Consider the following 41,224-nt stretch of genomic DNA (forward strand, 5'->3'; position numbering starts at 1 on the left):
CATGGAAGAAATCCGCAATCGCCGCGAGATTATTCTCTTCATTGATGAGATCCATGAAATTGTCGGTGCTGGATCTGCTGGTGACGGCAACATGGATGCTGGCAATATCCTCAAACCAGCACTTGCTCGTGGGGAAATGCAACTGGTCGGTGCAACAACGCTCAATGAATACCGGATTATTGAAAAGGATGCTGCCTTAGAACGACGTATGCAGCCAGTAAAGGTTGATGAGCCGAGTGTGGAGGAAACTATTACCATTCTCAAGGGTATTCAGAGCAAGTACCAAGACTACCATCATGTCAAATACACGGATGCTGCAATCGAGGCGGCTGCAGTTCTCTCGAACCGTTACATTCAGGACCGCTTCTTACCAGATAAGGCTATTGACCTCTTGGATGAGGCGGGCTCTAAGATGAACTTGACCCTCAACTTTGTAGATCCCAAAGAAATTGATCAACGCTTGATCGATGCTGAAAATCGTAAGGCACAAGCTACCCGCGATGAAGACTATGAAAAGGCAGCCTACTTCCGTGATCAAATTGCCAAATACAAGGAAATGCAAAAGGCAACCTTGAGCGAAGAAGACACACCACTCATTACTGAAAAAGAAATCGAAGCCATTGTCGAGCAGAAAACCAACATCCCAGTTGGTGACCTCAAGGAAAAAGAACAATCCCAACTCATTAACCTAGCTAGTGACCTTAAAGCTCATGTCATCGGACAGGATGACGCAGTGGATAAGATTGCCAAGGCCATTCGCCGCAACCGTGTCGGGCTAGGGGCACCAAATCGTCCAATCGGCTCCTTCCTCTTTGTCGGACCAACAGGTGTCGGAAAAACCGAACTCTCCAAGCAGTTGGCCATTGAACTCTTTGGATCAGCTGATAGCATGATCCGTTTCGATATGTCGGAGTACATGGAGAAACATGCTGTAGCCAAGCTAGTCGGTGCTCCTCCAGGATATGTGGGCTATGAAGAAGCCGGTCAACTCACTGAAAAAGTCCGCCGCAATCCTTATTCTCTCATCTTGCTCGATGAGGTTGAAAAAGCCCATCCTGATGTTATGCATATGTTTCTTCAGGTTCTAGACGATGGTCGCTTGACAGATGGACAAGGTCGAACTGTCAGCTTTAAGGACACCATCATCATCATGACGTCAAATGCTGGTACTGGAAAAGTGGAAGCCAGCGTCGGATTTGGTGCAGCCATGGAAGGCCGAACCCAATCTGTCCTTGACCAACTCGGCAATTTCTTTAGTCCCGAATTTATGAACCGCTTTGACGGTATCATTGAATTCCAGCCACTCAGCAAGGAAAACTTACTCGAAATCGTCAGCCTCATGCTAGATGACGTTAACAAACGCTTGTCTAACAACTGCATTAGTCTGCATGTAACAGACAAGGTCAAAGAAAAGCTGGTTGATTTGGGTTATGATCCAAAAATGGGAGCTCGTCCACTCCGCAGAACCATTCAAGATCAGATTGAGGATGCCATTACGGATTTCTATCTGGAGTATCCGCAAGAAAAAGAATTACGTGCTATCATGAATCCTAAAGGAGACATCATCATCAAAGCCAATCAGAAAAAAGCAGATCAGCCTACTTAATAACTCCCCACTAAAAACAACACTCCCTTAACATCCTGTTGGGAGTTGTTCTTGTAAAAGGAAATCCTCTCGAGAAGTGAGTTTGAAAAAATAGATTATTCCCATGTCCAAGTTCATTGATAGACGACCTGACTTTGCCAAATCGTCTAAAATTTCCATGACTATCCCATACACGAATAATTTCTGTCTTTTTGGGAATTTTTAGCAATCCGTCAATATGTCATTTTCAAAGTTTCCTCAAACTAATGATTGTATATTTTGAAACTGATTTAATCATCAATGACTTTTCAAAGATTGAAAAATATTCACTACTCAACCTGATAATATAACCTTTTGTACTCAGATAGAATGATGAAAAATTTTCTCTCAAACAATCATTCACTTGCTCATATTTTTAAGCTAAAATATGACAATCCTTAATGCTTTTCGGAAGGAAAAATCATAAAAACATGGTATAATGACAGAAAAAAGTAGGAAAAATTTAGAAAATTGTGACAGATGGAGGCAACAAACATGGACCAGGCAACATTCGGAGTCAAAGAAGAAAATGTAACCTATACCAACCGATATGGAGTGTACGCTGTGATTTCTAATCCTGAAAAGACGCATATTATCCTGGTCCAAGCCCCAAATGGCGCCTGGTTTTTGCCTGGCGGAGAGATTGAAGAAGGGGAAAATCACCTGACCGCATTGGAAAGAGAACTGATAGAAGAGCTTGGCTTCACCGCAACAATCGGCCAGTATTACGGCCAAGCTGACGAATATTTTTACTCTAGTCACCGCGATACTTACTACTACAATCCAGCCTATATCTACCAAGTCTTGGATTACCAAGAAGTCGGCAAGCCCTTAGAAGATTTTAATCATCTTGCCTGGTTCCCAGTGGAAGAAGCCATCCAACTGCTCAAACGTGGCAGTCATAAGTGGGGAATCGAGCAATGGAAAATCGGTCAAGCCGCAAAGAAAGACTAGAAAATTCACATCAAGAATGCTATAATAAAGCAAAAGGATAGGAGGTCATGCATGAAAATTATCAATACGACCAATAGTCACGCCCAACTGGTACAAAGTCAACTCGCCAATACCGATGCCTTCCTAGTTGAAACCTATTCAGCTGGAAATACGGATGTGATTTTTACACAGGCACCCCGCCACTATGAATTGCTGATTAGCAACAAATACCGTGCTGTCCAACAATCTGAGATTGAGAAGATTCGTGATTTCTTCCTCCATCGCAAAATTGACGAACGGACCATCAACAAGGCGGCTATTCGTACGATTCACACCGATAGACTAATTGAAATGTCTATCCCTATTGTCACTGAATAAACAACTAAAAAGGAAGCTAGGCTTCCTTTTTTCATACAGAAAAATCCTAACCTCATCAAGAAGTTAGGATATTTTTTACATATCATAGATCGGAGATTCTACACTTTTACTTGGCTTCAAAACCTTGAGCTACTGCTTCAGCAAAGTTTTCTTCCACTATGCTTGCACAGTGGTCACAGATTGTCGCTCCATAATTGCGTTCTGCAACACTAGTATCAATACGGCGGCAACGGTCACATACTTCACCGCTTGCACGCTCTACAGTAAAGGCAACTTCTTCTACCAGAACAGCAGTCTCAGGAGCTACTTCCGTGGTTACTGTAAGGTTAGAAACAATAAGCAACTGAGCAAGGTCTGCATTCAAGCTCTCCAAGAAGGACTTGGTTTCAACTGACACATAGGCAGTCAGATGTGCTTCTAGCGATTTACCAATCACTTTAGCATTACGTGCTTCTTCCAAGGCTTTTTGAGCTTTTGTACGGAAGACCATAAAGCTTTCCCAATCAGCTAAAAGCTGCGCTTCATTGCCAAATGTTTCCACCTCTGGCATTTCCGCCAATTGAACAAACTCCTCTGCTTCATGCTCTAAGTAGGACCAGATTTCTTCTGCCGTGTGTGGCAAAATCGGAGTCAGGAGCTTGGTAATTTTCACCAAGATGTCATAGAAGACTGTCTGCATCTGGCGACGAGAAAGTGATTTAGCACCATCAATGTAGACGACATCTTTGGCAAAATCGAGGTAAAAGGCTGACAGATCAAGAGTCACAAAGTTTACTACAGATTTGTAAATTGCCATGAAATCATAATTGTCGTAGGCTTCACGAATTTGGGCTACCAATTGGTTGAATTTCACCAAGAGATACTGGTCAACAGAACGAAGTTCTTCGTAGGCTACCGCATCACTTGCAGGATTGAAGTCAGAAGTGTTGGCAATCAAGAAGCGAAGGGTATTACGGATTTTACGGTAGGTTTCAGAAACCTGTCCAAGGATGTCCATAGATACGCGGACATCGTTTGAAGTATCAACGGATGTCACCCACAGACGCAAGATTTCTGCACCAAACTGTTTCTCAACATCACTTGGAAGAATGGTATTCCCCAACGATTTAGACATCTTCATCCCCTTACCATCAAGGACAAAACCTTGTGACAAGATAGCTTTATATGGCGCATGACCATTTACAGCAACAGAGGTAATCAAAGACGAGTTAAACCAACCACGGTATTGGTCTGAACCTTCTAGGTAGAGATCTGCTGGGTAGGCAAGATTTTCACGGGCATTCATAACGCCATTCCAAGACGAACCTGAGTCAAACCAAACGTCCATGATGTCAGTTTCTTTGGTAAATTCGCCATTTGGTGAACCTGGATGGGTGAAACCAGCAGGCAAGAGGTCTTTTGCTTCAGATTTCCACCAGATGATAGACCCATGCTCTTCAAAAAGGGCAGCAACGTGGTCTGTCACTTCCTTGGTCATAATGGCTGTACCATCTTCTGCATAGAAGATTGGAAGCGGCACACCCCAAGCACGCTGACGAGAGATGACCCAGTCACCACGGTCACGGATCATGTTGTAAAGACGCGTTTTACCCCAAGATGGATTGAAAGTTGTTGCTTCGATTTGGTCCAAGATTTCCTGACGGAATTTGGAAACAGAGGCAAACCATTGCGGTACTGCACGCCAGATGATTGGTTTCTTGGTTCTCCAGTCGAATGGGTAGGAGTGATTGATGACTTCGCTAGCAAGGAGCAAGTCACCCAATTTTTCCTTAACAGTTGGCACAACCTTATCATAGAATTGACCTTCAAAATCAGGACCCGCAGCTTCATTCATCAAGCCACGTTCGTTGACCGTTACGGCAACTTCCAAGTTATATTTGACACCAACATTGTAGTCATCCTCACCAAAACCTGGAGCCGTATGGACGATACCAGTACCCGAGTCCGTTGTGACATGGTCACCCAAGATGACCAATTCATCCACTTCTCTATCCCATGGGTGTTCGGTCACAATATATTCAAATTCAGCACCCTTGTGTTTTGAAATCACTTCAAAGGTTTCCCAACCGAATTTGGCTGCCAGGCTGTCAACCAAGGCTTCTGCCAAGACATACTTTCGGTCAGAGCCAGCAGGTTGAACCAAGACATAGTCAATGTCTGCTCCCATGGTCAAACCGCGAGAAGCCGTTACTGTAAATGGAGTCGTTGTCCAGACAACGATGTAGCTATCTGTATCCAAGAGTCCCTTGCCATCTTTAACCTTGTTGGCATAGTAAAGAGATGTTGAGTCAATGTCATGGTATTCGATTTCAGCTTCTGCAAGGGCAGACTCAGATGACCATGACCAGTAAACAGGCTTGGCACCACGGTAGATATAGCCCTTGTCTGCCATAGCTCCAAAGACACGGATCTGAGCAGCTTCATAATCCTTCGTGAGGGTAATATATGGATTTTCCCAGTCTGCAGAAACTCCCAAGCGTTTGAAATCATCGCGTTGCTTGTCAACTTGGCTAAGAGCGTAATCACGACACATTTCAAGGTATTCTACCAAGTCCATTTCCTTGCGCTTAACACCTTGTTTCGCCAAGACTTGCTCAATCGGAAGACCATGTGTATCCCAACCTGGTACATAAGGTGCTCGGAAGCCTGACATTGACTTAGAGCGAACAATAATGTCTTTTGAAATCTTGTTCAAAGCATGTCCAACGTGGATATTTCCGTTAGCGTATGGAGGTCCATCATGAAGATGAAAGGCTGGTTTGCCTGCGTTGAGTTCTTGACGACGGGCATACAAGTTTGCCTCGTCCCAAGCTTTTTGCCATTCAGGTTCACGTGTTGGTAAGCCTGCACGCATTGGAAAGGCTGTTTGACCTAGATTAAGTGTTTCTTTTAATTTCATTTTATCTCCTTATTTAGTTGATATTCCATTTTTATTTCATTTCCATCCAAGCCAAGTGAAACAAAGCCTAGACTGGACATGATGGACCTCATTTTATGATTGCCAACAACGTAGCTCGCCTGAATCGATTTACAATCAGCATCTGCTTTTGCCCGTCTCATAATCTGGCGCAGAGCTTCCTTACCATAGCCTTTTCCTTGCTGATGGTGATCAATCATCAGGCGCCAGATTAACCAATTCTCTCCCTCTTTTGACAAAAGGAGAAAGCCTACAACCTTATCTGCTGCCCAGATGGCGAGCGCTTCGAGTTGATTATACTCCCTGTAGAGCCAGGTTTGCGCCAATGAATAGAGATTCGGAGCAACCTTGCGTTGATCCTTCTCGTCAAGCGAAAGAGCAATCACCGCTTCAAAACTTTCATAATCTACTAGTTGTAATTTTATCATATGCAAATAAAAAACTTCCGTCAAAAAGGACGAAAGTTCGTGGTACCACCTTTGTTCAGACAGAGTTTCCCCTGTCCCTCAATGCCCGTAACGTGAGCCCACGTTGGCTCTTACTGGATTCAGAACCAATTCTCTCAAGATGATACACTGATTGAAAGGGAATACAGGGCTTCCACCATCTCCTGCTCGCTTAACTTATTTCTATCAGGCTTGTTCTTGAACTATTTTAGTTATACTCAATATCAATTTTGTCTGCCGCAGCAGCTTCGTCAGCTTCTAAAGCAGCTGCTTGACGTTTCAACTCAGCTACTTCTTCAGGAGACAATTGACGGGTTACATCCAAACCATCTTCTTCTTGGATTTCAGTTTTCTCTTGTAAAGCTTTCTCTAACACTTCGCGGAAAGCTTCATCACTTGTTTGCAAGTAAGTCGCAGTTGGACGCAAGATTTCTTCCCAATCAGATGAGTTGATGATGGACAATTGACTCTCAACTGTTGATTTCAGACGTTGGTGGAAGATCCTTGTTTTATTTTTTAACTCTTCAGTTTCCACCGCTACTTTTTTAGCATTATCAGTTGCATTACGAAGAATTTCGTTAGCCTTGTCTTTTGCTTCATTGAGCAAGTTTTGAGCATCATAGTCTGCTTGTTTGATAATATTTGAGGCACGGTCTTCAGCTGCAACCTTTACTTTTTCAGCAGTATCTTGGGCTAAGAGAACTGATTGACTCAACGATTCTTTCATTTCGTCAAAGTAAGCCAAACGCTCCTTCAAAGACTTGATTTCAGACTCTTGTTCATGTTTAGTACGAACCAAGTCTTCGTAGTCAACAGTAACCATATCCAAAAATTCATCAACTTCTTCTTGGTTGTAGCCACGGAACTTAGTTCCAAAGGTTCTATCTTTTATTTCTAATGATGTTAATGCCATAACTTCCCCTATTTCTTGAAAAATTCAATTTCTAATTTTATTTTACCTTGTTTTGAATATCCTAAAAAATTTCGAACTTCCACTCTCCCAAATGACCGAACGCTTATTAACTGACCCTCTTGTACAGTTCGCGAAGCTTGTCCGACTGAAACATAATCCACTTTTACCTTCCCGGAATCAATCAGACTAGTAGCGAGCTGGCGAGACAGGTTAAAACTCGCTGCAACTATCTTATCCAGCCGCATACTGCTCACCAAGATTGTCTTGGTTTGGCCCTTTGGTTTCTCAACTCGATCTAAATCTGTCCAGGTTAGTTCTTTCCAATGTACCTTGGCCTTTGCAATTTTCTGCACTTCTGCCTCAATGGTGGAAACGAAACGTTTATCCACTAGAATAACCGCTCTGCCTTCTTCTACAAAAATGTCACCAAGTAACTCCCGCTTGATTCCTAAGCGATTCAAGAGTGTCCCTAGAATCTGCGCATGTGTCAATTGATGAAATTTTTCAGCGTAAGTCAACTCCAAGATGCTTATTTCAAAATCTGTTGTCTCCAACTGATAATATTCTGGAGCAACAATGCAACGACCATACTCTGTTCCTAGCATTTCTCTAGAAGAATAGACCGCCAATCCATGATAATTGGCTACATCACGTATTATTTTTTCTTGTCGTGAATGAACAAATTCCGTCAATCGAAATTGATAAGAATCCACCACCCATTGTGCCAGGCTGGCTATCTTATCCAAATAGGCCCATTCATCTTTATTATAATGTTGGTAGACTTGGTGACGAGCTGAGGTCATAGAACAACCAACCAATAATATAGAAAACGATAGGCCAGATTTAACACAACCATCACAATGAATATAGTCCAATCCAGGCCCATAAACTGCAGTCGTAAGTTTCGAAATGGAAGAAGAATTGGTCGAACCATCCAAATCACCAGTCGGCCAATAAAGGTATCATACAAACCAGGGATCCATGACATAAAGGCATAGGCCAATAAAATATAGGAATAAATTTCCAAAGCCTTTAAGAGGATGATAATGATTAAATCCATGATTTACCTTTTCATATCGAAATCATATTCCAGATCTGACTGACCTGACTGATGGTTCGCATTTCGAATCTCTTCTATATTGACGGTCACATTTACTGGAGTCAATAACCACATAGAATTTGAAACTTTTTTGAGGTTTCCAGCCAAGACAGAACGAGCACCGTCTAAGTAATCCAAACAACGACGAGCCTGTGGATCAGACATGTATTGGAAATCAATCAATATACTAGCATTTTCCAACAACAAGTTAACAATTTCAGGTGCATCCTCATAACGTTTTGGATACTTGATGTCAATGGTTGTCTTCACCTCTACTGAATGACTATTGGATTTTAACTCCATTTGTCGATCGTTCAATCGTTGAATACTATTTTCCACTTTACGGGAAACTGGTTGTTCATCCGTACGCTGCTGCCCATTTTTTTCAGTCATGGTCGTTCGAGCTGATTGACTCGACGGAGCAAGACGCAGAGTAGGGGACTGCTTCACTTCTGATTGACGGACTTCTTCCCGATATAGATCGCTATCATCCATTTCAAAATAATTAAAAAAGTTTTTGAAGGTATCTTTTAATGCCACTTTTATCTTCTCCTATCTAAAAAATGCTGAACCGATCCGAACAAAAGTAGCTCCATTTTGAATGGCTTGTTCAAAATCACCGCTCATTCCCATGCTTAATTCTGTAAATGGCATATTGGGGATGTGCTTAGCAGCTAATGTCTGACAGATTTCAGAAGTCTTTGCAAATATTTTATCCAATTCTTCTGAACTCGCATCAATCGGAGCCATTGTCATGAGACCAACTAAGCGAATGTTTTTTAATGTCTGTAGTTGGGAAATCACTTCATCCAATTCTTCAGGAGCAAAACCGTGCTTGCTTTCTTCTCCTGAGATATTCACTTGCAAAAAACAATTGATTGTTTTTGTCGCACGCTTTTCAATCTCAGCAGCCAAAGAAAGGGAATCCAAGGCATGGAAGTAATCAACATAATTGATAACATCCTTTACCTTCCGACGCTGTAAACTGCCAATCAAATGCCAAACTAATCCATTCTCATGTAAAGTCTTATATTTCTCTAGGAATTTATCCACTCGATTCTCGCCGATATGGCAAATTCCTGCATCAATCAGTTCTTTAGCAATAGAGCTGTCCACATATTTTGTGACAGCTATTACATTTACAGAATCTTTTGTACGATGGGCATGATGGCAAGCCCCTTCAATGCTTGCCATCACTTCATCATAATTACGTTTAATCGACATCTTAACGGTTACGGAAGAATGGTGGAGTATCCAATTCATCTTCAATATCATCTGCTTTGAATTTTTCAACAGATAGTTTAGATGATTCTACTTCCGTAGGGCGAAGAAGATTATCTCTTCTCAAATCCCATTCTCCAAAAGCTGAACTTGCCGCAGTTTCTACTCGCTGAGGAGCTGCTTGAGGAGTTGGAGCCTGGGGTGTTGCATAGTCAAAACGTTGAGCAGGTCGGCTAACTGTGACTACTTCTGGACGACTTGGACGAGTTACACGCTCAACCGCTTCTTGACGAACACCAGTTGCAACAACCGTCACACGGATCTCGTCTTTCATTGTATCGTCAATCGAAGTACCCAACCAGATATTCACACCTTGGCCAGCTGCTTGATGAACGATTTCCGAAGCCTCTTCTGCTTCTGTCAGGGTCATGTCGTAGCCACCTGTTACGTTAACAATTACATCGTTGGCGCCATCGATTGTTGTTTCCAACAAAGGTGAGTAGATGGCCTTACGTGCTGCTTCGATAACACGATCTTCACCTGTACCGATACCGATACCCATTAGAGCATTGCCCTTGTTTTCCATGACAGTCTTAACGTCTGCAAAGTCCAAGTTAATGAGTCCTGGGTTGGTAATCAAATCAGTGATACCTTGTACACCTTGACGAAGTACGTTGTCAGCCTCGCTCAAAGCTTCCAAGAGTGGCGTTTTCTTGTCAACAATTTCCAATAAGTTATTGTTGGAAATGATTAACAATGTGTCAACGTACTCACGAAGTGATTCAATCCCTTCAACCGCAAAAGCACCACGTTTGTTTCCTTCGAAACCAAATGGACGAGTAACAACTGCTACTGTCAAAGCGCCTAAGTTTTTCGCAATGCGTGCAATCACTGGTGCAGCACCTGTACCTGAGCCACCGCCCATACCAGCAGTGATGAAGACCATATCCGCACCTGTCAAGACGCTAGTCAATGCCTCTTCACTTTCTTCGGCTGCCTTACGACCAACTTCAGGTTGACCTCCAGCACCCAAACCACGCGTCAATTTTGGACCCAACTGGATTACAGTTTCTGCTTTTGAGCTACTCAAGGCTTGAACATCTGTGTTTGCTGCGATAAATTCAACACCAGCAAGACCTTCTTCAATCATGCGGTTGATGGCGTTCCCGCCACCACCACCAACACCGATTACTTTAATGACAGCTCCGTGACGGGCAGCTGCTTCAAATGATAATGTCATAGTTTTTTCACCTTTTCTTTTATTCAAACATGCTTCCAAACAAGCCACGGACCCGATCAGAGAATTTCGCTTTTGTACCTTCTTCTAATTGTTCTTCTACATATACAGAAGTGGTGTCTTGATCTGCTGTGTCCGAATGCAATTCTGTAACTAAATCACTAGGCGCAACAACTGGAGTATTGCGTTGAGTTGGAATATCTACTGGAACATCGATTGGACGTTGACGAAGCGTTGCTTCTCCATTTACAGCACGCTGTGCAATCTTATCTACGTCACTAGAAGCACCTACATATTCAACAATGCTAATAACATGCGCAAAGGCAGGATTGCGAATCCCAATCTGGTTCGGAATAAACAACTTAGTATTGGCTCCAAGCACTTCTTGAGCCAACTCTGTAATTCCTGGAAGGATGGCTCCCCCCCCAACAAGAATTACCCCACCTGGGAGTTCCAAGGCACGTGTCCGCTCCAAATCTTGTTTCACTTTAGCGAAGATTTGACGAAGTCGAGCAGCAATCACCTCAGAAAGGTAACGTTCTGTCACTTCAACTGGTGTGCTCTCACCTATAACTTCAACTGAGAATTTCTCTTTTTCAGTTGCTTCCTGAGGATAAGCAATTCCATAGTTATATTTCAAGTTTTCTGCAATGCTTTGAGAAGTTGTCAAAACTTTTGAAATATCTTTAGTAATGTAGTCTCCACCTTCTTGGTAGATATTGGTGTATTGCAACTCTTGACCACGCATAACAGCCACGGTGGTTTGTCCACCACCCAAGTCAATAACCGTTGCACCAAACTCACGCTCACCTTCGTTCAAGACAGAGCGAGTCAAGGCCAATGGTGAAATAACAACATTATCAACCTGTACACCCGCACGTTCTACCGTCTTACGAAGGTTGTGTAAGATAGTACGTGGTCCTGTATAGAGCAAGCCACGCATTTCCATGCGAATCCCCATCATACCACGTGGGTCTTTAATACCAGTAAATCCATCAACGATAAACTCTTCTGGTACAAAAGAAATGACTTCTCGTTCTGGTGTCATACTCTTGGTCAAGGCAGATTTAACAACATTTTCAACATCTACATCTGTGATTTCTTGCGAATCTGTTGTTACTGGAATCATACCCTGAGTTGGTTCAATCTGCAAAAGGTTTGCTGGAAGACCTACATTGACACGGTCAATACGGATTCCTGCTTTTTCTTCAGCTTGAGCCAAGGCTTTCTTGATAGCACCTGCCGCCACCTCGATGTTAATAATTATCCCATCCTTTACGCCTGCACTTTTTACATTGCTGACGCCGATGACATTCATTTCATTATCAATATACTCTGCAACCAAGACTTTAACGGAGCTTGTACCGATATCTAATCCCGTAAAAAAGCCATTTCTAGCCATTCGATCAGTCCTCTCTTACTTTCAACTTTAACATTTTTAAATTCTATTTTTTTTGATAGAATTATTCATTTTTCATTATACCATATTATATCTGAAAAAGGGCATTTTATTAGCTTATTTCTTGATTTCTTTTGATTTTTTCTAACTCAAAGTGCATAGCTATAGACTCCCACTTCCATATCAATAACACTAGCTACTGTTAATTGAGGTGAAATAGTCAAATAATAGGGCAATTTGATGCTAATTTGTGATAGTGGTATGAGAACTTTGTTGCCATCGTACATGGTCAGTGTCAGCAAGTCCACTGTAGCTGTAGTTGGAGTCAAGTCAACCTGTTGGATATTGGTCAAGATTTTCTGGTCGATCTCATCCAATTGTATAGCAAGTTTCTTAATCATTTCTTTATCCGTCAAATTCATCAAGGTATAATCTGTCCCTAGGTTTTCTTCTGCAGTTTCAATTTCCGCAATTTTTCCACTTGAAAGAACCGAATAATAAGTGTTGTTTTGCTTGATATAGCCAACTTCCTTGTATTCTTCAATATCGATAGTAAACTGGTTGGGAAATTGATACGAAATGCTTGCAGTTTTTACTAGGTTACTAGATTTTTCTACATTGGCTGCATAAGCATCTTTATGCAAAAGTGTTGTCAGACTATAATCTTGATCTGAAATTAAACTATACTGCTTGACCATTTCTGCCGTCAGCAGGATTTGACCTGTCACTTTTAGCTGCTTTTGCTTACTCCAAGGACTGATAAAATAGGCTGCTAACAATACCACACTAACAGCTACCAAGTAGATCGGAACGGCTTTGGCCCACGCTTTTCTAGGAATACTTACTTGGTCTTCTTTAACCTTTTTTTCTTTCTTAAAAAAAGAAGGCCGTTTTTTTCTCTGACCTTGGTCAGAATCCTTTTCCACTTCTTCTCTAACTGCTTCCAAGGATTGAGCCTGGCTAGCCAAATAGGCTTCGTGCTTTTCCCGCCAGGACTTTAGAAATTGACTAGCTTCCTCTTGGTGTTCGTCTTCTTCCGCAGTCTTCTGATCAGCCTCCTCAAGAACAACATCTTCAGTACTTTCCGGCTTCCCAGCTTCTTCAGAACCTTGTTCAACAGACTCTGTTTGCACCTCTTCTTCAAAAAGTATGCTTTCTTGTTCTTCCATTACCTTCTGGTCTTCTCTATCCTTCATACCTAGACCTTCTTCCGATATCTGATTTCAAGCGCTCATAAAAGGCTTCCAAGGATTGAATGTCGGTTGACTCTTCCATATTTTTCAGGAATAGATCTTTTTGTTGGAAAATTTCCTCCACCAAGCCTGGAAAACGTTCCATGGTCAAGTCTTCTTCTGACCATTGTTTGGCATAACCTTTTTCTTCAAAATAGGCCGCATTTTCCAACTGATCACCTCGACTAGCTTGTTTTCCTAGTGGAACAATGGCATGCAGTTTTTGCCCTGCAACCAATTCAAAGAGGGTATTGGAACCACCTCTTGTCACCACCAAATCAGCTTGAGCCAACAAGGGAAAATAGAGGTCTGTCACATAGTCAACCCTGTATAGATTATCGGACAATTCATTCAAATCCGAATGACCGGTTATGTTGATAATGTTATAGAGTTGTGTCAAGGCATTTTTTTCTGAACTGATAAAGTCATTAAAGACCTTGGCACCACCCGACCCACCGATGAATAGTAGAACAGGTTTTTCTTCATCAAAATGACGCAAAATATCCGGCAACTGAATCGGTGTCACCTTGTTTGACTGAGCAACCTTTGTAACAGCCCCAACATGGACAACCTTTTCAAGACCAGCAGTTTGCTCAAAAGTAGAATACATGGTCGTTGCAAATTTATAGGCGATCTTATTGGCCAAGCCCATGCTCAAATCTGATTCGTGAATAAAGACAGGAATCCCCAAGGAACGCGCTGCAATGACAGGCGGAACTGAGACAAAGCCACCTTTAGAGAAAAGTGCTTGCGGACGAACTTTTGCCATCACAAAGAGAGATTGGAGAATACCCCAACCAACCTTAAAAACATCCAAGGCATTTTGCCATGAAAAATACCGACGGAGCTTCCCAGTTGCAATCGGATGGAACTGGATATCCAAACCCGATTTAATAATTTGCTGGTATTCGATCCCAGCCGCATCACCAATATAATGCACCTGCCAGCCATCTTCAATAAATTTTGGAATCAAGAGGAGATTAAGGGTCACATGGCCAACTGTTCCTCCTCCTGTAAAGATGATTTTCTTCATATTATCCCTTCAATTCTTCTACTGCCTTGAGGAAGACCTCCCCACGCACCTCAAAATTATCATACATATCCCAACTTGCATTGGCAGGGCTTAAAAGAACTGTGTCACCTTGACTCGCCAAGGCAAATGCCTTATGAGTTGCATCTGCAACATCTTTTGCATCTGTATAAGCTACACCTGCCTTATCCGCCGCCCGTTTCACCCGTTCAGCCGACTGTCCAAGCACTACCATGTGCTTCAAGCCACGAATATCTGGCACCAAATCATCAAATTCATTGCCACGGTCTAAACCACCAGCAATCAAGATAACCTGCGCATTATCAAAACCAGACAAGGCCATCTGAGTCGCCAAGATGTTGGTCGACTTACTATCATTATAGAAAGAGACGCCAGCGATTTCATCAACAAACTGCAGGCGGTGTTTGACACCACCAAAAGCAGCCAGACTATCACGAATGGCTTGATTATCAACACCAAGAGACTTGGCTACCGCAATCGTTGCCAAGGCATTTTCAATATTGTGTGAACCAGGCACACCGATCTGATCGGCATCCATGATCCATTCTCCCTTGAAGTAGAGCTTGCCATCCAAAAGATAGGCACCCTCCACCACTTCTTGGGTCGAAAACGGTAAGACTGTTGCCTTTGTTTCATGTGCCAATGCACGCGCCTCTTCCTGGTTAAAGTTCAATACTAAGATATTTTCCGATGTCATCTGACGTTGAATCATCCATTTGGCTGCCACATACTGGTCAAAACTGCCGTGATAATCCAAGTGACTTGCGATTAAATTTGTGATGACTGCAATCTTAGGGAGGAATGACTCCGTTCCCATTAATTGGAAAGAAGACAGCTCCATCACCAGACAATCCTTGTCACGCGCCTCTTGAACCACTTCTGAGGCAGGATAGCCAATATTGCCACACAATTTCGCAGATTGACCTCCCGCATTAAGAACTTCTGCAATCATGGTCGTTGTTGTTGTTTTCCCATTTGACCCTGTGATGCCCACAATCGGCGCCTCAGAAACAAGATAAGCCAATTCAACCTCGGTCCAAACAGGTATCCCCTTGTCCAGGGCCTTCACCACCATAGGATTGTCATAGCGGATACCAGGGTTTTTCACTAACAAGGCAAATTCTTCATCCAATAATTCCAAGGGATGGCTACCACAGATGACCCGAATCCCATCTTCCAATAAGGCCTGAGCCATCGGATTGTCTTCAAAAGGCTTACCGTCATTGACAGTTACGATTGCACCAAGGCGGTCTAATAACCGAGCCGCAGCCTCGCCAGATTTGGCCAAGCCCAATACCAAAACTTTTTTATTCTTAAAATCTTCAATCATTTTCATCAATAGATACCATTCTTTCTAACTTACTATTTTACATGGAAAATCCCCCATTTTCAAGCCAGAGCGGTCACTTTCAAACTTCTTAAACTATTTTTTTAGAATTATTACAAAATGGAGTCATCTTCTTTGCTATTCTATTATAAACATGTTAGACTACGAGTGAAAAATATATAAAGGAGTGTCATTATGACAAATATTCTTGAAACCCTTTTCTTGCCACTTGTTTCTGCCTTGCCAGGATTCGTGAGCATGTTGATTCTCTTGGTGATTGCCTTTGTGCTCGCTAGCTTCTTGCGCAAGCTCACCTTCACTGGCCTCAATAAAATCCAGTTTGCTGACAAACTGCACAAATGGGGCGTTATCAAACAAGAAGACGACGGTAAAGGAGTCATTAAAAATCTCGGTCAGTTGGTTTACTTCCTGGTCATCCTCTTCTTCCTTCCATCCATTCTTTCTGGTTTGAATATCAGCTCAACAGTTGATCCAATTGCCAGCATGTTCCAAAAATTCTTTGCCTTCATTCCAAACTTGATTGCAGCAGGCTTGATCCTCTTCGTCGGAACCTTCTTCTGCAACTTTATCAAGAGCCTCTTGGTTGTTTTCTTGGAACGCCTCGATATCGATACTTGGTATGCAAAAGTTACTGGACAAGAGAAACTTCCTATTGACACCAAACAACTAATTTCCGTTTTGGCAACCGTTGTTTATGTCTTGGTCTTCATCCCAATCTTGACCTTGGCTTTGGAAACACTTGGTATTACAAGCATCTCTCAACCAATCGTTACAATTTTAAACCAAGTAATCGGTGCTCTTCCAAGTGTCTTGGTTGCACTTGTCTTGATTGCACTTGGTAGCTTTATCTCTAAATTAATCGGCAACCTCTTGGAAAATCTCCTTGAAACTGCCGGCATCAATACATACTCTAAATACCTAACAAACAAGGAAGACACCAACTTCCAACTTTCAGCAGTCATTGCACAAGTAGTACGTGCCATTATCATCATCTTCTTCTTTGTACAAGCGATCCAAGTCTTGAACCTTCAAGTCTTCAACTCAGTTGGTACTGCAATTCTTGCTTACCTTCCATCTTTAATCAGCGCTATCGCTATCGTTGTCTTGGCAGTAATTGGCGGAAACATCTTGTCAAGTTTCCTAAACAAGGTAACAAACAACGCCTTCCTAGCAGGTTTGGTCCGTTACGGCATCCTTGTCTTGGCGGTCTTTATGGCACTTGACCAATTGAAATTTGCACAAAATATCGTGCAATCAACCTTTACAATTGTTCTTGGAGCATTTGCAGTAGCCTTCGCCCTTGCATTTGGTCTTGGCGGTCGGGACTTCGCTGCAAAACAATTGGAAAAATTGGACAAAAAAATTGATAAAGAATAGATTCAAAGTCGATTCACAAAAAGCCCAAACCTAATAAGGTAAATCCAAAAGAGTCTGGATTCAATCTCCAGACTCTTTTTTGAATATTCGCCAAATGAAAAAGAGCCAACTGGCTCTTTATTTTTTTTGTAATCGCCGAATGGATAGGCGCTTTTTAGGTCTATCCAAATGATAGATGTCGCGCATCGCAAGGAGGCCCAAGATTACCATAGCTATTCCTAACCAAACTTCTAGAGGAACCTCCAAAATCTTTAGAAATCCTAAAAGGAGGGCGGCGAACAAAATGACAATGAGGAAGACCGCAATCAACACATTCATGGTCCCCTTGATATTATTCGGCGCTACAAATAGATAGAAGAGTACCAAGATAATGGCTATAATCAAGTAAAACATGATTCCTCCTTGTGTGCGTCAGCTTATTCTTCCGTTGCTAATTTTTTCTTTTTAGCAGCCTTGTCACGCTCTGCCTTGTTCAAGACTTGCTTACGAAGACGGATTGATTCTGGCGTTACTTCCATGTACTCATCGTCGTTCAAGAATTCAAGTGATTCCTCAAGAGTCAAGATACGTGGCGTCTTGATAACAGACGTTTGGTCCTTGGTTGCAGAACGGACGTTGGTCATTTGTTTAGCAGTTGTGATGTTGACTGTCAAGTCGTTGTCACGCGAGTTTTCACCGATAATCATACCTTCGTATACTTCAGTACCTGGGTTGACAAAGATGGTTCCACGCTCTTCAATACGCATGATAGAGTAGGTCGTTGCCTTACCTTGATCGATGGAAACAAGAGCACCACGGTGGCGACCACCGATTTCTCCTTGAACAACTGGCAAGTATTGATCGAAGGTGTGGTTCATGATACCGTATCCACGTGTCATAGAAAGGAATTCTGTTGAGTAGCCAATCAAACCACGGGCTGGTACAAGGAAAACCAATCGAGTTTGACCATTACCAGTTGAAATCATATCCAACATATCACCCTTGCGCTCTGAAAGAGACTGGATAACTGAACCTTGGTATTCTTCTGGTGTGTCGATTTGCACACGCTCGAAGGGCTCCATCTTCACTCCGTCGATTTCCTTGATGATAACCTCTGGACGTGATACTTGAAGCTCATAGCCTTCACGACGCATGGTTTCAATCAAGATCGACAAGTGCAATTCACCACGACCTGAAACAGTCCATTTATCTGGAGAGTCTGTCGCATCTACACGAAGGGATACATCCGTCTGCAATTCTGCCAAAAGACGCTCTTCGATTTTACGTGATGTTACCCATTTACCTTCACGACCTGCAAATGGTGAGTTGTTGACCAAGAAAGTCATCTGAAGAGTTGGCTCGTCAATACGAAGAACTGGAAGTGGCTCAACCGCATCAGTTGGTGTTACAGTTTCACCAACGAAGATATCTTCCATACCTGAAACGGCAATCAAGTCCCCAGCTTTAGCTTCTTGGATTTCCTTACGCTCAAGACCGAAGAAACCAAATAGCTTAGTAACACGGAAGTTTTTAGTAGTACCGTCTAGTTTTGAAAGGGTAACCTGGTCACCTACTTTTACGGTTCCACGGAAGACACGACCGATACCGATACGACCTACGAAGTCGTTGTAGTCCAAAAGGGATACTTGGAACTGCAAAGGTTCATCTGAGTTATCAACTGGTGCAGGGATGTGCTCGATGATGGTATCAAAGATTGGTGCCATAGTTTCTTCTTGGTCTGCTGGATTGTCAGACAAAGATGACGTTCCGTTGATGGCTGACGCATAAACAACAGGGAATTCCAATTGGTCATCATCTGCACCGAGTTCGATGAAGAGCTCAAGCACTTCATCTACAACTTCTTCTGGACGAGCAGAAGGCTTATCAATCTTGTTGACAACGACGATTGGTGTCAAATTTTGTTCAAGTGCTTTTTTCAATACGAAACGAGTCTGTGGCATGGTCCCTTCGTAGGCATCTACGACAAGGACAACACCGTCAACCATTTTCATGATCCGCTCAACCTCACCACCGAAGTCCGCGTGTCCTGGTGTATCCATGATGTTGATACGTGTTCCGTTGTAGGCTACAGCAGTGTTTTTAGCAAGGATGGTGATTCCACGCTCTTTTTCAATATCGTTCGAGTCCATGGCACGCTCGTCTAACTGCGTACGCTCATCAAGAGTTTGTGATTGCTTCAAGAGCTCATCAACAAGGGTTGTTTTTCCGTGGTCAACGTGGGCAATAATGGCTACGTTACGGATGTCATTTCTAAGTTTTGTCATAATATCCTCTATATCATTTAATGTAACTAAAAAAGTATATCATAGATTGACTGAAAAATCACAGATAATCACATTGTAAATGTTTTCAGTTTGTTTGATAAACAAGAAAGAAAAGAGATTGAAAACCAATCTCTTCTTTTTTTACAAAATATTCTCGAAGTTGTCTCGCACTTCTTGTGGCCACACGCTAGACTGCACTTCACCGATATGTTTCTTACGAAGCAAGAACATGGCCAAACGCGATTGCCCAATACCACCACCGATAGACAGCGGAAGCAAACCACTCAAGAGTGCCTTGTGCCAGTCAAATTCCAAGCGCTCTTCATCTCCTGTAATAGCTACTTGGCGACGAAGGGCTGCCTCATCAACCCGAATCCCCATTGAGGATAATTCGAAGGCTGAACCCAAGACCTCGTTCCAAACCAAGATATCCCCATTTAGTCCCTTGTAGCCTGGCTCAGATGGACTGGTCCAGTCATCGTAGTCTGGTGCACGGCCGTCATGTGGCTTACCGTCAGCCAACTCTCCACCAATACCAATCAGAAAGACTGCCCCGTACTCCTTGGCCACCACATTTTCACGCTCTTTTGGCGTCAAATCAGGGAAATTTTTCACCAAGTCTTCCGTATGGATAAAGGTGATTTTCTTCGGCAAAACAGACTCAATGTCATAACGAGCTTCAACGGCCAATTCGGTCAGACGGATAGCTTTGTAAATCTGCTCCACCGTTTCCTTCAAATATGCCAAGTTACGACGACCTGCTGGAATCACCTTTTCCCAGTCCCACTGGTCCACATAGACTGAGTGGATTTCATCTAAGGAATCTTCATCTGGACGAAGGGCCTTCATATGCACAAAGAGACCTTCACCTTCATTAAAACCGAAACGAGCCAAGGTATGACGCTTCCATTTTGCAAGAGAGTGAACCACCTCATAGGTCGCATTGGGAATCAATTTCACATTCACCGATACTGCATTCTCCACGCCGGACAAATTATCTTGGATACCATCCCCGACACGACTCAAAATCGGTCCTTGCACTTCTACGATTTCTAACTTGTCTTTCAAATACTGGGTGAATGTATTTTTGACGAAAGAAATCTCCTCTTGCTGATGAATGAAGCTTTTCTTCATACCTTACCTCCTTAAAATTTATACACCTTATTATACTCTTTTTTACCCACTTGTAAAGTCTTTTTATTAAATATTCTGATAATTTAATGGAGGTTTTTTCACTTCGGCTGACAGCACTTCTATCACGCCCTCTGTCAAGCGTCTAGGACCACGCACCGCCCTGACACCCAAGTCCATCATGCGCGCTCTAGGAAGTACATCATCGGACAGCTGAGCAAGCAGTTCCACCTGCATGACTTTCTTATCTGTAGGAATGTCTGATTGTCCGTGATTTTCTAGATTCGCCCCCAAGACATGACAAACATACCGAATAGCCTGTACTGGTGCCGTCACATAGATGGCTACGATGTCCCCAGCTTGAATGGTTGATTTTTGCGGCCAATAGACAATCTTATTTTCCGTAAACTCGGTATCAATATCATAGACCTTTGGATTGGCTGGAATAACCCAGTAATCAGGCCCTTGCTCCGCCTTGTAGGATTTCGGTCCCACCAAATAACGACTTTTCTCAAGGAGGGCAAACACCGTCTGGTCCTCCACCGTATCATCCAGTAAGACTGATACCCAGGTCTTCTTCGACATATGGTAGGCAGGGAAGATGCCCGACTGACTCAGCAGCTCTGCTATTTCCCGACCGTCAACCTTGAGATTGACAATCTCCACCTCTTCTTGAGACCCGCTCCCATCCAGCTTGTCCCTCGGAATCTGACTCACCAGGGCGTACCACTTGTCATTGGCAGGGTGGCGAAATGCCCCATAGGTCGGCAACTTGGCAAAGGGATAGTCAGGCAGGTCCCCCCACTGCTCCTTGATGAGCTGGGCTATGCGGTTGCTTTGGTCTTTGGTAAATGGCAGAGCGATGCAACATGCCTCCTCTACCCGATCCAAAATGGACTGGTAAGCCTCACGTACCTGACCCACAAAAGCCCCAGCTGGCGCAGTCACCATATGGGCAGTATAGACCTCCTCCATCTCACAATCCCAAACATAGGACGACAGATGACCAGCCTCATCCACCTCCACCACTGCCTCAAACTGCCCCTCCATGAAGACCTCACGGTAGGTGTAACGATTGTTGGAGAGGATAAAACCGAAAGGGATAAGGGAGGGGAGGTGGATTTGTAGTTTGCTATTTACATTTGTCATTTTTTTCCTTTTCTACTAACCCAGCCAATCGCATCTGTTGGTGGATTTTCAGTATCAATCCAAATAAATTCAATACCGATTTCACCATTTTTGAATTTGGTTAATCGAATACCATTTATTTCCAGAGATTCTAATTTCTTGCCTGTCAATACTTCACGTTCAGCTAATTGAAATACACCTCTCAGTAACCATTCCCCAAGAATATCTTGCCTATCCACCGACTGAATGGCCTTGCCTGATTCTTGATTGATGTAGGCTTCAATAGCATCTCCTGATGATAGAAAACGAAGCGTAAAAGTTCGTTCTTCTTTCGACAGTGCCAATTTTTTGCCTGTTTCATCAAATGTCCCAACATTGTGACCGAAAAAGTCTGGTCGAGCATCATGAAACTTTTTAGAATCAGGCAGTGGAATGTAAACTTCACTAACTGGACGGTAAACCAATTTCTCCAGTTTTTCAGATAGCTTTTCAATTCTCGACTTCTGAGCAAAGTTTATCAAGGCAGTCCGAATTTTTTTCATTTCAGCTTTTACTTCTTTAGAGGACCACTTTTTCAATAAAATTTCCTCCAAAGAATAGGTTACAAATGCAAGTTCTTCCGAGCTGAGCTGATCCGAAAATTCCTCTTGGATTCTCTGAATGCGTGATAATCTATCTTTTTTAGCTAACTTAGCTCCACCATTAAAGGCATTAAAGCCTGAATTTTCTTCAACATGACCATGCTTATCTGTGATAACCCATGACACTGTATCAAGAACTTGGTTTTCTTTCTCATCCGCAGATAAAGTGTGGAGATTTTCAAAAATATAAAATGGATCTTCCACATAGTCCACATCCCATGTATCTACAACTATCTCTTTGTTATGGAATGTCATGTGAAGTTGACTATCTGCTGCGGTATATTTGTAATCATGTTGGCCATCTGTAAAGGCAAAATTTGTCGGAGTTTTTAGACTGGTCGCTCCCTTAATCTGTAAATTTTCGACATCAATCGGAAGGTAACTGGTTTCTCCTACAAAAATTTGTGGCTTAGCTCCCTTTGCCGTTGGCATTAAGACATGGTAAACAGACTCCACCGTTGAGTCCGATGCAAAACCACGAATTCGTGCTTTTGAAGATTCAATCCGCTGGTTACGCAAGAGAGAAATTTCCTTGGCCAGTTTCAAGTAAAGTACCTGATTATTTTTATCTGCCGTTGCTTTATCTGGAGCAATCATCGCATTAAACTTAATCTCTTGTAAAATCTCGGTCCATCCCTGCGAATCTTTCTTGAACTGGGCAACTTTTTGGTCCCCTGACTGAATGCCGAAAGACTTGATGCCGACTAAGTATTTATACTGACTATCCACCATAACCGAAGCATCAAAAGAAGTGTTGGCAATATCCTCACCAACTGCTTGAAAGGCTCTCTGAAAGACTGTTTCTTGGAATTTGGAATTAATAATCGGAGCTACATAATTAAAGGTTTCATTTTCCTCATCTGTTTCAGACTTTTGCGAAAAAGCCTCGCTCAGACTCGCAAAATTGGTAATCAGTGTCCGATACTTTTCTTTCTGCTCTGCTTTTAATTTTTCCCACATAGACTTTACCTCATTTTCTAATCATAGTATAGCAAAAGAAGACTAGATTTTCACTAGTCCCCTTACCTAATTATTCGTAATAGCAATACTATAAAATTCTAAATTCCCACCTTTTTTGACCAAACGTAGATAGTCTTCGTCCGACAAAATTCCTAAACCGTCATTGTAGCTATCTAACTTAGCAATCGCTTCGTCATAGGTCGCAACAAAGTCTTTCACATAAGACTGCCCTTCAAACTGACCATTCATCTTAGTATAGATGATGGCGACATTTCCAGTTCGTTCCAACTGTGACAGACCGGAGGAAGTTTTCAATGCTTCGGCAATCTTATCCGCAATTCGCTTGATAACTGGTACAACAACGCTGTTGCCAGCCTGTTTGTAAAGTTGTCCATTAGAAACACCTTCCGGAATTTTGAAGGTCTTTGGATAACCTTGAACGTTAAAGGTTTCTTTTGGCGTTAGCTTACGAATTTCTCCAGTATCAGTCAAGATGAGAGGAACATTATGCCCACCTGTTCCCATATTAGCTGTCAGGGTTGGCACGACACCATTTTTATTTTCCCTTACATACTGACGTCGCCACTGGTAAACTGTGTCTTGACTGGTAACAGCGTGTTTTAACTCTTCAAAGAAGGGCTGCTTTCCTTGACGATAATAGTAATTCTCCTCTGGTTTTGCCCCAAAATCAATGACATCTTGAAGCTCAGTGGTCAGCTTGATTTCCTCTGGAAACTCAAATTTGTCGTAGGCTTCCTTGTTATCAAAGCCAACAATATAGATCCGCTCGCGGTTCTGCGGGATATTTCCATAGTCCTTGCCGTTCAAGACCTTCCACTTGATAAAGTAGTTGTTCTCGGTCAAGGCTTCACGGATAACCTTGAAGGTATTGCCGTGGTCATGAGAAACCATGTTCTTCACGTTCTCGACAAAAATCGCCTTGGGTTTCTTGGCTTCAATCATACGAAGCAACTCAAAGAAAAGGTCGCCACGGTCATCTTCAAAGCCCTTGCGATAGCCTGCGATACTAAAAGCCTGGCAAGGAAAGCCTCCTACAATCACATCGACTGTTTCCGAAGGGATTTCCTCTGGCAATACTGCGTGAATATCACGCCCGTCCAGATAAGTATCTGGGTAATTCAACTGATAAGTCTGTCTGGCATACTTATCAAACTCGTTGGCATACACCACTCTGAACTCGTTGGTCTGCTCAAAGCCCAACTCAATTCCACCAACACCAGAGAAGAACGCTGCAATAGCAAACTTCCCCTGCTGGCGTGAACTTACAGAATTTGTCATGTAAGCACCTGCTTTCTAGGAAAATTATTTAACTAGGATAGTATAACATTTTACAAGAAAAATTGCAGCCACTTACTCTTTAGTTCCATTGAAAAAATACAACATTATGATATCAGAGGAGTTTTTATGCCACAAGTAGGAGATTGTTTTACAGTCACATTGAAATCCACTCACATTGGTTGGGGGACACACCGTTATTCAAATTCACGACCATTGATTACAGGTGAATGCTATATTCCAATCCCAGCTCACTGTGCTTGTCAATATGAAATTTATAACTCAAACCATACTCATATCCAGGATATTTGGGATCACAATATTTTCAATGCATAATCAACTGATGGATATTTTAATGGAATTGTAAAGACAAGTGGAAGTAGCCAGTCAGGAGATATTTATGCAAAAAATTTATCCTGTCAAGGAAATATAAAAGCTTTCAATGATTGGTTTAATTATATGGAGGCTACGGTTGGCACAGAAATTCGAGTCAAATGGATTAGTTCGACGAATATTGTATTAACGTTAATTTAATAATACCGATTCTATAATTTCCATAGTGGATTCATCAACTATGGAAATTATAGAACTTTTTTAAATGTAGAAACAAGCCCATATAACCTATGATGAACGCTACGAAACTCACATTAGAAAGGACTCATATGGAATAAATCAAGAATTAAGGGAGAGACTTCCGATTCCTAATCTTAAAATTGAAAAGCAAAGATCTAACCAGAATAAAAAATATGTATTCTACTGGTTTCGTTTTCCTTATTTCACCTAGACAGCGTCATTTCAAGTGTAATATTTGGAAAATTGCGTTTCTAAAACTCCACTTAGTAAAAAGAATCATCATACAGCTATTGCCATCAATCAGAAAATCACCCTATTACTCATTGAGAATCAAGCGATGAAACACATTCACATAGGCTATCCATTTCAGCCTTAACAGTTATGAGAAAACTCAAGGAGTTCAAATTAGAAAGTAGTATAAGAATTTAACTTCAGTCTTTTTACAACTTTTAGTAAGATATCCAAATTATGAACTAAAATCATTTTTTCTGCCAAATATCCTCTAAACTATTAAACTCAATATCCCTCCAACTTTCCTTCCACAATTCAAAATAAAGAATGTCTTTAGACGAGGGTCCTTTATCGCAGGTATCGACTTTAACAATGGTAGGCATAGTAGTAGCTTCGCCAATTAACAACGCCTCTCCCGTAGATAAACTCGGTAATTTATCTATCATAGTTCCCATTGAATCCGGTAATAAATGCTTAACATATGATTGATCCACTGGATTTGTCAGTCTCATTGTAATAAAGTTGCTACATTGAGAAAAAATTGTTTCCGATATTTCAGATGGTCTTTGACTAGACAATAATAATGTAACACCATACTTCCTTCCTTCTTTTGCAATCTGCTCAATCGACTGTCTAGAAGCCCTATATTTAACTTGGCCACTTTTAGGAACATACTTATAACCTTTTATTGTCTCATTAGCTGATCGTGTTTTTACCATGATTTTTCCTTTTCTCTTTTCCATAAGTATACCAAAAAACATTAGCATTTGCTAACGTTTTCATAATTATTAAAACTTTACCCCACCAACTTCTTCATCTCTTCAATCCGTCCTACTGTCGCATCGTATTTTGCTTGGTAGTCGGCTTGTTTTTCTTTTTCTTTTTCAACGACTTCTGGTTTGGCGTTGGCAACGAAGCGTTCGTTGCTGAGTTTTTTGCCGACCATGTCTAGTTCTTTTTGCCATTTGGCAAGTTCTTTGTCCAGACGAGCCAACTCCTCTTCTACGTTGAGGAGGTCGGCTAGTGGCAAGAAGATTTCAGCACCGGTGATAACGGCTGACATGGCTAGTTCTGGTGCAGCAATACTTGAGCTGATTTCCAGATATTCTGGATTTGTAAAGCGGCGGATGTAGTTTTCGTTGGCTTTGAAGAAGGTTTCAAGCTCGCTATCAGCCGTCTTAATCAAGATAGTAATCGGCTTAGATGGCGCAACATTGACTTCTGCTCTGCTATTTCGCACCGAACGGATCAAGTCCTTGAGGCTTTCCACTCCCTTGTGTGCTTCAGCGTTTTCAAAGGATGGGTTGACAACAGGGTAAGCTGCCACCACGATAGAGCCTTCTGCATACTGGGCGAAGATTTCTTCCGTCACAAATGGCATGATTGGGTGGAGGAGGCGAAGGATTTGGTCCAGCGTGTAGAGAAGGACAGAGCGAGTCATGACTTTCTCGGCCTCGTTATCGCTATAAAGCACTTCCTTGGTCAGCTCCACATACCAGTTGGCAAACTCTTCCCAGATGAAGTTGTAGAGGATGTGACCAGCCACACCGAACTCGAACTTGTCGAAGTTTTCAGTGACCTTGGCAATGGTTTCGTTAAGGTTGTGGAGAATCCAGCGGTCCGTCACGTTACCAGCCTCGCCAGCTGCGACTTTGGCAATATTCTCACGCGCCGCGTCCAAGGTCAAGCCTTCATTGTTCATGAGGATGTAGCGGGAAATGTTCCAAATCTTGTTGATGAAGTTCCAAGAAGCGTCCATCTTCTCATAAGAGAAACGGACATCCTGACCAGGAGCAGAGCCGTTTGACAAGAACCAACGCAAAGCATCCGCACCGTATTTCTCGATGACATCCATCGGGTCAATCCCGTTTCCGAGTGATTTAGACATCTTGCGCCCTTCTTCGTCACGGATCAAACCGTGGATCAGCACGTTCTTGAATGGCTGACGGCCGGTGAACTCAAGCGATTGGAAAATCATACGAGACACCCAGAAGAAGATGATGTCGTATCCTGTTACCAAGGTTGAAGTTGGGAAGTAACGTTGGAAGTCTGCCGCATTTTCGTCAGGCCAGCCCATGGTTGAGAATGGCCAAAGGGCAGAGCTGAACCAGGTATCTAGGACATCCTCATCCTGTACCCAACCGTCACCTGCTGGAGCCTCTTCTCCGACATACATTTCGCCAGATTCGTTATACCATGCTGGAATCTGATGACCCCACCAAAGCTGACGCGAGATAACCCAGTCGTGTACATTTTCCATCCATTGTAGGAAGGTATCGTTGAAACGTGGTGGGTAAAATTCTACCTTATCAGCAGTGTCTTGGTTGGCAATGGCATTCTTAGCCAACTGGTCCATCTTAACAAACCATTGAGTTGACAAGCGTGGCTCGACTACCACACCTGTACGCTCTGAGTGACCAACGGAATGCACACGGTTTTCGATTTCCACAAGGGCCCCCAGTTCTTGCAACTTAGCAACCGTTGCCTTACGGGCTTCAAAGCGGTCCATACCTGCAAATTCACCCGCCAACTCGTTCATAGTACCGTCATCGTTCATGACATTGACTTGTGGCAGATTGTGGCGTTGACCGACAAGGAAGTCATTTGGATCGTGGGCCGGTGTGATTTTCACAACCCCTGTACCAAATTCAGGATCTGCATGTTCATCCGCAACGATTGGGATAGGCTTGTTGACGATTGGCAGGATAACATTTTTGCCAATCAAGTCCTTATAGCGTGGGTCTTCTGGGTTAACCGCAACCGCAACGTCACCGAACATGGTTTCAGGACGGGTTGTCGCAACTTGAAGACCACGTGAGCCGTCCTCCAGCATATAGGTCATATGGTAGAAGGCACCTTCTACGTCCTTGTGAATAACCTCGATGTCAGAAAGGGCTGTGCGAGCCGCTGGATCCCAGTTGATGATAAATTCGCCACGGTAGATCCAGCCTTTTTTGTAGAGTTCTACAAAGACCTTACGAACGGCTTTCGACAAGCCTTCGTCCAGCGTAAAGCGGTCACGTTGGTAGTCCAAAGATAGACCCAACTTGCCCCATTGCTCACGAATGGTCGCTGCGTACTCATCCTTCCATTCCCAGACCTTATCGAGGAATTTTTCACGACCAAGATCATAACGGGTCACACCTTGCTCCCGCAAGCGCTCCTCAACCTTAGCCTGAGTCGCAATCCCCGCGTGGTCCATACCTGGAAGCCAGAGGGTGTCAAAGCCCTGCATACGCTTTTGACGGATGATAATATCTTGGAGGGTGGTATCCCAAGCGTGTCCCAAGTGCAACTTACCGGTTACGTTTGGCGGCGGAATGACGATAGAATAAGGCTTAGCTTCCGCATCGCCTGACGGCTTAAAGACATCTTGGTCCAACCAAGTTTGGTAACGACCAGCCTCAACCTCGGCTGGATTGTATTTTGGTGATAATTCTTTTGACATTAGTTTTTCTCCTTTAGTATTTTTTAAGAAAATTGGCTTATACTATCTTCAAGCTAGAAATAGCCCAACTCTTTTTCATATAATCTCCTAGAAATAGTCAGTCCTTTGGGCTGGCTATTTCGTCTCCCCCACCAACTCTATCTTTATCCCATCTGGATCTTCTAAATAGAGGGCGTAGTGGTCTGCTCCTCCTGCGTGGGGATAGCGGTCATCGTAGAGAAGTTTGACTCGTCTGGTCAAAAATTCCTTCCGCCATTGGTCAACATCATCAGGTGTTCCTGCATGAAAAGCTAGATGATTGAGGCCTGTGCGGCACCGGTGATAACCTGCCTCTAGGAAATCCTGTGGCGTTTGGACAAAGACCAGGTACTGCTCTGCTTTTTTATAAGATAGCCCTTCCTCCCACTCCTGATAGAGCGAGTAGCCCAGCTTGGTCAGGAGAAAGTCGTAAAATGCACGCGAGGTTTCCAAGTCAGAAACGTAAATTTCAACATGATGTAGCATTTCTTCTCCTTTCCAAATGAAAATCCCCGCCTAGACTTGCTAGACAGGGACGAAATTATTCCGCGGTACCACCCTTGTTCAGATAGACTATAACTATCTGCACTTTGCTTATTCGATTCACATCATCAGCAACCAGTTTTGACATTTGTGCGGATTTCTCAGCAGCACCGCTTCCTGTGACAAATGGGGCTCAAAACACCTCTGATTGGCTTTATTGTAACAAATTGCACCTTGAAAAGCAAGGGATTTAAGCTTTCAAGTCAATCCCTTTTTCCTTCAACTGCTTGATAGTTGCAGGACCGATGCCTTTAAGAGCCAAGAGCTCTTTTTCTGTGTGGTTTGCAAAATCAGCCACAGTTTGAATACCTGCTTGGTAGAAAGTTTCCAAACGTGCTGCCGCAATGCCTTCCAACTCAGGAAGTGCCAAAAAGTCTTCTAATGAAGTCGCTGAAGAAGTCACCTCTGTTACAACTTCTTTCACTTGTTCCACAGCATGCTCTACTGCAGCCTCAGCCTTGTGAGCAACTGTCTCTACGACCTCTGCAGCTCTTTCAAGACCTACACGACCGGCACGTTTCAAATCTGCCAATTGTTTTTTCAAAAGCTTTTTACGATTTACTCTCTTTTTTCCCATTTTTCATCTCTCCGAACTTATTAATAATGCCGCTGACCAAATAAACCATCTGGTAGGTCGTGAAAGTCTTTTCCTGCCGCGTAATTTCCAAATTTCCCTTTGATGAAGCGATAAGCATCTAATTTACTCTCATAGCGAATATAAGCATCCGCTGCCCGCTCATCCTGATCTTCTTCGACAGCTCGACGGCTTTCTGCCATTGCCATCTCATTGATCAGCAACTGGCTATCAACCCAGGCTTCGAATTCTTTTAAAAATTGTTCTTCTCTCGACATCTTCTCACCTTCTCTCATCAAGCATTCTGAAACATTATACCACAAATCAAACTCCTTGCCTATAAGAAAAGTAGAGGGAAACCCCTCTACCATTTCAAACGATAGCGTGTGTGTGATGTAAACTCCTCACCAGCAGCTAAAAAGATAGACCCAAAACCTTCTAAATTACAAGCATTGGGAAAACCTTGGCACTCCATACTAAAAACGCCATGATAGGCTGCCAGTTTTTCCTGTGGAAAATTATAGGTATAAATTACCGCAGCTGGTTGGTCCGTTGACACTTCTAAACCAACCTTCCTATCCGGACTCCAGACCTCTACAGCTGACTCTTGTTGAGACAATTTCCAAGGATGGTCATAACCTTTTACCAAGTTGATCTGCTCATGGTCCGAAGAAAATCCTGTGTCAAATGGAGCAAACTCTCTAAAATCAAACGGAGTTCCATCAACCGCCGCAAACTCACCAATTGGTAGATTATCTTCTCCTAGCGGCACAAAATAATCCGCTGCAATCTTCAACTGGTGTTGACCAATGCTCTCAAAAAATTGCCCAGACAAGTTGAAATAGACATGATTGGTCGGATTAAAAATTGTATCCTTGTCTGATTTTGCGAAATAATCGACATAAATATCATTGCTAGTTGACAATCGATAGCGTACACCAACCTCAATTCGCCCTGGAAAACCATTGAAACCATCTTCTAAAACTGTTGAAAAAAGTACTTCATCCTTATCATTGCTTTCCCATTCCCAGTTTCTTAGATTAGCTGTATTTACGCCACCATGTAAGGTTCGACCTGGCTCATTTTCTGTCAAGGCATAATCCTTACCTGCAATTTGAACACGCGCACCTGAGATCCGCCCTGCTACTGGTACGATAGATGCACCTACATAGGGATCCAATTCCAAGTAGTCCTCGACTGAAGAACAAGCCAATGAAACGTTGCGATAGTCTCCATCTTGCTCGGCTGGAACTTCTATCTTGACGATACGTGCTCCAAAGTTTGTCACAGAAACGCGCAAGCCATTGTCATTTTTCAGAATAAATAACTTGGCTTCTCGACCAAAATCTTCAATTTGCATAGCATACCTCCAAAAAATAAGGGAACCTAGTGACTAGGCCCCCTTAGGATACTTAAAGCCAATTCATATAGCGACTGCCTTTGTATTGCTAGGTAGCGCTATAACTCTCCTTAGAAGATACCGTTCCTCTTTACTTTGAGGATCGGGCCGAAAAACTACACTGGAGTTTTTCACTCATCTTCGTCGTCTGAACTGATCAACAAGTCATTGACATGCTGGATATTTGTTGCACCAAATTCAACATAGTCAACTTCCTCGCCGAGCAGGACACCGTTTAGGTAACCGATAATCATTGGCATGTTCATACCAGCATAGAGATGGAATGATTGACCTTCAATGATTTTCCGTGAAACTACATTGGCAGGTGTTCCTCCGAGTAGGTCAGCAAAGACTACGAAGTCATCTAAGTGAGCAATTGTCTCTTCAAATTTTCGTTGAAAATCTTCTGGACCTTCTTCTGGTAAGAGTGCAACTGTGTAGATATCCTCTTGAGGACCCATAATCATCTCAGTTGATTTTTTCAACTCTTCACAGAAGAGACCATGACTAACTAAAATTAAACTTTTAACCATTAAGCCATACCAAACACGAAGTGACCGATTGCAGAAAGTCCAACTGCAAGTGCAATGATAATCAAGATAGCTTTAGTAGAAGTCATGCCTTTACGGCCAAGCAACCAGAATACAAATCCTGTGAAGATTGCTGGAACCAAACGTGGGAAGATTGTGTTCAACAAGTCTTGAACATCAATCAATTTTTCACCAACAGTTGGAGCCCAAGAAACTTCAAAGTTGATCATTGTTGCAATCAAAGCACCCAACATGAACACACCGAGTACAGAAGCTGCATCCACAAGAGCAGTCAGACGGTCGCGCATGGTTGTGATGAGTTTAGTACCTTCTTTGTAAGCAATTTCCAATTGTTTCCAACGGAAGATGTCATACACAACTGCTACTGCCATCCAGAGGAAGATACCAACAGGTGAACCTTGGCTAGCCATTGTCGCTGCAACAGTACCCATGATTGCTGGAACCAATGAACCAAAGATTGAGTCACCAATCGGTGCGAATGGACCCATCAAACCAGTCTTGATACCGTTAACCGCATCTTTAGAAGCAACACCGTCGCTTTCTTCCAAAGCCAAGTCAATACCTGTGATGATAGTATGGAAGAATGGTGAAGTATTGAAGAATTGCGTATGCAATTTCATCATTTCTTTCAATTCAGGAGTGCCATCTCCGTACATTTTACGAAGTTGTGGCAAGATCATATAAAGGTAACCTGAACCTTGCATGCGCTCATAGTTCCAACCAAGTTGGTAAGTGAACAAGCTACGTTTGTTGATTTGATTAAAATCTTCTTTTGTTAATTTGTAATTAGATTTCGTCATCGTCAATTTCCCCACTTTCTGAATTTGATGGAGCAACTACTGCTACTTTTTGGCCGTTGATATAGTGTAATACTGCAAGGAAGATACCAATAATGGCAATACCAATCATTGACAAACCTTTGAAGTTGTTTACAAATGCTACACCAGAATCTTCTGGAAGAGTACCAACGATGCCAGCCACAGCGCCACCCAATGCAGATACGTTACCGTAAAGAACAGTCAACATAGCTGTAAGGGCAAAACCTACTGCCAAGTAGTGAAGGTTGCGTTTAAGTGGAAGGTAGTGAAGAAGGATAGCGAAACCAAGACCTGGAAGCATACGAGCAGCCAATGTCAAACCGTTTGCAACCCATTGATATTGTTGGATAGCTTGTACCATTGCATCTACGAATTCACCACCGAATGCAAGAGCAAGGAATACAGGGAGTGCACGAGAGAGTGCCCATGGGATAGCACCGAGAAGGTAGTTACGTTCGATTGCTGCGTAGTCAAATTTTTCAACCGCTGCATCCACACGGTGTGCGAAGTAAGTAGTTGAGAAACGACCAGCGATATCTGTATAGACAAGGAGTGCTGCTACTGGAACCGCGATTGTTGCTACAGCCAATTCTGGATCAATACCTTGTGATACTGAGAAGGCTGTTGCAAGAACCGCACCAGAAGTTGCGTCGATACGAGATGCACCACCGAAAGTACCCACACCGAGTACCATCAATTGAAGAGACGCTCCGATTGTCAAACCAGTTGCCAAATCACCCATGATCAAACCAGAGATGAAACCTGCAAACACAGGTGAACCTGCTGACGATACAATTGTCAACTCATCACAGATCTGATAAGCTGAGTAGAGCGTTAGAAGTAATATTTGCCACCATTGCATAATAGTGATCCTCCTTTAAAATTTTTCAAAAATATCCGTAAATTATCTTACTTTATCCAACAAAGGCATAAAGTCTTTTGGTGTGTCACCTGGCACCATTTGGGCAATCAATTTCACACCTTTTGCAACCAAGGCATCGAAATCAGCGATGTCCTTATCAACAACGTTGATTGAGCGGGTTACTGAACGAGTTTCAGGGCTTTGAGACATATTTCCAACGTTTAGTTCAGGAAGGTCAACTCCGTACTCAACCAAGCGAAGGAAGTTTTCTGGACGACGTGCCACAATCAAGAGACGTTGGCTGTCATATTTGCCTTCTTTGATATTGTTTGCCGCTTTTTCAATCGGCAAGATGGATAACTTCACTCCTGGTGGAACGGCAAGTTTCAAGCCTTGTTTTTCAATATCATTTTGGGCAACTGCATCATCAATTACCATGATGCGTCCAATGTTCAATTTTGTTGTCCAAAGATTGGCAACCTGACCATGTATCAAGCGTCCATCAATACGCGCAGCTACAATTGTCATATATTTCTCCTTTTCATCATAAATCTTTATAAACGGGTTTCTGTGAAAAACGAATCTTATCGCTATATGTGCCTTCTGTTTCGAAGACGACTATTTCATTTTCTCCTTTCTTTAAGTATCCTTTTGGTATATAGAGATAAAGGATTGGACCTTTTTCCCAGAAACGACCAATATTAACATTATTAACAAATACAACACCCTTACCAAAGCCTGTCATATCCAAATAGGTATCCGCCAGCTCATCGATCTGACAAGTAAAGCGGTAGAAGGCTGGTTGCCCTTCTGTCCAGGTAAGGCTGTAATCCAGTTGACTGACATCATTTAGTGGCAATGGGTAGATGTCCCAATTTCCGATATAATGAAGATCTGCCATGGCTCCTCGACCAAGACCCTTGGACTGGGTTGGGGAAGTAAGCTTGTGACCGTAATTGACACGCCCCATATTTTCAACTAAAATAGTCAACTCTGCCTGTTTGTTTGGCATATGGAGCTCAATGTCGTCCCCAATCTCTGTTTGGTATTGGGTTGCCACTAGCTGGCCATCTGCATAAACCTGAATCCTGTCACGACCATCAATCACTCTAAAGCGTTCTGGCTCTTCCTTATCTCTCTCAATCTCAGTTCGATAAAGGATGTAACCAGTGGATTGACCAAGAGCTTCCATATTTTTTGGATAGAAGGATTGGTGTTTGCTTGATAGAATATCCAGATTGTCAAAGAGACCAACTTTTTCAACTAATTCCATCTGTGGATAGGCTTTAGCTTCTTTGATCAATGGCTCTGCAATGTCGATGTCTGGATATGCAGCTTTCAAGCGAGACTGAATTTCATAGAACTTACGGGTTGGATTTCCCGCCTCATCTAAGATGGCATCGTAATCATATGAGGTCACCTGTGGTAAATCAATTTGGCCTCGAGCGGAACAACCATTCATGAAACCAAAGTTGGTTCCTCCATGGAACATGTAGAGGTTTATAGAACCTAGTTCAATACATTCCATCACTGCTTCTGCCAGTTCGACAGGGTCCCGACGAATGATTTCGTCACCCCAACGGTTAAACCAACCATCCCAAAATTCCATACACATGAGTGGCCATTTCTTGCCATACTCATCGAAGAAATCTTGCATCTGCTTGAAATTCTCTTTCGCTCGTGAGCCAAAGTTTCCTGTCACCAGGATGTCATCTGCAATGAGTGTCCCTGCTCTCAAGGTTCCACGCCATGGACCATCTGATGTAAAGAATGGAGCAGTCAAACCGTGTTTTCTCATCAACCGACCAACAGCTCTCAGGTATTCCTTCTCTTCACCGTAGGAACCATATTCATTCTCCACCTGGAACATGAGGATTGTGCCTTGGTGGGAGAGTTGGCGCTTGACTAACTTAGGAAGTAGAAAAGCGTAATAATCGTCTAAATGCTTCAAGTAGGTTGCATCGCTGGAACGAACTTGAAGATCTTCCGTCATTAGCCAAGCTGGTAAGCCACCCCACTCCCACTCCGCACAAATATAGGGGGAAGGACGAACAATGCTGTATAGCCCAAGTTCTTGGGCCAAATCTAAGAAGGCTTCTAAATCAAGAATGCCACTAAAATCAAACTGACCTTTTTGAGGTTCATGCAGATTCCAGGGAACATAGGTTTCAACAGTGTTGAAGCCCATAGCCTTTAGATTATACAAAGAATGGTACCAGTCGTCTGGATGGACTCTGAAGTAATGAATAGCTCCAGATAAAATTTTAAAAGGTTTTCCATCTAAATAGAAATCATCTTTTATTTGAAAATCCTTCATTTTCAACCTCCGCTGTAACCGTTTTCTTTTTCTATCAATATATTAACACGAATAACTGGTTATGTCCAGTCTTTTTTTGAAAAAAATTTATTTATTTTATATTTTTCTTTTTTTAAACTATTTAGTATAATAAGGTAGAAGGGAAAAGATTAGGAATAGAAAGGAAACAAACTATGAAAGTACCTAAGTATCAGCTGGTCCAAAACGACCTGCGACAACAAATTATTTCTGGAAAATTTGAAAATGGGGACAAATTCTATACTGAGTCAGAATTAACCAAAATTTTCAACGTAAGTTCTATTACTGTTATCCGTGCTGTGAATGAGCTGGTTAAGGATGGCTATTTGATTCGTCAGCAAGGAAAGGGAACCTTTGTCTCTCGCTCTCGTAAAGGAAAACTCGTAGAGTTTTCTGATATTGAGATTTTCCCACTTGAAACTGAATCCGTTGTAGTGATTTCTTGCGAAAAAGGAAATGACCCACAGATCCTAGAAAAATTAGAGCTTGATAAATCTGACTTCTACTACAAGATTGTCCGTGTTCGTATTGCAGGTGACACGCCATATATCTACCAGCAGTCACACATTCCTGCTCGCTATATCCAGCAACCATCTGCTGACTTGCAACACTTCCAGTCACTTTACCAACGCTTCAAGCTTGATTTCAACATTCACATGTCTGAAGAACCCTTTGTCGAAATCAACGAAGTTGTTCCAATTCCAGCATTTGCAGCCGACCACTTAAAACTAACTATTGGTGAACCAGCTGTTTTCCAAACAAAAGTAACACAAAAGAGTGGCAGCAACGAAGTTCTTGAGTATGTAGAAACTTTTAAACATTGGAAATACTTCAAAATTGAAATCGCTGCTAATAGACGTTAAAAAAGAATTAGGAAACCTAATTCTTTTTTTCTTCACTTCTCACATGGCTGATTTTATAGCGGAACAAGTCTGCCCTAGCAATACTAAAGGTATACTCAATCATCCGATTTTTATTATTAAAGGTCTTTCGAATTAAGTGCAAGACTGGACTACCACTTTTTATCTCCAGTAGCTTAGCTTCATTTTCGAGAGCAATGCTAGCGTAAAACTCTTCTTCCGCCAGCCGAACCGTTTGTCCGAATTCTTCTGAAAATAACTCATAGAGAGGCTTACGCTCCAAAGCAGCAACTGTCAGATTTTCAAACAAGAGATAGGGTAAATAGGTCCTCTCCAACATCATGGCAATTCCGTCTGCCAAGCGCAAACGCTCCAATTCGATAATAGCTGAACCAATTTCCACCTGCAATTGATCTGCAAGGAAGTCTGAGGCTTCGATAGTACGAAAAGACAGAATCTTAGTCTGAGGTCGTTTGCCCATTTTCCTCATTTGATCGGTAAAACTGTAGGCCGTTGACAAATCCACAGCTGGTTCCAAAATCTCAGAAACGTAAGTACCTTTTCCATGTTTTTTGTAGACAAAGCCACGTTTTTCTAATTCCTGTAGGGCTAATCGTACCGTTATTCGACTGACACCATATAGCTGAGTCAATTCTCTTTCCGAAAAGAGCTTTTCATTGGGCTTCATTGTTTCTCGAATTTTCAACTCTAGCACATCTACCAATTGGAGATAGAGGGGCTTATCACTGGTACTGTCAAACATAGAAGAGCCTCCTTTATTGGTTATAACCACTTTTAGTATATGTTATTCTAAAAAGAAAATCAAGAGAATATACTATTTCAAGACAAAAAAATAGAGTAGTGTTACTCTATTTCTCATTTCATTTTTTCTAAGCGCGTCAGTTTCACAACCGCCTCTGTTCGTGCAGTATGAGGAAACATATCAACGGATTGGATATATTCTACCTGATAAGCTTTTGTAAGTTCAACCAAATCTCGAGCCAAGGTCGAAACATTGCAGGAAACATAGACCATTTTAGCTGGCTTGAACTTCAAAATTGTTTTGAGAAGTTTTTCATCCAGGCCAGTCCGAGGAGGATCCACCACCAGGGCATCAGCACGATAACCTTCCTGATACCACTTAGGAATAATCACTTCAGCCTTACCAGCTTCATAGTGGGTATTGGTTAAACCCATTCTCTTAGCGTTGACCTTTGCATCCTCAATTGCTTCTGGTATGATGTCCATTCCTCGAACAGACTTAACCTTTCGTGCAAAGGCAAAACCGATAGTCCCTACTCCACAGTATGCATCAATCAAGTTTTCATCGCCCCTTAAGTCCAAGGCCTTAACAGCCTCCCCATAGAGAACTTCTGTCTGTTGCGGGTTCAATTGGTAAAATGCCCGAGGTGACAAGGAAAACTCGAAGTCCAAAACAGCTTCAGAAATGGCATCTTGTCCCCACAGAATATCCGTTCGCTCCCCATAAATATCACTTGATTTTTTCTTGTTCCAGTTGAGAGCAACCGTTACAATCTCAGGAAAGATTTCAACTAAATCTTGAATCAACTTGGTCAAATTCACCTGACAGGAAGTCACAAAAATTAATTGGACCTGCCCTGTCTGTCTTGCCCGACGCACCATGACCGTCCGAATCCCCTGGATTTTACGTTCATCATAGATAGGAATTCGATGTTTGGTCAATAAATCTGCTACTACATTTATTATGCGCTGGGTCGTCTGATCCTGGACCAAACAATCTTGAATTGGAATCAAACGATGGGAATTTTCAGCATAAAGCCCCGCATGAACCTCGCCCTTAAACAGACGCGTTTGAAATTGCAGCTTAGCCCGATAGTGGCTAGGTTGGTCCATCCCAATCGTCTCCAATATCGGATAGTCTTCATAACCACTCGGTTGAAATTTCTTCAAAGCTTGCTTCAACAAATCTGCTTTAAAATCCAATTGCTTATCATAGCGGAGGTGCATAATCTGGCAGCCACCACAAGCCTGGTAAATCTCACAAGCAGGCTCCACCCGAAACTTTGAAGCCTTGTTCACCTTCAGCAACCGCGCTTCCACAAAATTCCGTTTGACAGAAGTGATTTGACAATAAACCTCTTCACCCTTTAAAGCGCCAGGCACAAAAACAAGAGTCTTCTGATAGAAACCAATTCCCTCACCATTGATGCCCATTCGCTTGATTTTCAGCGGAATCCGCTGTTTGACTTCTAATCTCATACTACTATTTTACCTAAATTTTCGGTATAATGAAAGAATGAAAATCACAAAGTTAGAAAAGAAGAAACGCCTCTACCTCCTAGAAACAGACCAGAACAAACAAGCCTATATTACTGAAGATACAATTGTGCGATTTTTCCTCACCAAAGGAAAAGAAATCAGCGAACATGAATGGAAAGAACTGATACAGTTCGCACAATTCTCTTATGGAAAAAACCTGGCTCTATACTACCTCTATTTTAAAAAGAGAACGAAAAAAGAAGTCGAAACCTATCTTGAAAAACATGACGTCGATCCCCTCACCATCCCTGACATCTTACACAAACTCCAGGAAGAAAATTGGATAGACGACCAGGACTATGTCCAACAAGTCCTCTTTCAAAATGCCCTTTCTGGAGACAAGGGCCCACAAGCACTAAGACAAAAACTGTATCAAAAAGGAATTTCTAAGCATATCATTGAGGCTTGCTTAGAGTTAGAAGAATTTGATGAAATTGCCGAAAAAGTAGCAAAAAAACTACACAAAAAATACTTAGGCAAGTATTCTGATCGAGCCTTAAAACAGAAAGTAAAACAAGGACTTTTATTAAAGGGATTCGAAAATAAAGAAGCTGACAAAGCACTCCAAAAAATAGAATGGGTGCAAGATGAGCAAGAACAGGAAACCTTACTAAACAAAGAATTAGACAAGGCCTACAGAAAATATAGCCGAACGGATACTGATTATTCCTTAGAACAAAAAATCATCCGCTATCTTCTGAGAAAAGGATATGATTACGATAAAATAAAAAGAGCCTTAAGAGAATATATGTAAAATCTACCACCGAAGACAAAAATATGATATAATGGTGGAGATAAAATTGTAATTGTAGAAAGTTGGTAGCCAAGTGAAATTACCAAAAGAAGGCGACTTTATTACAATTCAAAGTTATAAACATGATGGCGAACTCCACCGCTCGTGGAGAGACACCATGGTACTAAAAACAACAGAAAATGCTATTATTGGTGTGAACAATCATACATTGGTCACAGAAAATGATGGCAGACGCTGGGTTACCAGAGAACCTGCAATTGTCTATTTTCATAAAAAATACTGGTTCAATATCATTGCTATGATTCGAGACAATGGCGTTTCCTATTATTGCAATTTAGCTAGTCCTTATATCCTCGACAACGAAGCCTTAAAATACATCGATTATGACTTGGATGTTAAGGTTTTTGCTGATGGAGAAAAAAGACTACTTGATGTTGATGAATATGAAAAGCACCGAAAACTCATGCAGTACCCTGAAGACATTGATTTTATTCTAAAAGAAAATGTCAAAATCCTCGTTGATTGGATTAATAACCAAAAAGGGCCATTCTCACCAGCTTATGTCAATATTTGGTACAAACGATATTTAGAACTGCGAAGTAGATAAAGTCAAAACCTGTTTAACAGGTTTTTTCTATAGAAAGGAAATTATGGGATTTTCAACAACCAAGGGCCGATATGCTAGTTTTGGCATTGTTACTTCATTACCAGGCCAACTCATTGACCAAGTTTGGTATCTGATAGACAATTACTTAAAAGGAGTCTTCCCTTTACCGAACCTCTTACGAATTCAACTTCTCAATAAAAACGGAAAGATTCAGTTTCACTTTAAACACCAGAGTCTACCCATTTCCATTCTAATTGATAGTAAAGAGCGTTTTGATCCCTTCTACCCAACAAAAGTCCTTGTAATAGATAAAGAAGGAATCCAAACCATTCTGCTCCCAGATGAAATACATTATCACGATTAAAAACCCCAAGATAACTTGGGGTTTTTAAAACGCATTTAGAAAGCAACAAAACTGAGTAAAATTTCAAGAAAAAAGAGCTAACGCTCTAAATATAGTCCGTACGGGATTCGAACCCGTGTTACCGCCGTGAAAAGGCGGTGTCTTAACCCCTTGACCAACGGACCATAAACTAAAGATTTCTCTTTACTCCGCCAACAGGGCTCGAACCTGTGACATCATGATTAACAGTCATGCGCTCTACCAACTGAGCTATGGCGGATTCACGCTAAGCGACTACCGTATCTCACAGGGGGCAACCCCCAACTACTTCAGGCGTTCTAGGGCTTAACTGCTGTGTTCGGCATGGGAACAGGTGTATCTCCTAGGCTATCGTCACTTAACTACTGAGTCT

General features: G+C 42.2%; 39 protein-coding genes, 2 tRNA genes, 1 rRNA gene and 1 pseudogene (1 of these 43 cut by a window edge). 9 read left to right on the forward strand and 34 right to left on the reverse strand.

Annotation, left to right across the window (positions count from 1 at the left end; genetic code table 11):
• The 3 genes from J5566_RS04000 to J5566_RS04010 form a co-directional block, all read left to right on the forward strand.
• Positions 1 to 1,606: the 3' portion of an ATP-dependent Clp protease ATP-binding subunit gene (locus J5566_RS04000; RefSeq protein WP_208562181.1), read on the forward strand. 629 nt of this gene lie to the left of the window's left edge; 1,606 of the gene's 2,235 nt are visible here — the last part of the coding sequence; its start codon lies beyond the left edge, outside the window; its stop codon occupies positions 1,604 to 1,606.
• A gap of 513 nt (positions 1,607 to 2,119) precedes the next feature.
• Positions 2,120 to 2,578, forward strand: a complete 459-nt coding sequence (locus J5566_RS04005; RefSeq protein ID WP_208562182.1) for an NUDIX hydrolase — start codon at positions 2,120 to 2,122, stop codon at positions 2,576 to 2,578.
• Between the two features lie 51 nt (positions 2,579 to 2,629).
• On the forward strand, positions 2,630 to 2,935 hold the full coding sequence (locus J5566_RS04010; protein WP_158455495.1) for a DUF1827 family protein: 306 nt from the start codon (positions 2,630 to 2,632) through the stop codon (positions 2,933 to 2,935).
• 106 nt (positions 2,936 to 3,041) lie between these two features.
• Here J5566_RS04010 and ileS read toward each other — a convergent pair whose 3' ends face one another.
• The 12 genes from ileS to murD form a co-directional block, all read right to left on the reverse strand.
• On the reverse strand, positions 3,042 to 5,834 hold the full coding sequence (gene ileS / locus J5566_RS04015) for an isoleucine--tRNA ligase (RefSeq protein WP_208562183.1): 2,793 nt from the start codon (positions 5,832 to 5,834) through the stop codon (positions 3,042 to 3,044).
• Entirely contained in the window at positions 5,831 to 6,280 is a 450-nt protein-coding gene (locus J5566_RS04020; RefSeq protein WP_208562184.1) for a GNAT family N-acetyltransferase, read from the reverse strand. The genes ileS and J5566_RS04020 overlap by 4 nt, the downstream gene beginning before the upstream one ends.
• Positions 6,281 to 6,506: 226 nt before the next feature.
• Entirely contained in the window at positions 6,507 to 7,211 is a 705-nt protein-coding gene (locus J5566_RS04025; RefSeq protein ID WP_208562185.1) for a DivIVA domain-containing protein, read from the reverse strand.
• Between the two features lie 8 nt (positions 7,212 to 7,219).
• Positions 7,220 to 8,014 (reverse strand): RNA-binding protein, encoded by a 795-nt coding sequence (locus J5566_RS04030; protein ID WP_208562186.1) that lies wholly within the window; start codon positions 8,012 to 8,014, stop codon positions 7,220 to 7,222.
• On the reverse strand, positions 8,011 to 8,271 hold the full coding sequence (locus J5566_RS04035) for a YggT family protein (RefSeq protein WP_208562187.1): 261 nt from the start codon (positions 8,269 to 8,271) through the stop codon (positions 8,011 to 8,013). The genes J5566_RS04030 and J5566_RS04035 overlap by 4 nt, the downstream gene beginning before the upstream one ends.
• Positions 8,272 to 8,274: 3 nt before the next feature.
• Complete coding sequence (locus J5566_RS04040) at positions 8,275 to 8,850, reverse strand: cell division protein SepF (RefSeq protein ID WP_208562188.1); 576 nt, start codon at positions 8,848 to 8,850, stop codon at positions 8,275 to 8,277.
• Between the two features lie 12 nt (positions 8,851 to 8,862).
• A complete protein-coding gene (locus J5566_RS04045) occupies positions 8,863 to 9,534 on the reverse strand; it encodes a YggS family pyridoxal phosphate-dependent enzyme (protein WP_208562222.1) in 672 nt (223 codons plus the stop codon).
• Position 9,535: 1 nt separating this feature from the next.
• Positions 9,536 to 10,771, reverse strand: coding sequence for a cell division protein FtsZ (ftsZ, locus tag J5566_RS04050; protein ID WP_208562189.1), 1,236 nt, complete (start codon positions 10,769 to 10,771; stop codon positions 9,536 to 9,538).
• A 19-nt stretch (positions 10,772 to 10,790) separates the two neighbouring features.
• On the reverse strand, positions 10,791 to 12,170 hold the full coding sequence (ftsA, locus tag J5566_RS04055; protein ID WP_208562190.1) for a cell division protein FtsA: 1,380 nt from the start codon (positions 12,168 to 12,170) through the stop codon (positions 10,791 to 10,793).
• Between the two features lie 146 nt (positions 12,171 to 12,316).
• Complete coding sequence (locus tag J5566_RS04060; RefSeq protein ID WP_208562191.1) at positions 12,317 to 13,363, reverse strand: cell division protein FtsQ/DivIB; 1,047 nt, start codon at positions 13,361 to 13,363, stop codon at positions 12,317 to 12,319.
• A complete protein-coding gene (locus J5566_RS04065; RefSeq protein ID WP_208562192.1) occupies positions 13,353 to 14,432 on the reverse strand; it encodes a UDP-N-acetylglucosamine--N-acetylmuramyl-(pentapeptide) pyrophosphoryl-undecaprenol N-acetylglucosamine transferase in 1,080 nt (359 codons plus the stop codon). The genes J5566_RS04060 and J5566_RS04065 overlap by 11 nt, the downstream gene beginning before the upstream one ends.
• 1 nt (position 14,433) lies before the next feature.
• Positions 14,434 to 15,786, reverse strand: a complete 1,353-nt coding sequence (gene murD, locus J5566_RS04070) for a UDP-N-acetylmuramoyl-L-alanine--D-glutamate ligase (RefSeq protein ID WP_208562193.1) — start codon at positions 15,784 to 15,786, stop codon at positions 14,434 to 14,436.
• 186 nt (positions 15,787 to 15,972) lie between these two features.
• Between murD and J5566_RS04075 the strand changes: the two genes are divergently transcribed.
• Positions 15,973 to 17,175, forward strand: a complete 1,203-nt coding sequence (locus tag J5566_RS04075) for a mechanosensitive ion channel (RefSeq protein WP_208562194.1) — start codon at positions 15,973 to 15,975, stop codon at positions 17,173 to 17,175.
• A gap of 117 nt (positions 17,176 to 17,292) precedes the next feature.
• Here the strand turns inward: J5566_RS04075 and J5566_RS04080 are convergent, their stop codons facing one another.
• From J5566_RS04080 to J5566_RS04105, 6 genes are all read right to left on the reverse strand, one after another.
• Positions 17,293 to 17,568: a DUF3165 family protein gene (locus J5566_RS04080; RefSeq protein ID WP_208562195.1), complete on the reverse strand. Its 276-nt coding sequence runs from the start codon at positions 17,566 to 17,568 to the stop codon at positions 17,293 to 17,295.
• A 23-nt stretch (positions 17,569 to 17,591) separates the two neighbouring features.
• On the reverse strand, positions 17,592 to 19,439 hold the full coding sequence (gene typA / locus J5566_RS04085) for a translational GTPase TypA (protein WP_208562196.1): 1,848 nt from the start codon (positions 19,437 to 19,439) through the stop codon (positions 17,592 to 17,594).
• Positions 19,440 to 19,580: 141 nt separating this feature from the next.
• Positions 19,581 to 20,573, reverse strand: coding sequence for an aspartate--ammonia ligase (gene asnA, locus J5566_RS04090; RefSeq protein ID WP_105151131.1), 993 nt, complete (start codon positions 20,571 to 20,573; stop codon positions 19,581 to 19,583).
• Positions 20,574 to 20,639: 66 nt separating this feature from the next.
• Positions 20,640 to 21,719, reverse strand: coding sequence for an MmcQ/YjbR family DNA-binding protein (locus tag J5566_RS04095; RefSeq protein ID WP_208562197.1), 1,080 nt, complete (start codon positions 21,717 to 21,719; stop codon positions 20,640 to 20,642).
• The gene (locus J5566_RS04100; RefSeq protein ID WP_208562198.1) at positions 21,716 to 23,299 is read right to left on the reverse strand and encodes a hypothetical protein; all 1,584 of its coding nucleotides are present in this window, start codon (positions 23,297 to 23,299) and stop codon (positions 21,716 to 21,718) included. The genes J5566_RS04095 and J5566_RS04100 overlap by 4 nt, the downstream gene beginning before the upstream one ends.
• Positions 23,300 to 23,365: 66 nt before the next feature.
• Entirely contained in the window at positions 23,366 to 24,598 is a 1,233-nt protein-coding gene (locus tag J5566_RS04105) for a DNA cytosine methyltransferase (RefSeq protein WP_208562199.1), read from the reverse strand.
• A 785-nt stretch (positions 24,599 to 25,383) separates the two neighbouring features.
• Between J5566_RS04105 and J5566_RS10795 the strand changes: the two are divergent.
• Positions 25,384 to 25,582, forward strand: a pseudogene (locus J5566_RS10795) (ISL3 family transposase); the annotation flags it as partial.
• A 65-nt stretch (positions 25,583 to 25,647) separates the two neighbouring features.
• Here J5566_RS10795 and J5566_RS04110 read toward each other — a convergent pair.
• The 11 genes from J5566_RS04110 to J5566_RS04160 all read right to left on the reverse strand — a co-directional run bounded on the left by J5566_RS04110 (position 25,648) and on the right by J5566_RS04160 (position 35,929).
• Positions 25,648 to 26,142, reverse strand: a complete 495-nt coding sequence (locus J5566_RS04110; protein WP_208562200.1) for an ATP-binding protein — start codon at positions 26,140 to 26,142, stop codon at positions 25,648 to 25,650.
• Positions 26,143 to 26,195: 53 nt separating this feature from the next.
• Entirely contained in the window at positions 26,196 to 28,847 is a 2,652-nt protein-coding gene (locus J5566_RS04115) for a valine--tRNA ligase (protein ID WP_208562201.1), read from the reverse strand.
• A 114-nt stretch (positions 28,848 to 28,961) separates the two neighbouring features.
• Positions 28,962 to 29,351 carry a VOC family protein gene (locus J5566_RS04120; RefSeq protein ID WP_208562202.1) on the reverse strand — a complete coding sequence of 130 codons (390 nt, stop codon included), beginning with the start codon at positions 29,349 to 29,351 and terminating at the stop codon, positions 28,962 to 28,964.
• A gap of 247 nt (positions 29,352 to 29,598) precedes the next feature.
• On the reverse strand, positions 29,599 to 29,985 hold the full coding sequence (locus tag J5566_RS04125; RefSeq protein WP_208562203.1) for a helix-hairpin-helix domain-containing protein: 387 nt from the start codon (positions 29,983 to 29,985) through the stop codon (positions 29,599 to 29,601).
• Positions 29,986 to 30,005: 20 nt separating this feature from the next.
• The gene (locus J5566_RS04130) at positions 30,006 to 30,260 is read right to left on the reverse strand and encodes a DUF1912 family protein (protein WP_208562204.1); all 255 of its coding nucleotides are present in this window, start codon (positions 30,258 to 30,260) and stop codon (positions 30,006 to 30,008) included.
• Positions 30,261 to 30,346: 86 nt separating this feature from the next.
• Positions 30,347 to 31,342 carry an aldose epimerase family protein gene (locus J5566_RS04135; protein WP_208562205.1) on the reverse strand — a complete coding sequence of 332 codons (996 nt, stop codon included), beginning with the start codon at positions 31,340 to 31,342 and terminating at the stop codon, positions 30,347 to 30,349.
• 170 nt (positions 31,343 to 31,512) lie between these two features.
• A complete protein-coding gene (locus J5566_RS04140; RefSeq protein WP_208562206.1) occupies positions 31,513 to 31,914 on the reverse strand; it encodes a PTS sugar transporter subunit IIA in 402 nt (133 codons plus the stop codon).
• Entirely contained in the window at positions 31,914 to 32,732 is an 819-nt protein-coding gene (locus tag J5566_RS04145) for a PTS system mannose/fructose/sorbose family transporter subunit IID (RefSeq protein ID WP_208562207.1), read from the reverse strand. The genes J5566_RS04140 and J5566_RS04145 overlap by 1 nt, the downstream gene beginning before the upstream one ends.
• Complete coding sequence (locus J5566_RS04150; RefSeq protein ID WP_208562223.1) at positions 32,719 to 33,615, reverse strand: PTS sugar transporter subunit IIC; 897 nt, start codon at positions 33,613 to 33,615, stop codon at positions 32,719 to 32,721. The genes J5566_RS04145 and J5566_RS04150 overlap by 14 nt, the downstream gene beginning before the upstream one ends.
• A gap of 39 nt (positions 33,616 to 33,654) precedes the next feature.
• Positions 33,655 to 34,140: a PTS system mannose/fructose/N-acetylgalactosamine-transporter subunit IIB gene (locus J5566_RS04155; protein ID WP_158455548.1), complete on the reverse strand. Its 486-nt coding sequence runs from the start codon at positions 34,138 to 34,140 to the stop codon at positions 33,655 to 33,657.
• Positions 34,141 to 34,156: 16 nt separating this feature from the next.
• The gene (locus J5566_RS04160; RefSeq protein WP_208562208.1) at positions 34,157 to 35,929 is read right to left on the reverse strand and encodes a glycoside hydrolase family 35 protein; all 1,773 of its coding nucleotides are present in this window, start codon (positions 35,927 to 35,929) and stop codon (positions 34,157 to 34,159) included.
• Positions 35,930 to 36,102: 173 nt separating this feature from the next.
• Here J5566_RS04160 and J5566_RS04165 point away from each other — a divergent pair, with 173 nt between their 5' ends.
• Complete coding sequence (locus J5566_RS04165; RefSeq protein ID WP_208562209.1) at positions 36,103 to 36,810, forward strand: GntR family transcriptional regulator; 708 nt, start codon at positions 36,103 to 36,105, stop codon at positions 36,808 to 36,810.
• Between the two features lie 16 nt (positions 36,811 to 36,826).
• Here the strand turns inward: J5566_RS04165 and J5566_RS04170 are convergent, their stop codons facing one another.
• Positions 36,827 to 37,570 (reverse strand): GntR family transcriptional regulator, encoded by a 744-nt coding sequence (locus J5566_RS04170; protein ID WP_208562210.1) that lies wholly within the window; start codon positions 37,568 to 37,570, stop codon positions 36,827 to 36,829.
• A gap of 113 nt (positions 37,571 to 37,683) precedes the next feature.
• Complete coding sequence (rlmD, locus tag J5566_RS04175; protein WP_208562211.1) at positions 37,684 to 39,048, reverse strand: 23S rRNA (uracil(1939)-C(5))-methyltransferase RlmD; 1,365 nt, start codon at positions 39,046 to 39,048, stop codon at positions 37,684 to 37,686.
• 37 nt (positions 39,049 to 39,085) lie between these two features.
• Here rlmD and recX point away from each other — a divergent pair, with 37 nt between their 5' ends.
• The 3 genes from recX to J5566_RS04190 all read left to right on the forward strand — a co-directional run bounded on the left by recX (position 39,086) and on the right by J5566_RS04190 (position 40,833).
• The gene (gene recX, locus J5566_RS04180; protein WP_208562212.1) at positions 39,086 to 39,862 is read left to right on the forward strand and encodes a recombination regulator RecX; all 777 of its coding nucleotides are present in this window, start codon (positions 39,086 to 39,088) and stop codon (positions 39,860 to 39,862) included.
• 73 nt (positions 39,863 to 39,935) lie between these two features.
• Complete coding sequence (ntdP, locus tag J5566_RS04185) at positions 39,936 to 40,469, forward strand: nucleoside tri-diphosphate phosphatase (RefSeq protein ID WP_158455568.1); 534 nt, start codon at positions 39,936 to 39,938, stop codon at positions 40,467 to 40,469.
• Positions 40,470 to 40,512: 43 nt separating this feature from the next.
• Positions 40,513 to 40,833 (forward strand): DUF960 domain-containing protein, encoded by a 321-nt coding sequence (locus tag J5566_RS04190; protein ID WP_208562213.1) that lies wholly within the window; start codon positions 40,513 to 40,515, stop codon positions 40,831 to 40,833.
• A gap of 92 nt (positions 40,834 to 40,925) precedes the next feature.
• Here the strand turns inward: J5566_RS04190 and J5566_RS04195 are convergent.
• The 3 genes from J5566_RS04195 to rrf form a co-directional block, all read right to left on the reverse strand.
• Positions 40,926 to 40,997 (reverse strand) — tRNA-Glu (locus tag J5566_RS04195).
• Between the two features lie 22 nt (positions 40,998 to 41,019).
• Positions 41,020 to 41,092, reverse strand: a tRNA-Asn gene (locus tag J5566_RS04200).
• 5 nt (positions 41,093 to 41,097) lie between these two features.
• Positions 41,098 to 41,213, reverse strand: a 5S ribosomal RNA gene (gene rrf / locus J5566_RS04205).
• Positions 41,214 to 41,224 lie beyond the last annotated feature (11 nt).

This window comes from Streptococcus suis (genome assembly GCF_017601095.1).
Lineage (GTDB): Bacteria > Bacillota > Bacilli > Lactobacillales > Streptococcaceae > Streptococcus > Streptococcus suis_Z.

Excerpts from the sequence above, each read along its gene's own strand:
- J5566_RS04080 (WP_208562195.1), bottom strand. The coding sequence starts at position 17,568 with ATGTTTTACTTGATTATAGCCATTATCTTGGTACTCTTCTATCTATTT.
- J5566_RS04130 (WP_208562204.1), bottom strand. The coding sequence starts at position 30,260 with ATGTCGAGAGAAGAACAATTTTTAAAAGAATTCGAAGCCTGGGTTGAT.
- J5566_RS04115 (WP_208562201.1), bottom strand. The coding sequence starts at position 28,847 with ATGTCAAAAGAATTATCACCAAAATACAATCCAGCCGAGGTTGAGGCT.
- J5566_RS04155 (WP_158455548.1), bottom strand. The coding sequence starts at position 34,140 with ATGACAATTGTAGCTGCGCGTATTGATGGACGCTTGATACATGGTCAG.
- ileS (WP_208562183.1), bottom strand. The coding sequence starts at position 5,834 with ATGAAATTAAAAGAAACACTTAATCTAGGTCAAACAGCCTTTCCAATG.
- J5566_RS04145 (WP_208562207.1), bottom strand. The coding sequence starts at position 32,732 with ATGACGAAATCTAATTACAAATTAACAAAAGAAGATTTTAATCAAATC.
- J5566_RS04190 (WP_208562213.1), top strand. The coding sequence starts at position 40,513 with ATGGGATTTTCAACAACCAAGGGCCGATATGCTAGTTTTGGCATTGTT.
- recX (WP_208562212.1), top strand. The coding sequence starts at position 39,086 with ATGAAAATCACAAAGTTAGAAAAGAAGAAACGCCTCTACCTCCTAGAA.
- J5566_RS04035 (WP_208562187.1), bottom strand. The coding sequence starts at position 8,271 with ATGGATTTAATCATTATCATCCTCTTAAAGGCTTTGGAAATTTATTCC.
- ftsZ (WP_208562189.1), bottom strand. The coding sequence starts at position 10,771 with ATGACATTATCATTTGAAGCAGCTGCCCGTCACGGAGCTGTCATTAAA.
- J5566_RS04010 (WP_158455495.1), top strand. The coding sequence starts at position 2,630 with ATGAAAATTATCAATACGACCAATAGTCACGCCCAACTGGTACAAAGT.
- typA (WP_208562196.1), bottom strand. The coding sequence starts at position 19,439 with ATGACAAAACTTAGAAATGACATCCGTAACGTAGCCATTATTGCCCAC.
- J5566_RS04135 (WP_208562205.1), bottom strand. The coding sequence starts at position 31,342 with ATGCAAATTGAAGATTTTGGTCGAGAAGCCAAGTTATTTATTCTGAAA.
- J5566_RS04065 (WP_208562192.1), bottom strand. The coding sequence starts at position 14,432 with ATGAAGAAAATCATCTTTACAGGAGGAGGAACAGTTGGCCATGTGACC.
- rlmD (WP_208562211.1), bottom strand. The coding sequence starts at position 39,048 with ATGAGATTAGAAGTCAAACAGCGGATTCCGCTGAAAATCAAGCGAATG.
- J5566_RS04120 (WP_208562202.1), bottom strand. The coding sequence starts at position 29,351 with ATGCTACATCATGTTGAAATTTACGTTTCTGACTTGGAAACCTCGCGT.
- murD (WP_208562193.1), bottom strand. The coding sequence starts at position 15,786 with ATGAAAATGATTGAAGATTTTAAGAATAAAAAAGTTTTGGTATTGGGC.
- J5566_RS04095 (WP_208562197.1), bottom strand. The coding sequence starts at position 21,719 with ATGACAAATGTAAATAGCAAACTACAAATCCACCTCCCCTCCCTTATC.
- J5566_RS04165 (WP_208562209.1), top strand. The coding sequence starts at position 36,103 with ATGAAAGTACCTAAGTATCAGCTGGTCCAAAACGACCTGCGACAACAA.
- J5566_RS04105 (WP_208562199.1), bottom strand. The coding sequence starts at position 24,598 with ATGACAAATTCTGTAAGTTCACGCCAGCAGGGGAAGTTTGCTATTGCA.
- J5566_RS04060 (WP_208562191.1), bottom strand. The coding sequence starts at position 13,363 with ATGAAGGATAGAGAAGACCAGAAGGTAATGGAAGAACAAGAAAGCATA.
- J5566_RS04005 (WP_208562182.1), top strand. The coding sequence starts at position 2,120 with ATGGACCAGGCAACATTCGGAGTCAAAGAAGAAAATGTAACCTATACC.
- J5566_RS04030 (WP_208562186.1), bottom strand. The coding sequence starts at position 8,014 with ATGACCTCAGCTCGTCACCAAGTCTACCAACATTATAATAAAGATGAA.
- J5566_RS04045 (WP_208562222.1), bottom strand. The coding sequence starts at position 9,534 with ATGTCGATTAAACGTAATTATGATGAAGTGATGGCAAGCATTGAAGGG.
- J5566_RS04125 (WP_208562203.1), bottom strand. The coding sequence starts at position 29,985 with ATGGGAAAAAAGAGAGTAAATCGTAAAAAGCTTTTGAAAAAACAATTG.
- J5566_RS04160 (WP_208562208.1), bottom strand. The coding sequence starts at position 35,929 with ATGAAGGATTTTCAAATAAAAGATGATTTCTATTTAGATGGAAAACCT.
- J5566_RS04020 (WP_208562184.1), bottom strand. The coding sequence starts at position 6,280 with ATGATAAAATTACAACTAGTAGATTATGAAAGTTTTGAAGCGGTGATT.
- asnA (WP_105151131.1), bottom strand. The coding sequence starts at position 20,573 with ATGAAGAAAAGCTTCATTCATCAGCAAGAGGAGATTTCTTTCGTCAAA.
- J5566_RS04075 (WP_208562194.1), top strand. The coding sequence starts at position 15,973 with ATGACAAATATTCTTGAAACCCTTTTCTTGCCACTTGTTTCTGCCTTG.
- J5566_RS04025 (WP_208562185.1), bottom strand. The coding sequence starts at position 7,211 with ATGGCATTAACATCATTAGAAATAAAAGATAGAACCTTTGGAACTAAG.
- ftsA (WP_208562190.1), bottom strand. The coding sequence starts at position 12,170 with ATGGCTAGAAATGGCTTTTTTACGGGATTAGATATCGGTACAAGCTCC.
- J5566_RS04140 (WP_208562206.1), bottom strand. The coding sequence starts at position 31,914 with ATGGTTAAAAGTTTAATTTTAGTTAGTCATGGTCTCTTCTGTGAAGAG.
- J5566_RS04170 (WP_208562210.1), bottom strand. The coding sequence starts at position 37,570 with ATGTTTGACAGTACCAGTGATAAGCCCCTCTATCTCCAATTGGTAGAT.
- J5566_RS04110 (WP_208562200.1), bottom strand. The coding sequence starts at position 26,142 with ATGGAAAAGAGAAAAGGAAAAATCATGGTAAAAACACGATCAGCTAAT.
- J5566_RS04100 (WP_208562198.1), bottom strand. The coding sequence starts at position 23,299 with ATGTGGGAAAAATTAAAAGCAGAGCAGAAAGAAAAGTATCGGACACTG.